The sequence below is a fragment of the Luteimonas sp. A501 genome (assembly GCF_054052085.1).
In genome coordinates this window covers 1-54749 of record NZ_JBSVRI010000002.1, presented here as the reverse complement: position 1 = coordinate 54749, position 54749 = coordinate 1, and the positions used below count along the sequence as shown (strand labels likewise).

General features: G+C 67.9%; 58 protein-coding genes and 1 pseudogene (1 of these 59 running past the window's edge). 9 read left to right on the top strand and 50 right to left on the bottom strand.

Going from position 1 to position 54749, the window contains the following annotated elements; genetic code table 11:
* Positions 1-381, bottom strand: partial view of a MerC domain-containing protein gene (locus ACW7G5_RS06695; RefSeq protein ID WP_457002999.1) — the 5' portion only. Its footprint begins 24 nt before the window's first position; the window shows 381 of its 405 coding nt (coding positions 1-381); it begins with the start codon at positions 379-381; its stop codon lies beyond the left edge, outside the window.
* A 70-nt stretch (positions 382-451) separates the two neighbouring features.
* Between ACW7G5_RS06695 and ACW7G5_RS06690 the strand changes: the two genes are divergently transcribed.
* Positions 452-2662, top strand: a complete 2211-nt coding sequence (locus tag ACW7G5_RS06690) for a TonB-dependent receptor (RefSeq protein WP_457002997.1) — start codon at positions 452-454, stop codon at positions 2660-2662.
* A 54-nt stretch (positions 2663-2716) separates the two neighbouring features.
* Here ACW7G5_RS06690 and ACW7G5_RS06685 read toward each other — a convergent pair whose 3' ends face one another.
* Positions 2717-3205, bottom strand: coding sequence for a transcriptional repressor (locus ACW7G5_RS06685; protein ID WP_457002995.1), 489 nt, complete (start codon positions 3203-3205; stop codon positions 2717-2719).
* Positions 3206-3278: 73 nt separating this feature from the next.
* A complete protein-coding gene (gene gltX / locus ACW7G5_RS06680) occupies positions 3279-4676 on the bottom strand; it encodes a glutamate--tRNA ligase (protein ID WP_457002993.1) in 1398 nt (465 codons plus the stop codon).
* 262 nt (positions 4677-4938) lie between these two features.
* Between gltX and lpxH the strand changes: the two genes are divergently transcribed.
* Positions 4939-5670: a UDP-2,3-diacylglucosamine diphosphatase gene (gene lpxH / locus ACW7G5_RS06675; protein WP_457002991.1), complete on the top strand. Its 732-nt coding sequence runs from the start codon at positions 4939-4941 to the stop codon at positions 5668-5670.
* Between the two features lie 22 nt (positions 5671-5692).
* On the opposite strand, the gene ACW7G5_RS06670 is transcribed toward lpxH, so the two are convergent.
* From ACW7G5_RS06670 to ACW7G5_RS06625, 10 genes are all read right to left on the bottom strand, one after another.
* On the bottom strand, positions 5693-7939 hold the full coding sequence (locus ACW7G5_RS06670) for a TonB-dependent receptor plug domain-containing protein (protein ID WP_457002989.1): 2247 nt from the start codon (positions 7937-7939) through the stop codon (positions 5693-5695).
* A 124-nt stretch (positions 7940-8063) separates the two neighbouring features.
* Positions 8064-9614, bottom strand: coding sequence for a peptidoglycan DD-metalloendopeptidase family protein (locus tag ACW7G5_RS06665; protein WP_457002987.1), 1551 nt, complete (start codon positions 9612-9614; stop codon positions 8064-8066).
* Complete coding sequence (locus tag ACW7G5_RS06660; protein ID WP_457002985.1) at positions 9611-9988, bottom strand: BlaI/MecI/CopY family transcriptional regulator; 378 nt, start codon at positions 9986-9988, stop codon at positions 9611-9613. Before ACW7G5_RS06660 ends, ACW7G5_RS06665 begins: the two co-directional genes overlap by 4 nt.
* A 213-nt stretch (positions 9989-10201) precedes the next feature.
* Positions 10202-11008: a ferritin-like domain-containing protein gene (locus ACW7G5_RS06655; protein WP_457002983.1), complete on the bottom strand. Its 807-nt coding sequence runs from the start codon at positions 11006-11008 to the stop codon at positions 10202-10204.
* A gap of 3 nt (positions 11009-11011) precedes the next feature.
* Entirely contained in the window at positions 11012-12484 is a 1473-nt protein-coding gene (gene purF / locus ACW7G5_RS06650; RefSeq protein WP_457002982.1) for an amidophosphoribosyltransferase, read from the bottom strand.
* Between the two features lie 78 nt (positions 12485-12562).
* Positions 12563-13669, bottom strand: a complete 1107-nt coding sequence (locus ACW7G5_RS06645) for an SPOR domain-containing protein (protein WP_457002980.1) — start codon at positions 13667-13669, stop codon at positions 12563-12565.
* Positions 13670-13698: 29 nt separating this feature from the next.
* A complete protein-coding gene (folC, locus tag ACW7G5_RS06640) occupies positions 13699-15000 on the bottom strand; it encodes a bifunctional tetrahydrofolate synthase/dihydrofolate synthase (RefSeq protein ID WP_457002978.1) in 1302 nt (433 codons plus the stop codon).
* A gap of 3 nt (positions 15001-15003) precedes the next feature.
* The gene (locus ACW7G5_RS06635) at positions 15004-15648 is read right to left on the bottom strand and encodes a histidine phosphatase family protein (RefSeq protein ID WP_457002976.1); all 645 of its coding nucleotides are present in this window, start codon (positions 15646-15648) and stop codon (positions 15004-15006) included.
* Positions 15645-17816 (bottom strand): S46 family peptidase, encoded by a 2172-nt coding sequence (locus ACW7G5_RS06630; RefSeq protein ID WP_457002974.1) that lies wholly within the window; start codon positions 17814-17816, stop codon positions 15645-15647. The genes ACW7G5_RS06635 and ACW7G5_RS06630 overlap by 4 nt, the downstream gene beginning before the upstream one ends.
* A 36-nt stretch (positions 17817-17852) precedes the next feature.
* Positions 17853-20054, bottom strand: a complete 2202-nt coding sequence (locus ACW7G5_RS06625; RefSeq protein WP_457002972.1) for a S46 family peptidase — start codon at positions 20052-20054, stop codon at positions 17853-17855.
* 160 nt (positions 20055-20214) lie between these two features.
* Here ACW7G5_RS06625 and tdh point away from each other — a divergent pair, with 160 nt between their 5' ends.
* Both tdh and kbl read left to right on the top strand, forming a co-directional pair.
* Positions 20215-21246 carry an L-threonine 3-dehydrogenase gene (tdh, locus tag ACW7G5_RS06620; RefSeq protein WP_457003952.1) on the top strand — a complete coding sequence of 344 codons (1032 nt, stop codon included), beginning with the start codon at positions 20215-20217 and terminating at the stop codon, positions 21244-21246.
* A gap of 79 nt (positions 21247-21325) precedes the next feature.
* Positions 21326-22579: a glycine C-acetyltransferase gene (kbl, locus tag ACW7G5_RS06615; protein ID WP_457002970.1), complete on the top strand. Its 1254-nt coding sequence runs from the start codon at positions 21326-21328 to the stop codon at positions 22577-22579.
* Between the two features lie 43 nt (positions 22580-22622).
* Here kbl and ACW7G5_RS06610 read toward each other — a convergent pair whose 3' ends face one another.
* Together ACW7G5_RS06610 and ACW7G5_RS06605 are read right to left on the bottom strand one after the other, a co-directional pair.
* Positions 22623-23201 carry a hypothetical protein gene (locus tag ACW7G5_RS06610; protein ID WP_457003950.1) on the bottom strand — a complete coding sequence of 193 codons (579 nt, stop codon included), beginning with the start codon at positions 23199-23201 and terminating at the stop codon, positions 22623-22625.
* 120 nt (positions 23202-23321) lie between these two features.
* A pseudogene (locus tag ACW7G5_RS06605) lies at positions 23322-24232 on the bottom strand (outer membrane beta-barrel protein).
* Positions 24233-24469: 237 nt separating this feature from the next.
* Between ACW7G5_RS06605 and ACW7G5_RS06600 the strand changes: the two are divergent.
* From ACW7G5_RS06600 to ACW7G5_RS06590, 3 genes are all read left to right on the top strand, one after another.
* Complete coding sequence (locus ACW7G5_RS06600) at positions 24470-26494, top strand: oxidoreductase (RefSeq protein ID WP_457002968.1); 2025 nt, start codon at positions 24470-24472, stop codon at positions 26492-26494.
* A 273-nt stretch (positions 26495-26767) separates the two neighbouring features.
* Positions 26768-27223, top strand: a complete 456-nt coding sequence (locus tag ACW7G5_RS06595) for a cell wall hydrolase (RefSeq protein WP_457002966.1) — start codon at positions 26768-26770, stop codon at positions 27221-27223.
* 108 nt (positions 27224-27331) lie between these two features.
* Positions 27332-27943 (top strand): glutathione S-transferase family protein, encoded by a 612-nt coding sequence (locus ACW7G5_RS06590; RefSeq protein WP_457002964.1) that lies wholly within the window; start codon positions 27332-27334, stop codon positions 27941-27943.
* Positions 27944-28048: 105 nt separating this feature from the next.
* On the opposite strand, the gene prpC is transcribed toward ACW7G5_RS06590, so the two are convergent.
* The 6 genes from prpC to ACW7G5_RS06560 all read right to left on the bottom strand — a co-directional run bounded on the left by prpC (position 28049) and on the right by ACW7G5_RS06560 (position 35650).
* On the bottom strand, positions 28049-29203 hold the full coding sequence (gene prpC, locus ACW7G5_RS06585; RefSeq protein ID WP_457002962.1) for a bifunctional 2-methylcitrate synthase/citrate synthase: 1155 nt from the start codon (positions 29201-29203) through the stop codon (positions 28049-28051).
* A 52-nt stretch (positions 29204-29255) separates the two neighbouring features.
* On the bottom strand, positions 29256-30137 hold the full coding sequence (prpB, locus tag ACW7G5_RS06580) for a methylisocitrate lyase (protein WP_457002960.1): 882 nt from the start codon (positions 30135-30137) through the stop codon (positions 29256-29258).
* A 164-nt stretch (positions 30138-30301) separates the two neighbouring features.
* The gene (prpE, locus tag ACW7G5_RS06575; RefSeq protein WP_457002958.1) at positions 30302-32188 is read right to left on the bottom strand and encodes a propionate--CoA ligase; all 1887 of its coding nucleotides are present in this window, start codon (positions 32186-32188) and stop codon (positions 30302-30304) included.
* A gap of 543 nt (positions 32189-32731) precedes the next feature.
* Positions 32732-33718, bottom strand: coding sequence for a malate dehydrogenase (locus ACW7G5_RS06570; protein WP_457002957.1), 987 nt, complete (start codon positions 33716-33718; stop codon positions 32732-32734).
* A 104-nt stretch (positions 33719-33822) separates the two neighbouring features.
* Positions 33823-35022 carry an aminotransferase class I/II-fold pyridoxal phosphate-dependent enzyme gene (locus ACW7G5_RS06565; RefSeq protein WP_457002955.1) on the bottom strand — a complete coding sequence of 400 codons (1200 nt, stop codon included), beginning with the start codon at positions 35020-35022 and terminating at the stop codon, positions 33823-33825.
* A 133-nt stretch (positions 35023-35155) separates the two neighbouring features.
* A complete protein-coding gene (locus ACW7G5_RS06560; protein ID WP_457002953.1) occupies positions 35156-35650 on the bottom strand; it encodes a peptidylprolyl isomerase in 495 nt (164 codons plus the stop codon).
* Positions 35651-35840: 190 nt separating this feature from the next.
* Here ACW7G5_RS06560 and typA point away from each other — a divergent pair, with 190 nt between their 5' ends.
* Together typA and ACW7G5_RS06550 are read left to right on the top strand one after the other, a co-directional pair.
* Positions 35841-37670 (top strand): translational GTPase TypA, encoded by a 1830-nt coding sequence (typA, locus tag ACW7G5_RS06555; protein ID WP_457002952.1) that lies wholly within the window; start codon positions 35841-35843, stop codon positions 37668-37670.
* Entirely contained in the window at positions 37667-38251 is a 585-nt protein-coding gene (locus ACW7G5_RS06550; protein WP_457002950.1) for a 2'-5' RNA ligase family protein, read from the top strand. The genes typA and ACW7G5_RS06550 overlap by 4 nt, the downstream gene beginning before the upstream one ends.
* A 51-nt stretch (positions 38252-38302) precedes the next feature.
* On the opposite strand, the gene ACW7G5_RS06545 is transcribed toward ACW7G5_RS06550, so the two are convergent.
* From ACW7G5_RS06545 to rpsJ, 29 genes are all read right to left on the bottom strand, one after another.
* Positions 38303-39697, bottom strand: coding sequence for a class II 3-deoxy-7-phosphoheptulonate synthase (locus ACW7G5_RS06545; protein ID WP_457002949.1), 1395 nt, complete (start codon positions 39695-39697; stop codon positions 38303-38305).
* 69 nt (positions 39698-39766) lie between these two features.
* A complete protein-coding gene (locus ACW7G5_RS06540) occupies positions 39767-40273 on the bottom strand; it encodes a disulfide bond formation protein B (RefSeq protein WP_457003948.1) in 507 nt (168 codons plus the stop codon).
* 91 nt (positions 40274-40364) lie between these two features.
* Positions 40365-40739: a 50S ribosomal protein L17 gene (gene rplQ / locus ACW7G5_RS06535; RefSeq protein ID WP_343277310.1), complete on the bottom strand. Its 375-nt coding sequence runs from the start codon at positions 40737-40739 to the stop codon at positions 40365-40367.
* Between the two features lie 25 nt (positions 40740-40764).
* Positions 40765-41763 carry a DNA-directed RNA polymerase subunit alpha gene (locus tag ACW7G5_RS06530; RefSeq protein ID WP_457002947.1) on the bottom strand — a complete coding sequence of 333 codons (999 nt, stop codon included), beginning with the start codon at positions 41761-41763 and terminating at the stop codon, positions 40765-40767.
* 49 nt (positions 41764-41812) lie between these two features.
* On the bottom strand, positions 41813-42448 hold the full coding sequence (gene rpsD / locus ACW7G5_RS06525; protein ID WP_457002945.1) for a 30S ribosomal protein S4: 636 nt from the start codon (positions 42446-42448) through the stop codon (positions 41813-41815).
* A gap of 14 nt (positions 42449-42462) precedes the next feature.
* Positions 42463-42852, bottom strand: coding sequence for a 30S ribosomal protein S11 (gene rpsK, locus ACW7G5_RS06520; RefSeq protein WP_343255862.1), 390 nt, complete (start codon positions 42850-42852; stop codon positions 42463-42465).
* A gap of 12 nt (positions 42853-42864) precedes the next feature.
* The gene (gene rpsM / locus ACW7G5_RS06515; protein ID WP_343255863.1) at positions 42865-43221 is read right to left on the bottom strand and encodes a 30S ribosomal protein S13; all 357 of its coding nucleotides are present in this window, start codon (positions 43219-43221) and stop codon (positions 42865-42867) included.
* Between the two features lie 345 nt (positions 43222-43566).
* The gene (gene secY / locus ACW7G5_RS06510; RefSeq protein ID WP_343255864.1) at positions 43567-44922 is read right to left on the bottom strand and encodes a preprotein translocase subunit SecY; all 1356 of its coding nucleotides are present in this window, start codon (positions 44920-44922) and stop codon (positions 43567-43569) included.
* A 7-nt stretch (positions 44923-44929) separates the two neighbouring features.
* Positions 44930-45364, bottom strand: coding sequence for a 50S ribosomal protein L15 (gene rplO, locus ACW7G5_RS06505; protein ID WP_457002942.1), 435 nt, complete (start codon positions 45362-45364; stop codon positions 44930-44932).
* 4 nt (positions 45365-45368) lie between these two features.
* Positions 45369-45566: a 50S ribosomal protein L30 gene (rpmD, locus tag ACW7G5_RS06500; protein ID WP_144892887.1), complete on the bottom strand. Its 198-nt coding sequence runs from the start codon at positions 45564-45566 to the stop codon at positions 45369-45371.
* Positions 45559-46092 carry a 30S ribosomal protein S5 gene (gene rpsE / locus ACW7G5_RS06495; RefSeq protein ID WP_457002940.1) on the bottom strand — a complete coding sequence of 178 codons (534 nt, stop codon included), beginning with the start codon at positions 46090-46092 and terminating at the stop codon, positions 45559-45561. Before rpsE ends, rpmD begins: the two co-directional genes overlap by 8 nt.
* A 172-nt stretch (positions 46093-46264) precedes the next feature.
* Positions 46265-46618: a 50S ribosomal protein L18 gene (rplR, locus tag ACW7G5_RS06490; protein WP_343255867.1), complete on the bottom strand. Its 354-nt coding sequence runs from the start codon at positions 46616-46618 to the stop codon at positions 46265-46267.
* Positions 46619-46648: 30 nt separating this feature from the next.
* Complete coding sequence (gene rplF, locus ACW7G5_RS06485; RefSeq protein ID WP_457002938.1) at positions 46649-47176, bottom strand: 50S ribosomal protein L6; 528 nt, start codon at positions 47174-47176, stop codon at positions 46649-46651.
* A gap of 13 nt (positions 47177-47189) precedes the next feature.
* Entirely contained in the window at positions 47190-47585 is a 396-nt protein-coding gene (rpsH, locus tag ACW7G5_RS06480) for a 30S ribosomal protein S8 (protein WP_343255869.1), read from the bottom strand.
* An 81-nt stretch (positions 47586-47666) separates the two neighbouring features.
* The gene (gene rpsN, locus ACW7G5_RS06475; protein WP_457002936.1) at positions 47667-47972 is read right to left on the bottom strand and encodes a 30S ribosomal protein S14; all 306 of its coding nucleotides are present in this window, start codon (positions 47970-47972) and stop codon (positions 47667-47669) included.
* A gap of 15 nt (positions 47973-47987) precedes the next feature.
* Entirely contained in the window at positions 47988-48530 is a 543-nt protein-coding gene (rplE, locus tag ACW7G5_RS06470; RefSeq protein ID WP_343255871.1) for a 50S ribosomal protein L5, read from the bottom strand.
* Between the two features lie 11 nt (positions 48531-48541).
* Complete coding sequence (gene rplX / locus ACW7G5_RS06465) at positions 48542-48856, bottom strand: 50S ribosomal protein L24 (protein ID WP_457002934.1); 315 nt, start codon at positions 48854-48856, stop codon at positions 48542-48544.
* Between the two features lie 22 nt (positions 48857-48878).
* A complete protein-coding gene (gene rplN / locus ACW7G5_RS06460; RefSeq protein WP_343255873.1) occupies positions 48879-49247 on the bottom strand; it encodes a 50S ribosomal protein L14 in 369 nt (122 codons plus the stop codon).
* A 12-nt stretch (positions 49248-49259) separates the two neighbouring features.
* The gene (rpsQ, locus tag ACW7G5_RS06455) at positions 49260-49526 is read right to left on the bottom strand and encodes a 30S ribosomal protein S17 (RefSeq protein WP_457002932.1); all 267 of its coding nucleotides are present in this window, start codon (positions 49524-49526) and stop codon (positions 49260-49262) included.
* A gap of 13 nt (positions 49527-49539) precedes the next feature.
* Entirely contained in the window at positions 49540-49725 is a 186-nt protein-coding gene (rpmC, locus tag ACW7G5_RS06450; protein WP_343255875.1) for a 50S ribosomal protein L29, read from the bottom strand.
* Positions 49725-50138 carry a 50S ribosomal protein L16 gene (rplP, locus tag ACW7G5_RS06445; protein ID WP_343255876.1) on the bottom strand — a complete coding sequence of 138 codons (414 nt, stop codon included), beginning with the start codon at positions 50136-50138 and terminating at the stop codon, positions 49725-49727. Before rplP ends, rpmC begins: the two co-directional genes overlap by 1 nt.
* A gap of 3 nt (positions 50139-50141) precedes the next feature.
* Positions 50142-50882 (bottom strand): 30S ribosomal protein S3, encoded by a 741-nt coding sequence (rpsC, locus tag ACW7G5_RS06440; RefSeq protein ID WP_457002929.1) that lies wholly within the window; start codon positions 50880-50882, stop codon positions 50142-50144.
* 4 nt (positions 50883-50886) lie between these two features.
* Positions 50887-51222: a 50S ribosomal protein L22 gene (gene rplV / locus ACW7G5_RS06435; protein WP_343255878.1), complete on the bottom strand. Its 336-nt coding sequence runs from the start codon at positions 51220-51222 to the stop codon at positions 50887-50889.
* A 10-nt stretch (positions 51223-51232) separates the two neighbouring features.
* Complete coding sequence (rpsS, locus tag ACW7G5_RS06430; RefSeq protein ID WP_343255879.1) at positions 51233-51499, bottom strand: 30S ribosomal protein S19; 267 nt, start codon at positions 51497-51499, stop codon at positions 51233-51235.
* A gap of 6 nt (positions 51500-51505) precedes the next feature.
* Positions 51506-52333, bottom strand: a complete 828-nt coding sequence (rplB, locus tag ACW7G5_RS06425) for a 50S ribosomal protein L2 (RefSeq protein WP_457002927.1) — start codon at positions 52331-52333, stop codon at positions 51506-51508.
* 10 nt (positions 52334-52343) lie between these two features.
* A complete protein-coding gene (rplW, locus tag ACW7G5_RS06420) occupies positions 52344-52643 on the bottom strand; it encodes a 50S ribosomal protein L23 (protein ID WP_457002925.1) in 300 nt (99 codons plus the stop codon).
* On the bottom strand, positions 52640-53245 hold the full coding sequence (rplD, locus tag ACW7G5_RS06415) for a 50S ribosomal protein L4 (RefSeq protein ID WP_457002923.1): 606 nt from the start codon (positions 53243-53245) through the stop codon (positions 52640-52642). Before rplD ends, rplW begins: the two co-directional genes overlap by 4 nt.
* Positions 53246-53257: 12 nt before the next feature.
* A complete protein-coding gene (gene rplC / locus ACW7G5_RS06410) occupies positions 53258-53911 on the bottom strand; it encodes a 50S ribosomal protein L3 (protein WP_457002921.1) in 654 nt (217 codons plus the stop codon).
* 10 nt (positions 53912-53921) lie between these two features.
* On the bottom strand, positions 53922-54233 hold the full coding sequence (rpsJ, locus tag ACW7G5_RS06405; protein WP_024891232.1) for a 30S ribosomal protein S10: 312 nt from the start codon (positions 54231-54233) through the stop codon (positions 53922-53924).
* Positions 54234-54749 lie beyond the last annotated feature (516 nt).

Below are 54749 nucleotides of genomic sequence, written 5' to 3'. Positions count from 1 at the left end.
GGCAGCGTGGGTCAGGCGCAGGTTCAACAGGTGCGCGCCGGCGATCATCAGGCCGCCCAGGGTCATCACCGCAGCGTGGACCATACCGTGGTCATGCAGCGGGCTGAACGCCCCCAGCCAGACCAGCGCCAGGCCCGGCACCAGCAGCGCCCACGCCCGGAACGCGCGGTGGCGGCGGAAGCCGATCGCCAGCGTGGTGGCGCCCAGCAGCGTGGCGAACACCGTGACCGCCTGGTCGATGTCCACCCAGCCGCCCACCGACAGCCCGAACGTGGGCAGCACGGCCAGCGCCAGCGGCAGCAGTGCGCAGTGCAGCGCACAGAGGAACGACGCCGCGAAACCAACCCGGTCCGCTCGATTGAGGTTGCATGAAGTGGTCATGACTTTCGTTGGGGTGGCGTCGGGATTGAAACAGTATAACATTTCAATCGACTTCACCACACTTGCCCCCATGACCACCAGACCACGCGATTCACGCACCACCCCGCGCGCCGCCGCCTTCGCCACGCTCGCCGGCGCGATCCTTTTGGCCCTGGCCCTGCCTGCGTCGGCCGAGGACGCGCCCGGCCACGAGCACGGCGTGACCGACCTCGATACGCTCAGGGTCCGCGCCAACCCCATCGCCCGCACCGCCGAGGACCTTGCGCGGCCCGTAGCGGTGCTTGCCGGCGAGCGCCTTGACGATGCAAAGGCCAACTCCATCGGCGAAACGGTCGCGCGCCTGCCCGGCGTCCAGTCCTCCTTCTTCGGCGCCGGCGTCGGCCGCCCGATCATCCGCGGCATGGAGGGCGCGCGCGTCCAGGTGCTAAGCGACGGCCTTTCCGCCGGCGACGTGTCGACGGTCAGCGTCGATCATGCGGTGAGCATCGAGCCCTTCCTCGCCAACCAGATCGAAGTGCTGAAGGGTCCGGCCAGCCTGCTGTACGGCAACGGCGCCATCGGCGGCGCGGTCAACGTGGTCGATGGGCGCATTCCGGAAGCCGCCACGTCGCGGCCGCTGGAGGGCCGCGCGGAACTGCGCGCCGGCAGCGTCAACGACGAGCGCACCGGCATGCTCCGCCTGGACGGCACCGCGGCCTCGGGGCGGCTGGTGTTCCATGTCGACGCGCTGCACCGCGAAACGGGTGACGTCGAGATTCCCGGCCATGCGGAAAGCGCCGCCCTGCGCGCGGAACATGACCACGACGACGACAACCACGACGACGCCCGCGGCACGCTGTCCAACAGCTTCGTGCGCACCGACAGCGGCGCCCTGGGCCTGTCCTGGGTCGGCGACCGCGGCTTCATCGGCGTCGGCCAGAGCCTGTTCAACACGCGCTACGGCGTACCCGGCCATGTCCACGCCGGGGAAGACCATGGCCACGGGCACGGCGGGGAGGAAGACCACGACCACGACCACGATGCCGACGACCATGGCGGCGTCCACATCGTGATGGACCAGCGCCGCACCGAGCTCCGCGGCGGGCTTGACGACATCGGCCCCTTCCAGAGCCTGCGCGCGCGGATCGCGCACACCGATTACACCCACACCGAATACGAGGGCGACGAGGTCGGCACCGTGTTCGACAACGAAACCATCGAGGCCCGGCTGGAGCTCGCACACCGGCCGCTCGGCGGCTGGGAAGGCGCCTTCGGCCTGCAGTGGTCGCAGCGCGACTTCGCCGCGGCCGGCGCCGAGGCCTTCGTGCCCGATTCCGAATCGCGCGACGCCGGCCTGTTCTGGATCGGCGAACGGGACTTCGGCCCGGCCAGCCTGGAACTCGGCCTGCGCCACGACCGCAACGCCATCGACATCGCGGCCGACGCCGGGCCTTCGCGTGACTTCAGCACCACCAGCCTGTCGCTGGCGTCGCGCTGGGACCTGACGCCTGACGTGCACGTGTCCTTCGGCCTCGACCGTGCGCAGCGCTCCCCCACCGCCGAGGAGCTGCATTCCAGCGGCATGCACGTGGCGACGCAGAGCCACGAATTCGGCGATCCGGCCCTGGACGTCGAGACCGCCAACCGCGCCGAGGCCGGACTGCACTGGCACCGCGGCCCGCTGCGCGTGGGCGCGGCGATCTACCACGTGCGCTACGACGACTTCATCTACCTGGCCGATACCGGGATCGTCGACGGCGGCCTGCCGGTGCGGGCCTGGACCCAGGCGGACGCGCGCTTCAGCGGCGGTGAACTGGACGCGGAATGGACCTTCATCGACAACGACAGCGGCGCGTGGACCCTGAGCGCCTTCGCCGACGTGGTGCGCGGGCGGCTTGCCGGGCAAGGGACGCGCGCGATCGAGGTGTCCGTGCCCCACGGAGACCACGCGCACGACTACGCGGCCGAGCTGGCGCTCGACGGCAACCTGCCCCGGATCGCGCCCGCGCGCATCGGCACCGACCTGCGCTGGGCCGGCAACCATTGGCGCGCGGGCATTGGCGCAGTGCGCTACGCGCGGCAGGACGACGTGGCCGGATTCGAGGACGCCACGCCCGGCCACACGCTGGTGCACGCGAACCTGGCCTGGCACATGGACACCGCCAGCGGCAACGCAGTCGAGCTGTTCATCAACGGCAACAACCTGCTCGACAGGGAGGCCCGGGTGCACACCTCGTTCCTCAAGGACCTCGCGCCGATGGCCGGCCGTGGCGCGAGCGCCGGCGTGCGCGTGCTGTTCTAGCAGCCGGGCCGGCCTGCGGCGTCGCGTGCGATCGAGCGGCGCCGCCCGGGCGACCTAGTCCTGCGCGGCGCAGTCGGCGCAGGTGCCGTGCACCTCGAGCGTCTGCGCGCGCGGGCGGAAGCCGAGCCCGCGCGCGCGTTCGTCCAGCGCGGCCACGATCTTGCTGTCCTCGAGCTCGACCGCCGAATGGCAGCTGTCGCAGATCAGGAACGGCACCGAGTGCTGCGCGGTGCTCGGATGGTGGCAGGCGACGAACGCGTTGACCGATTGCAGCTTGTGGATGAAGCCGTTGGCGAGCAGGAAGTCCAGCGCGCGATACACCGTGGGCGGTCCCGCGGCCCCGGGTCCGTTGCCCTCGCGCACGCGGTCAAGCAGGTCGTAGGCCTTGATCGGCTGCCCGGTCTCCGCGATCAGGCCGAGCACATGGGCGCGGATCGGCGTCAGCCGCAGGCCGCGCTCGCGGCAGGCGCGCTCGACCGCGGCCACGAAGGCCGAGGCGTCGTGGACGTGGTGCTTGGGATCGGTGCAGGCATGCGCTGGCATGCCTTGATGATGGTGGCGAACGGCCGGGGACTCAAGCCGGGCGCCACCCGCCGGAACGCAAGGATCTGCGTCGTCAGGCGGCCATGGCGATCGCGGCGTCGATCCGCTTCAGCGCTTCGTCGCGGCCGGCGAGGTACACGGTGTGCGCGATGTCCGGGCTGACCTGGGTGCCGGTGATCGCCACGCGCAGCGGCTGCGCCACCTTGCCCATGCCCAGGCCGAGTGTTTCCGCGGTGGCCTGCAGGGCGCCGGCGATCGCTTCGACGTTCCATTCCGCAAGCGCGGCCATGCGGTGGCGCGCCTCGGCCAGCGGCGCCTTCGCCTCGGGCTTCAGGTGCTTGGCAACGGCCTTGTCGTCGTACTCCGCGAGCGGCTGAAACCAGACCGCGGCGCGCTCGGCCATGTCCTTCAGCGTCTGCACGCGGTCGCGCAGGGCGAGGACAACGTCGGCCGGCGCCGGGCCGGCGGCAAGGTCGTACCCGGCCTTGCGCAGGTGCCACTCGAGATGCGTCGCCACATCCGCCGGTGCGTCCTCCTTCAGGTACTGCTGGTTCAACCAGCCCAGCTTCGCCATGTCCAGGCGCGCGGCCTTGGCATTGACGTCCTTCAGGTCGAACAGCTGCTGCATCTCGGTGATCGAGAAGATCTCCTGGTCGCCGTGCGACCAGCCCAGCCGCACCAGGTAGTTCAGCAGCGCGTGCGGCAGGTAGCCGGCGTCGCGGTACTGCATGACGTCGGCGGCGCCGGTGCGCTTGGAAAGCTTGGCGCCCTGCTCGTCGAGGATCATCGGCAGGTGCGAGAACGCCGGCACGTCGGCGCCCAGCGCGCGGTAGATGTTGATCTGGCGCGGGGTGTTGTTGACGTGGTCGTCACCGCGGACGACGTCGGTGATGCCCATGTCGAGGTCGTCGACGACTACGGCGAAGTTGTAGGTCGGGTAGCCGTCCGGGCGGAAGATGACCAGGTCGTCGAGCTCGGTATTGCTGATCTCGATGCGACCCTTGACCTTGTCGTCCCAGGCCACGACGCCATCGAGCGGGTTCTTCAGGCGGATGACGCGATTGGGGTCGTCGCGGTACGCGGCGCCCTGTTCGCGGTAGGCGCCGTTGTAGCGGGGCTTGTCGCCCTTGGCCATCGCCGCTTCGCGCATAGCGTCGAGCTCTTCCTTCGACTCGTAGGCGTAGTAGGCGTTGCCGGAGGCGACAAGCTGCTCGGCGACCTCGCGATAACGCTCGGTGCGGGCGGTCTGGTAGACCGGGCCTTCGTCGTAGTCGAGGCCAAGCCACTCCATGGCCTCGAGGATGGCGTCGATGGCGGCCTGGGTGCTGCGCTCGCGGTCGGTGTCCTCGATGCGCAGGATGAAGCTGCCGCCGCGGCGGCGCGCCTCCAGCCAGCAGTACAGGGCGGTGCGGGCGCCGCCGATGTGCAGGTAGCCGGTGGGGCTGGGGGCGAAGCGGGTGCGGCAGGTCATGGCATCGAGGGGCTTGCTGGGATGACCGGCGATTTTAGCCCACCCGGGCACAGCCTCACGGCTGCCTGGGCGATCGCTGCTTGTGAGGCCGGGGCCTTGAGAGGCCTCGCGAAGCGACGCCACAACCCGCCACGACGATGGGAGCGTCGGGCGCGTGGGGTACGCAGCCGGCATAAAGACCACCACCGTGGTCAGCCGGCGGAGTACCCCACGCGCCCGGCGCCACCGCGACCCCACCAGCGCACCCAATTACAATCCCCCGATGACCACCCTTCTCATCTCGGACCTGCATCTCGACCCGGCGCGCCCGGAGATCACCCGCCTCTTCGGAGAGTTCGTGGACGGCGAAGCGCGCGGCGCCGATGCGCTGTACATCCTCGGCGACCTGTTCGAGGCCTGGGTGGGCGACGACGACCCCTCGGAAACCGGCGCGTTCGTGGCGAAGCGGCTGGCGGCATTGGCGGGGAGCGGCGTGCCGGTGTACTTCATGCATGGCAACCGCGATTTCCTGCTCGGTACCGATTACGCACAGCGGGCGGGAATGACGCTGCTGGAGGATCCGACCATGATCGACCTGCACGGGCGGCGCGCACTCCTGATGCACGGCGACACGCTGTGCACCGACGACGTGGCCTACCAGCAGTTCAGGGTGCAGACGCGTGATCCGGCCTGGCAGCGGCAGTTCCTGGCGCAGCCACTGGCGGCACGGCAGGCGTTCGCGCAGCAGGCCCGGGCGGCCAGCCAGGCTCGGCAGGGCGAACTGCGCGACGCCGGCAAGATGGAAACGATCACCGACGTGGCGCCCGCTGCGGTCGACGCAGCGCTCCGTGCGCATGGCGTGGACCTGCTGATCCACGGACATACCCATCGACCGGCGGTGCATGCGCTTGATGTCGATGGGCATGCATGCACGCGGGTGGTGCTGGGCGACTGGTACGAGCAGGGATCGGTGTTGCGCGTGGACGCGACAGGAGTCCAGTTGGCGAGCCTGTAAAGCCGCGCGTCCTCGACTCGCCTCAGAACGCAACTTCAAGATTGGCGCGAATGCTGAGGTGCGTCGGCCGCAGGCGTTCGATCCGCTGCCTGCCGCTGGCATCGAAGTATTCCGTATTGCTGGCGATGTCCTGCTGCAGCACGTTGGCCACGCCCAGCCGCAGCCGGGCCTTTCCCCACAGGCTGACCAGCATGTAGGCATCGAGTTCGCGCCGCGCGGACTCGCCTGCGATCTGATGGATGCCGGTTCGCGTCGAACCACCGCTGCGATAGCTGTAGCTGGCACCAACCGACCAGGCGGGGCTGAAGCGGTAATCCGCGGCCAGGGTGGAGCTCAGGCTCGGCTGCTTGTCGATGCGGTTGTCCGGTCCCGGCAGATCGTCAATCCGCGACCAGTTGCGGGTCAGGTTGAAGCGAAGCTCCAGCCCTGACGCATCCTGAGTCTGCAGGAGCGAAAACCTGGTATCGAGTTCGATGCCCCAAGCGGTTGCGCTGCCGCCATTGGTCGGCATGGCGACCCAACGGTCACCGACCAGGCGTGTCTCCGTGCGGATGACGTCCTCGATGGTCCGGACATAGCCGCCGAGGCTGAACGTAGCACCGTCCTCCGGAAACGCCTCGTAGGCCAGGTCCACGCCGGTGGCCAGCTCGGGCTTCAGCAGCGGGTTGCCCATGGTGTCGGGATCGAGTTCACGGTTGTTGGTGGAGGTGTACGGCCTTGGTACCAGCAGGCGGAGTTCCGGGGAGCGATAGGTACGGCTCAGCCCCAGACGGACCTGGTTCTTCGAATCCGGCAGTCGCCACCGCGACTGCAGCACGGGTGAAAGTATGGCGGACCGGTTGCGGATCGGCTCGAAGCCGTTGCCGTCGCTGCGGGTTTCGATCTGCTCCCAGCGCGCCCCGAGGTACAGGGACCAGGCGGGCGTCACCGTCCATTCGTCCTGTGCATAGACCGCGGCTCGTCGGACCCGGGCATCGAATGAAAGATCGCTGAAGCCTTCCGGGATCCCGTCGAAAGCCAGCAGGCGCTGCACCCGCGCTTCGCGCCGGCGATCCAGGCTGCCCTCCCATCCCGCCTCGAACACATGCGCTCCGCTACCTGGCCAAGTGTACTTCCCGAAGGAGGCGAAGTTCCGCACGCGCAGCCATCCGTGGGTGGCTTCGTCCAGGTTCTGCATGCCGTCGGCGCCATATCCCTGTTCGCGGAAGCGGTAGTCCTCGCGGTTGCCGCCCAGCCCCAGCTTGCTGGTGAATGTTCCGCCGCTGTCGAACTCACGCGCCCAGCTGAGATCGGTGCGGAGCTGGACCACGTCGATGCCGGTGGACTGGCGGTAACGCACGTGCCGCAGCTCCGGTCCGGACTGCGTCTGCCAGCCGATGTCGCCATGCTTGTTGTAGTTGCTGGCCTCCAGGAACGTCTGCCAGCCGAGGGTGTCGCCGTTCTCCAGGACGGCGTTGAAGTAAGGAGACAGCGAAAGCACGTCGCGGAACCCTTCGACGCGCAGGTTCGTGCTGCGATGCAGGTCCTGCACACCTTCAGGGCTGAAGCCCCCTTCGATACCGGCTTCCTCCACCAGGAACGCGCGCCGTGACAAGGCGGCGTTCACCGTGTAGCCACGGTGTTCACCGCGACGGGACCGGCTCCAGTTGATGCCGGGCGTGGACCGGCCATTGGATTCCGCCAGGCTGATCTTGAGCTCGCTTGAATCCTGGCGTGCAGCCTTGGCCAGCACGATGTTGATCGTCCCGGCGATGGCCTCGGCGCGCATGTCGGCGGTGGCCGTGCGCAGGATTTCGATCCGCTCGACCATGTCCGGGGACAGCGAGCCCGGATCGAATCCCGCCGGGGCAGCCTGCCCGTCGACCAGGACCTGCGTGTATCCCTTGCCCATCCCGCGCAGGGTGATGCTGCCCGTGCTTCCGGGCGCAGCGGTGGTCACGGTCACCCCCGGCAGGCGCTTGATCGCGTCCACGAGGGTGGCATCACCATGCCGGACCAGTTCGTCCTTGCCGACGACCAGGCGGGAAGCCGTGTCGTCCCGACGCGGATCGTGGCGTTCGCCCTGGACCTGCACCTGCTGCAGGTCGGTCACGCCTTCGGGCGCAGGTGCCTGCAATGCTGCGACGGTCGAGGGCCGGGGCGCGGAATCAGTGGCAGCGGCCGCCTGGAAGCAGGCCAGCAACAGCGAAGCAGCAAGTCCCAGGCGCAGACAGCTGCAAGGGGAAGGCGATGCGGAGCGGACGTTCATCTGCGGGAGCGGATTTTTCATGGTTCGCCAGGCAAGCACCGTCCCTCCCGTGAGCCGGGAAGCGCGGCAAGTGATGGTTGTGGGGGAGCCAGCCGGGGATACGTCGACCGGGACTCCGGTGCAGCCGTGCTGCGTGCCTATCCGCTCATCGCAGCAAGGGCTCCGGATCGACGCGCTGTCCGTCCAGCAGCAGCTCCATGTGCAGGTGCGGCCCTGTCACCTTGCCGGTGGTACCGGCGCGGCCGATCTGCGTACCGGCCGCGACCCGTTGCCCGACCTGGACGTCGAAGCCGTCGAGATGCGCATGCAGTGACTGCCAGCCACCGCCGTGGTCGAGCACGACCACCGTCCCGTAGTTGGGGCCATCCGGATAATTCGTGGTTGCCGCCGCCACGGTTGCAGCCGCAGGTGCGTAGACGGGGGTGCCACGCGCTGCGGCGAAATCGATGCCCCTGTGCGGGCGCGTGTAGGGCCCGCCTTCGGCCCCGTAGCGGCTGCTGACCCTGGGCGCCGTCACCGGAAAACGAAAGCCGATGGCGGGCCTGGCAGTCACGTCGGCGGTGGCTTCCGGAGCCGCCGCTTCACGGCGCACAGGTGCCACGATCGACACGACGGCTGCCCGTGGGCCACCAGCAGCTTCTTCAATGCCGGCACGGTCGCGGCCAGGCGTGACCGTGCCGATTTGCACTGCAGCCACCGCGCCGCCGGCCACCAGCGCCAACGCAAGCAGCGCGATGCGCCATGGCAGGGCCAGGCGTCGCCGCGCATCCCCCTGCACCATGTGGCGGATCCTCAGCCTGTGGCTGCCGGGGTCATGGCGCGAGAATGCCGCGACCGGGGATGGCATCTGCGATCGTGCCGACAGGCGCAAGGCTTCCAGGTAGGCCCTCGCATAGACATGGCGGGCTTCCGGCTCCACTCCCGCTGCCGCGGCGTCGCAGCACAGTTCCGCGGCGACCTGGACACGACGCTCGATCAGTCCCAGGAAGGGATTGAACCAGAGCACCACGCCCACCAGGCGCATCAGCGCCGCGCGCTGCGGGTCATGCCGGGCCAGGTGGCTCGCTTCATGGCGCAGGACCATCTGCAACTGGCGATCCTCCAGGCGAGCGGCCAGGGCAGCCGGGATGATGATCGCCCGCCGCGGCCAGCACACCGCGAAGGGACTGACCTGCCGCGTGGTCGACCGCAGTTCGATGCCAAGACGATGGAGGCGTTGCTGCTCCATTGCGGACAGGGGCCCCGGCAAGGCAGCCGGAACGACCAGGGACGACGCCCGGACGATGCGGCGAACGGCGAGCATGCCCCTGCCCCAGCGCAGGGCCGCCAGCCCGGCACCGGCCAGATACAGCATCGGCAGCAGTGGTTCCTGCCAGGCCCTGGCGCCAAGCGGCTGCACTGCGTCCTGCCACGGCGCTTCAAGGCCGCTCGACCACCCACCCAGCCCGGCTACCGATGGCAGCGGCAGCGGCGTCGGCAGCGACCAGTTGGCACCTACCGAGGCGAAGCCGTGGAAGGCGATCGCCAGCAAGGTCGGCAGGATCGCCAGGGCCCAGACGACAAGCCAGTAGCTGCGCGCCGCGTGAGAGATGCGCAGGCCGTGATGCAGGACAAGCCCCAGCGACCAGGCCAGCGCGCCGGCGAACAGGCAGGCGCCGGCGTGAAACCACCAGATATCCAGCGCGGAGAGGCTCATGCCTGCCCATCCTGGTCGGGATCACGCAGCAGCGCCTCCAACTCGTCGACCTCGTCCTCGCTGAGCAGGCGACTGTCGGCAAATGCCTGTGCCGGAAGCGGCCCCTCGATCTCCAGCACTCTCCGCGCGAAGTCCATGCTCAACGCCGCCAGCGTCGAAACCTTGCCGACGGCCGCGCGGTAGACGTTCAAACCGTGCGAATCGAACTCTTCGACCAGACCCTTTTCCACCATCCGCTCCAGCGTCTTGCGGGTGGAAGAGTAGGACCAGCCGAGAATGGGCGTCACATGGTTGTGCACTTCGCGGGCGCTGCAGACAGCGTGTCGCCACAGGCACTTGAGCAGCTCAAGTTCGGTATTGGAGGGATGGATCATCGAAACTGTGCCCGCGACATGTCGTGAGTCGCAAACATACGACACTTGTCACACGCATGACAAGCCTCGTCCCATGAGCGTCACGGGCACTCCCGCCCCAACCCGCCACAGCGATGGCAGCACCGGGTGCGTGGGGTACGCAGCCGACATAAAGAGCGGCTTGCTGCTCAGTCGGCGGAGTACCCCACGCACCCGGTGCCCGCCGCCAAACCTTCAGCCCGAAAGCTGCTGCAACGCCGCCAACTCGTCCTCGCTGAACCCCGCCGCGCTGCGCGCATCGATGTTGAACGGGCCATGCAGCACCGCGCGCGCATATTCGGCAAGCAGCTCGCGGAACCTCGGCTCCGGATCGACGCCCGCACGCTCGCAGCACCAGCGGAACCAGTGGCTGCCGGCGGCAACGTGGGCTACTTCCTCGCGCAGGATCACCTCGAGGATTTCGACGGTGGCCTCGTCGCCCAGCGCGCGCAGCTTCACGATCATGCCTGGGGTCACGTCCAGCCCGCGCGCCTCGAGCACGCGCGGCACAAGCGCCATGCGCGACAGCACGTCGTGCGCGGTCTTCTCCGCCATCTCCCACAGGCCGTTGTGGGCGTCGAAATCGCCGTAGTCGAAGCCCATCGCCTGCAGCCGCGTGCGCAGCATCGTGAAGTGCCGTGCTTCGTCGTCGGCCACCATCACCCAGTCGGCGTAGTACTGCGCCGGCATGCCGCGGAAGCGGTAGACCGCGTCCCAGCCGAGGTCGATGGCGTTGAACTCGATGTGGGCGATGGCGTGGATGAAGGCGGCGCGGCCTTCGTCGCTGCCGAAGCCGCGGCGCGGGAGCTCGCGTGGATGCACCAGGCACGGTCGTGGCGGCCGGCCGGGCATGCGGATGGGCTCCGGCCCCGAGCCGGCGGCGTCGATGGCGAGCTCGCCGCGCCTGAACGCCCCGGCAGCCGCATGCGTGGCCGCGACCTTGTCCTCCGGCGACGCCGCGGCAAGGCAGTCGCGCGCGGCGTCGAACAGCGAAACGCGCACGCCTCAGGCGCCCACGCGGCGCTTCTTCTTCGCCTCGTCCGAGCGCAGCTGGCGCAGGCGTTCGAAGTAGCCCGGCTCGATGCCGGTCACGTATTCGCCACTGAAGCAGGAGCTGTCGAACTTCTTGCCCGGGAACTTGTGCCCCGCCACCGCGGCCTCGAGGTCCGGCAGGTCCTGGTAGACCAGCCAGTCGCAGCCCAGGAAGGCCTCGATGTCCTTCTCGCTGCGGCCGTTGGCCACAAGCTCCTCGACCGAGGGCATGTCGATGCCGTAAACGTTGGGATACCGCACCGGCGGCGCGGCCGACGCCAGATAGACCTTGCGCGCGCCGGCGTCGCGCGCCATCTGCACGATCTGCTTGGACGTGGTGCCGCGCACGATCGAGTCATCGACGAGCAACACCACGCGGTTGCGGAACTCGAGCGGGATCGCATTGAGCTTGCGCCTCACCGACTTCGCCCGCTCGCCCTGCCCCGGCATGATGAAGGTGCGGCCGACATAGCGGTTCTTGACGAAGCCCTCGCGGTACTTCACACCGAGCACGTTGGCGAGCTCCATCGCCGAGTCGCGCGAGGTGTCGGGGATCGGGATCACCACGTCGATGTCGTGGTCGGGCCGCTCGCGCAGGATCTTCTCGCCCAGGGTCACGCCCATGCGCATCCGCGCCTTGTGCACCGAGATGTTCTCGATCATCGAGTCCGGGCGCGCGAAGTAGACGTATTCGAAGATGCACGGCGCGTGCTCGCCCGCCTCCACGCACTGCCGCGCGTGCAGCTCGCCGTTCGCGGTGATGACGATGCCTTCGCCCGGCTCGACGTCGCGCACACGCTCGAAGCCGAGGATGTCCAGGGCCACCGATTCCGAGGCGACCGCGTATTCGGTACCACCCTCGGCCTCGCGCTTTCCGAGCACCAGCGGGCGGATGCCGTTGGGATCGCGGAACGCGACCAGCCCCAGGCCCAGCACCAGGGCAATGCCGGCATAGCCGCCGCGCGCGCGCCGGTGCAGGCCCTCGACCGCCTTCAGCGCGGCTTCGGGGGTGAGTGCGCGCTCGCGGTCGAGCTCGTGCGCAAACACGTTGAGCAGCACTTCGGAGTCCGATTCGGTGTTGACGTTGCGGCGGTCGGTCTCGAAGACCTCGCGGCGCAGGGCATCGGTGTTGATCAGGTTGCCGTTGTGGGCGAGCGCGATGCCATAGGGCGAGTTGACGTAGAACGGCTGCGCTTCGTCATGACCCTCGCTGCCGGCGGTGGGATAGCGGCAGTGGCCGATGCCCACGCGACCCTGCAGCAGCGCCATCGCCGCGTCGTCGAAGACGTCGCGCACCAGGCCATTGGCCTTGTGCACGCGCAGGCGCGTGCCGTATCCGGTCGCGATGCCGGCGGCATCCTGTCCGCGGTGCTGCAGCACCGTCAGGCCGTCGTACAGCGCGGCCGCGACTTCAGTGGTTCCGACGATGCCGACGATGCCGCACATGGGGTGGACCTGCGAGTGTCTGGAGTGGAAAGGCGATTTCGGCAAGACGGCGCCGGGCGCGCGACTTCGAGCGAGCGGCTACGGATGCGAACGCACGAGACCGTCGATGTTGAAGTTCGACTTGACCCGCGCCTTGAGCTGGTCGGCTTCGCCGCGCGTGACCACCGGACCGGCCTTGACGCGGGTCAGCGTGCCCTTGTCGGTCTGCACGGTCTCGGTGAAAGCACCGATGCCCGCGGCGCGCAGCCGGTCGCGCAGTGCATTGGCTTCGCTGGCGTTGCCATAGGCGCCAAGCTGCACGGAGAAACCGGTGCCGGCCGCGGTCGTTGGAGCCGGAGCCGGAGCCGGAGCGGATGGTGCGGCAGTCGGCGCCGGCGGCCGCGACGCCGCGCTGCCACCGGACGATGCCGGCGCTGCCGCGTCCAGCGCTACCACCGCGGCCGTGGCGCGCGAGCCGATGCTGCCGGCGCGCACGCGCGCGGACTCCGCATCGGCACGCGAAGCATAGGGACCGATGCGGACCCGCCAGGCATCACGATCGCCAACGCGGGTTTCTTCCACATAGGCAGGAAGGTTGGACTGGCGGAGGCGGTTGACGACGGTGCCGGCGTCGGCGCGCGAACCGTACGCGCCGAAGTTCACCGCGTAGTCGCCGCCGGCGGTGGCCGCGGGCAGGCGCGCCGGGGGCGTTGCGGGCTCGGGCTTTGAAGGTTCCGGCTTGGGAGGCTCGGGCCTTGCCGGCAGCGGAGCTTCGGGCGCCGGTCCGGCCGCCGCGACGGGGCGCTGCGGCGCGAGAGGCTCGGGCTGCGTGGCCGGTCGTTCCTGCACCGGCAGGGGCGCCACGTCGGCCGCATCACCCTCGGCCAATGGAGCCACGTCCACGTCGGATGCGAGATCGGCCGCATCTTCGGCGCGCGCATCGCCTTGCGGCGCTGCGGTGGCTGTGTCCACGGTTGCCAGGCTGCCGTCGTCGGCGAGCAGGCCGGCGCTGCTCGTGGCGCTGGGCGCCACCAGCGGCAGGTCGCGGGTGACGTACTCGCCAGAGGGCGCGTCCGGGACGTGCAGCGAAAGATCCGACACGCCGCTGTCGGGGGCGGGACCCTGCACCAACATCGGCAGGAAGATCACGGCCAGCGCAATCAGTACCGCGGCGCCGATCAGGCGCTGTTTCAGTCCGGAGTCCATGGAGGCTCGAGGCAACGGGGGCCGCTGAATTATACGGCCCCGCCGGGCTCCGCTTCTGAATCCCCGGCAGCGAGCCACGCGAGCGCCGCGCCGGCGACGTGGAAGGAGCCGAAGGCGATCACCCGTTCGCCCGGATGGGCCTGTGCCAGTGCCGCCGACAGCGCCCCGGCAGCGTCGGCGTGGCGCTGCGCGGTTCCGGCCGCGGTGCCGGCCAGGGCGTCGGCCAATGCATGGGCATCACGGCCACGAGCGCCGACCCCGGCAATGCCGGCGAGATGCCAGGCATCCACGCAGGGCGCGATCGCGGCGACCACGCCAACGGCGTCCTTGTCGGCCAGCGCGCCGTACACGGCCATGGTGCGCATCGCCGGCGCCTCATGCAGCCACTCAGCCAGCGCGCGCGCCGCCTGCGGGTTGTGGCCGACATCCACCAGCACCTCCACGCCCCCGCGTTCGAAACGCTGCAGGCGCCCCGGCACTTGCGCGGCCGCCACGCCGCACGCCCAGGCGCCGTCGTCGATCTCCACGTCCAGCGCGCGCAGCGCGGCGATCGCGGCCGCGGCGTTGCGCAGCTGTGCCGGCGCGGTCATGCGCGGCCGCGGCAGCGCCAGCTCGAACCCGGGCTCGCGCCACCACCAGCCATCGCCGGCATCATCGCGGCCGAATCGGTAGTCGCTGCCGGCCCGGATCGCGGAGGCGCCGATGGCATAGGCGTGGCCGAGAACGCTCGACGGCGGATCATCCTCGCCCAGCACCAGCGGCGTCCACGGCCGCGCGATGCCGACCTTCTCGGTGCCGATGGCCTCGCGGTCGGCACCAAGCCAGTCCTGGTGGTCGAGGTCGACGGTGGTGATCACCGCGACGTCGGGATCGACCAGGTTCACGGCGTCCAGGCGCCCGCCCAGCCCGACCTCGAGCACGGCGAGATCGAGCCCGGCGCGTTCGAACAGCCACAGCGCGGCGAGCGTGCCGTATTCGAAATACGTCAGCGTGGTCCCGCCACGCGCGGCCTCGACCGCTTCGAACGCCGCCACCAGGCCGGCATCGTCCACGTCTTCGCCATCGATGCGCACGCGCTCGTTGTAGGCCAGCAGGTGCGGCGATGTGTACGCGCCCACCCGCAACCCGGAGGCAGCGGCGATCGCCTCGATGAAGGCCACGGTCGAACCCTTGCCGTTGCTGCCGGCGACGGTCGCCACCAGGCGCGCCGGCCGGCCGAGGCCCATGCGCTCGGCCACGGCGCGCACGCGATCGAGGCCGAGGTCGACCTCGCGCGGATGCCGGCCCTCGATGTCATGGAGCCAGTCCTGAAGGCTGCGCGCTGCGGCCATGGTTCAGAGCGCCCGGTGCACCGCTTCGCCGAACAGCAGGGTGTGGTGCGCGCAGTCGTTCATGCGCACCACGTCCAGGTGCCCGGCATCGGGCCCTTCAAGCAGGTTGAGCGTGGCCGGCGCCTGGCGGAAGGTCCACAGCCGAAACAGCGGCAGGCCCAGCACCCGGCACAGCAGCACGCGGTTGACCGCGTCGTGGGACACCACCAGCAGGGTGTCCTCCGGACCCAGGCCTTCACAGGCCTTGGCGAACGCCGGCCAGGCGCGCTCGAGCACCTGCTTCAACGACTCGCCACCGGGCATCTGCACCTTGTCCGGCGTATCGCGCCACGCCGCCAGGCGCTCCGGGTCCACTTCACGGATCTCGCTGGCAAGCTTGCCTTCCCAGCTTCCGTGGGCGATTTCCATCAGCCCCTCGTCGACCTCGAGCATGTCCGCGCGCGCCTCGCCCAGCGCCAGCCGCGCCGTGTCGTACGCGCGCGACAGCGGCGACGCCACGGCGCGGTCGATGCGCACGTCGTGCAGGCGCTCGCCCAGGCGCAGCGCCTGCCTGGCACCGGTATCGGAGAGCGGGATGTCCTCCTGCCCCTGGTAGCGGCCGGCGCGGTTCCACTCGGTCTCGCCGTGGCGAGCGAGGAGGACCCTCAACGCTTCGGCTCCAGCCCCAGCTCGGCCAGCACGCGCGGCGCCGGGTAGACCTCCTGCATGATCCAGCGCATGTAGCGCTGGTCGACCGAGATCATGCGCGTCATCACCGGGTCGAACACCCAGTTCGACGCCACCGACTCCCAGTTGCCGTCGAAGGCGAGGCCGACCAGCTTGCCCTGTGCATCGAGCACCGGCGAACCGGAGTTGCCACCGGTGATGTCGAGGTCGGCGAGGAAGTTGACCGGCACCGACTTCAGGCGGCGGTCCTGCAGGCCGCCGTACCGCTTCCCGGCCACGGCGTCGAGCAGCGCCTTCGGGGCGTCGAACGGATCTTCGCCGGTGTCCTTGGCCGGGATCTCCTCGAGCACGGTGAACGGCTTCTGCGGCGTGCCGTCGAGCTTGGTGTAGGGCTTGACGTTGCCGAAGGTGATGCGCAGCGAGGAGTTGGCGTCCGGATAGACGAACTCGCCCTTGCTGGCCTTGTAGTCGGCCACCGCCTGCAGGTAGACCGGGCGCGCCAGCAGCGCGTCGCCGGCGCGGGCCTTGCGCTCGGCTTCCTGCGCCAGCAGCGTGGGCATGATCGCCACCGCGTAGCGGATCGCGGGATCCTTGCTTTTCTCGAAGGCCTTGCGGTCGGCCTTCAGCCATTTCAGGCGGGTCTCGGTGCTGTCGGCCAACTCGCTGCGCCCGAGGCGGTCGAGCACGCCGTTGATCGCCTTGTCATCGCTGCCGCCCAGCCAGGCGTCCACGGCTTCAAGGCGCTGGGCCTGCGGCAACTTGACGTACTCGGCCAGCCAGTACCGCTGCAGGCCGCGGTCCATTTCCGGCACGTAGCGGCGCTCCATCTGACGCACCGCGCCCTCGATCGTGGGCAGGTCGCGCTCCTGGTAGCCCTGCTCGCGCTCGGCGTCGGGCTTCTCGCGCTCGATCGCCAGGCGGTAGCCGCGGATCGCGGTCGACAGCACGCCGGTGCCGTTGAACTGGCCGAACACCAGGTCGCGCTCGCGGGTGGCGCGGCTGGCTTCGTTGAGCTCGAGGATGCGCGCGTAGGCGTCGAGCACGGCCTGGCCGGCTTCGCCTTCGTCTCGTGCCCAGGCCAGCACCTCGGCTTCCTGGCGCTCCTTGGTGGCCATCGCCTTGGTGCGCTCGAAGCCGGCGAGCTGGCTGTCGTAGTTCTTGTAGACGTTTTCCCAGCCGCGCATGGTGCTGGCGTACTTAACCTCGATGTCGGGATTGGCCGCGCCCGCTTCGGCGACCATCTTCTGCAGCGCCTTGTAGTGGCGGACCACGGTCGGGTACTGCCAGTCCTGGGTGTCCTTGAACTCGCTGGCCAGCGCATAGCGCGCGGTCCGGCCGGGATAGCCGGCGACCATCACGAAGTCGCCCTCGCCCAGCGGCTTGTCGGCGAACTCGAGCCAGCGCTTCGGCTGGTAGGGCACGTTGTCCTCGGCGAAGGCCGCCGGCTTGCCGTCCTTGCCGACGTAGGCGCGGTAGAAAGAGAAGTCGCCCGTGTGCCGCGGCCACATCCAGTTGTCGGTTTCGCCGCCGTAGGCGCCGACGCTGCCCTGCGGCGCGTAGACCAGGCGCACGTCGCTGATCTCGAGGTTCTTGAACAAGCGGTAGGTATTGCCCCCGGCAAAGCTGTACAGGCGGCAGCGATAGCCCTCGTCGGCCTCGCAGCCGGCGACCAGGGACTTCTCGATCGCGTCCAGCGCGTTGGTGCGGCCGATCGCATCGGGCGCCGCGGCCACGGCGGCCTGCACCTTGGCGGTCACGTCCTCGATCGACTCCAGCGCGAAGATGCGCGAATTCGGTCCGGCGCTGATCTCGTCGCCGATCGCCGCGGCATAGAAGCCGTCGCGCATGAGGTTGTTCTCGGGCGTGGAATTGAGCTGGATCGCGCCATAGGCGCAGTGGTGGTTGGTCGCCACCAGGCCCTGCGGCGAGACGAAGCTCGCGGTGCAGCCGCCCAGCGAGACCACGGCGCCGAGCGGGTCACCGGTCAGGTCGGCAAGCTGTTCGGGCTTGAGCTTGAGGCCGGCCTTCTTCAGCGGCTTGGCGATCTCGGGGAGCTGCTGCGGGACCCACATGCCTTCGCCGGAGTGGGCGGGGCTGGCGGCAGCGGCCGCGAAGGCCGCGACGGCGGCGGCGAGAAGTGTCTTGCCCATAGGTTCGGTGTCCTGGACGGTTGGATGATTCGGAGTTTAACGGCCGAGGCCGGCGGCGGGAGCCTGCCTGTCGGCCTGGTCGAGCGGCAGCCCCATCTCGCGCAGCAGCTGCGGCGCGGGATAGACGCGGGCCATGATCCAGCGCATGTAGCGGGCGTCGACGTGGATCGCGCGCTTGTAGCGCGGATCGAACTTCCAGCTGGCGCTGACCGCCTCCCAGTTGCTGTCGAAGTTGAGGCCGATCAGGCGGCCGCGCGCGTCCATCACCGGCGAGCCGGAGTTGCCGCCGGTGGTGTCGAGGTTGGTAAGCAGGTTCACGGTCTGGGTGCCGAGGCCCGGATCGACCGTGGCGCCGAAGTCGCGGCGGGCGATGGCATCGAGCAGCGGCTGCGGCGCGTCGAAGGGAGCAACGCCGGTGTGCTTCTCGACGATGCCTTCGACGGTCGTCAGCGGCGACCAGCTGACCGCGTCGCGCGGCTGCAGGCCCTCGATGCGGCCGTGGCTCACGCGAAGGGTGGAGTTGGCATCCGGGTAGACCGCCCTGCCCTCGCTGCGGGCGTGGCCGATCATGCCGCGCATGTAGGCCGGGCGCAGGCGCAGCAGCTCGCCGGTGCGTGCCTTGGCCTCGTCCTCGAAGCGCAGGTCGGCCTGCTGCAGGGTCGCGGCCGCCTGCATCAGCGGATCGGTCGATGCCTGGACCTCGGCCGGCCCAGCCGCGAACAGGCGCATGCGCTCGGCTTCGTCGGCCAGGGCGGCGCCGGTGTACAGGCGCTCCAGGCGCGAGGCGATCGTCGCTTCGTCGGTACCGAAGACGGCGTCGATTTCGGGCACGCGCTGCTCCGCGGGCAGCGCGGCATGCCGGCCCAGCAGCTCGGCCAGGATCGCTCGCTCCACCGCCGGCGCGTAGCGGCGCTGGGCCTGGCGCAGGGCGGCCTCGATCCGGGCCTCGTCGCGCAGCTGGTAGCCGCTTTCGCGCTCGGCGTCGGGCTTGCCGCGCTCCAGGGCGAGGCGTTGCAGCCGCATCGCACCGCCCAGGAGTTGGGTCTGGGCCTGCATCAGGCTGAACAGCTGGTCGCGTTCGCGCGTGGCCCGGGCAGAGGCGATCACCTCGGCCGCGGCGTCGATGTCGGCACGCGTCGCGGCGGCGTCGGGCTGGCCGGACAGCCACGTCGCCATCGCCGCCTCTTCGGTGCGGCGGCCGGCGACGGCATCGCTGCGGCGCAGGCCGTCGAGCTCGCCCTGGGCGCGCTTGAGCGTGTTCTTGAGGCTGGCGACCTGGGCGGCATAGCGCACTTCGGCGTCGGCATCGCCGGCCGAGCCGCGCTCGACCGCCGCCAGCAGCGCGGTCATCAGCTCCACGCGCGAGGGCAGCTGCCACTCGACCTGGTCGGCGAACTCGGCCGCGGTGCGGTGGCGGAAGGTGCGGCCGGGATAGCCCGCCAGCATCGCGAAGTCGCCTTCGGCCAGCGGCTCGGTCGAGACCGTCAGCCAGGCCGCGGGCTTGAACGGCACGTTGTCCGGCGAATACGCCGCGGGTTTGCCGTCCGGCCCGACATAGGCGCGGTAGAAGGTGAAGTCGCCGCTGTGCCGCGGCCACATGAAGTTGTCGATCTCGTCGCCGTAGCTGCCGATCGCATCCGGCGGCGCGTAGGCCAGCCGCACATCGCGGATCTCGAGCTGGCGCACCAGGTCGAAATCGGTGCCGTAGTACATGTCGACCACGCTGCAGCGGTAGCCGGGCTCCTCGGCCTCGCACTCGGCCACGGCGGCCTTGGATGCGGTCTCGACCGCGTCGTGGTAGGCGCGGCCGGTCCTGCCGCGGGCATCGGCCAGGATGCGATCGGTGATGCGCTCGAAGCGGTCGGTGACCAGCACCCGCGCGCCCGGGCCCGCCGACAGCTCTTCGGCCATCGTCGGCGCGTTGAAGCCGTTGGCGATGAGGTTGTTTCCAGGCGTCGAATTCAGCTGGATCGCGCCGTGTGCGCAGTGGTGGTTCGTGACCACCAGGCCCTGCGGCGAAACGAAGCTCGCGGTGCAGCCTCCAAGCGAGACCACGGCGCTCATCGGCGGCTTCGACAGGTCGGACAGGTCCTTGGGGTCGCCCTGGAAGCCGGAAGCGCGCATGGCCGATTCGATCTCCGGCAGCTGGGAGGGCAGCCACATGCCTTCGTCGGCAAGGGCGGCGGCGGGCAGCAGCAGGGCGGCGGCGAGGGCCGTGGCGATGGGGCTCGGGCGCATGGGATTACCGGTGGTCTGGACAGCCCGCGACCATAGGCCGCGGCGGCGGCCGGGTGCAAATGTCGCCGGTCATGCCCCGGGCTGCACGCCGCGGCGGCGGTACAATGGGCGTTTCGACCATCCGACCGGCCCAACCATGTCGCAGCCCCAGCAGTCCACCATTCCCGCCACCATGAAGGCGCTGGTCAAGCGCGAGCTTGCCCGCGGCATCTGGATGGAGGAAGTCCCCGTCCCCGAGCCCGGCGCCAACGAGGTCCTGATCCGCCTCGAGAAGACCGCCATCTGCGGCACCGACCTGCACATCTACCTCTGGGACGAGTGGGCGCAGCGCACCATTCCGCAAGGCCTGACCATCGGCCACGAGTTCGTGGGCCGCGTGGTGAAGCTCGGCCCCGGCGCGGCCGGCTACGAGATCGGCCAGCGGGTCTCGGCCGAAGGCCACATCGTCTGCGGCCAGTGCCGCAACTGCCGTGCCGGCCGCCAGCACCTGTGCCCGAACACGGTCGGCATCGGCGTCAACCGCAACGGCGCCTTCGCCGAGTACATCGTGATGCCGGCCAGCAACCTGTGGCCGATCCCCGACCAGATCCCGTCGGAGCTGGCCGCGTTCTTCGATCCCTACGGCAACGCCGCGCACTGCGCGCTGGAGTTCGACGTGGTCGGCGAAGACGTGCTGATCACCGGCGCCGGCCCGATCGGCGTGATGGCCGCGGGCATCTGCAAGCACATCGGCGCGCGCAACGTGGTGGTCACCGACGTCAACGACTTCCGCCTGAAGCTGGCCGCCGACATGGGCGCCACGCGGGTGGTCAACGTCAGCAAGACCTCGGTGAAGGACGTGATGGCCGAGCTGCACATGGACGGCTTCGACGTCGGCCTGGAGATGAGCGGCAACCCGGCGGCGTTCAACGACATGCTCGACTGCATGTACCACGGCGGCAAGGTCGCACTCCTCGGCCTGCTGCCCAAGGGCGCGGGCATCGACTGGGACCGGGTGATCTTCAAGGGGCTCACGCTGCACGGCATCTACGGCCGCCGCATGTACGAGACCTGGTACAAGATGACGCAGCTGGTGCTGTCGGGCTTCCCGCTGCACAAGGTGCTGAGCCACCAGCTGCCGGCGGACGAGTTCCAGAAGGGCTTCGACCTGATGGAGTCGGGCAAGTCGGGCAAGGTGGTCCTGAGCTGGTAGCCCGGTCGCGCGAAGGCAGGTGGCGCCGCCGAGGCGCGACACGCCGTGAATACGTCCATGTAGGCTCTCGGCGGCATCCATGCCGCCGAAGGTCGCGCCTCGACGGCGCCACCTGCCTTCCCCATCGTTGAGGTGTCCTGTGTCCCTGACCGAACGCTACAGCCAGACCCTGACAGAGATCCGCGAGGCGGGCCTGTTCAAGGCCGAACGCATCATCACCAGCCCGCAGTCGGCCGAGATCGAACTCGCCGACGGCCGCAGGGTGCTGAATTTCTGCGCCAACAATTACCTCGGCCTTGCCGACCATCCGGACGTCATCGCCGCCGCGCGCGAGGCGCTGGACACGCACGGCTTCGGCATGGCCTCGGTGCGCTTCATCTGCGGCACCCAGGACCTGCACAAGGAGCTGGAGCGGACGATTTCCGGTTTCTTCGGCAAGGAGGACACGATCCTCTATGCCGCCTGCTTCGACGCCAACGGCGGGCTGTTCGAACCGCTGCTGGGCGACGGCGATGCGATCATCAGCGACGCGCTCAACCACGCCTCGATCATCGACGGCGTGCGCCTGTGCAAGGCGAAGCGCTACCGCTACGCCAACTGCGACATGGCCGACCTGGAAGCGCAGCTCAAGCAGGCGAAGGCCGACGGCGCGCGCACGATCATGATCACCACCGACGGCGTGTTCTCGATGGACGGCTTCATCGCGCCGCTCGACGAGATCACCGCGCTCGCCGGCAAGTACGGCGCACTGGTCCACATCGACGAGTGCCACGCGACGGGGTTCATCGGCGCAACCGGCCGCGGCTCTGCCGAGGTCAAGGGCGTGCTCGAGAAGATCGACATCATCACCGGCACCCTGGGCAAGGCCATGGGCGGCGCGCTGGGCGGCTTCACCACGGCCAAGGCCGAGGTGATCGAGCTGCTGCGCCAGCGCTCGCGGCCGTATCTCTTCTCGAACTCGCTGCCGCCGCACGTGGTGGCCGCGGGCACGAAGGCGTTCCAGATGCTCGACGCCGCCGGCGGGCTGCGCGAGCGGCTGGCGGAGAACACCGCGTACTTCCGCGAGCGCATGACCACGGCCGGCTTCGACATCAAGCCCGGCACGCATCCGATCAGCCCGGTGATGCTGTACGACGCGCCGCTGGCGCAGCGCTTCGCCGAGCGCCTGCTCGAGGAAGGCATCTACGCGATCGGGTTCTTCTTCCCGGTGGTGCCGCAGGGCCAGGCGCGGATCCGCACGCAGCTGTCGGCGGCGCACACGCGCGAGCACCTGGACCGGGCGATCGACGCCTTTACCCGCATCGGGCACGAACTGGGCGTCATCAAGGACTGAAACGCGACGCCGCGGCGCAGCTGCGCCGCGGGCCGCGAGGAGGTCAGCGCGGCTCGGAGCCGTCGTCCGCGGGGACCTGGGCAGGCTGTGTTCCAGCGGCCGCGGCTTCGGGCGCGGCTCCCACGGGCACGCCTTCGACGGCCGGCACCGCATCGCCGGCCGGTGCGGCCACGGCGCCAGCCGCCGGTGCGGGAGTCCTGCCACGAGCGATCCGGACGCCGCGCGTCTTCATCCAGGCATCGAACTCGTCGGCGGTCATCTGCCGGCCGTTCTGGTTCATATCGAAGCGCCAGGGCGTGTTGTCGAATTCGGTCTTGGGCTTGTAGGCACCGGGGTCATTCGGATCCGCCACGCTCGCGGGCGCTGCGATCGCCACGTTGCGGCAGCCTTCGATGCGCCGGCGCAGCAGCACTTCGTCGACCGTCTGCGACTCGTCGTACGCATGCCCAAGCACGCCGCTGTTGGCGCCGAGCATGTACGAGGGCGCGGCCAGTTCGGTCGCCAGCGGCGCAAGCACCGTGACCCGCTGCGCGGCGACGCCCGCGCTCGGCAGGCTGCCGCAGTCGATCGCCGCCAGGGCCATTCCCGGAACCAGGAGGCCCACTGCCGCCACACTCATCAACGCTGACCGCTTCATTGCTCTTGCCCCGCTTCGTCTGCACAGGGCGAGAGTCTAGCAGCCTCCAAATGCACGAAGCCCGGCACAAGGCCGGGCTCCGTGGTGTCACCTGTGCCGACGTCCTCAGTTCTGGACGTTCAGCTCCGTGCGGCGGTTGCGCGCGCGGCCGTCCGGGTTGTCCGAACCGTCGTCATTGGTNGGTAGCGCTTCAGGATCTCGATCGCCTCGTTGAGGATCGACACCGCGTCGGGACGCAGGGTCGACTTGTCGAAGTCGAAGTTCACGCCCTTCAGGTCGATCGACACCGGCACCGGGCAGCCGTCCGGACCGATCGTCTGGCCAGGCTGCGAATCCGGGCAGCGGTCGTCGCAATCGTTCACGCCGTCACCGTCGCTGTCCATGTCCGCGCAGCTCGGGGCCACCGGCGCCGGGGCCACCGGGGCAGTCGGCTCCGGACCCAGCGGGATCACGACGCCAACCGAAGCCAGCACGTCGCCGAACCAGTCTTCGCTCGGGGCGCTGACGCTGGTGTCGTCGAAGTCGGCACGGTAGGCCAGCTCGGTGCGGATCTTGACCCGACCCGTGCCGCCCTGCGCACCCACGCCAACCTTGGCGGCGAAGTTGCCGTCTTCGCGCTCACCCGGCGAAACCGGGCTCGGGAACGCGTCGTACTCTTCTTCCGAACGCTGGTAGCCCACGCCCATCAGCACGTAAGGCGCCCAGTTGCGGCCTTCGGCCAGGAAGTGGCGACGCAGGTCCAGCGAAATGCCGTACTGGCTCCAGTTCAGGTCCTGGTTCGCGTCATTGTTCGGGTTCTGGTAGTTCAGCTCCGCATCCAGCGACCACGCCGGGGAAATGAACTTGCCAACGCCAAGCGTTGCGAACGGCGCATCGCGCGTACCGCGGTCATTGTCCTGCAGGTTGAAACCAGCGCCACCGGTCAGGTACCAGCGGTCGTCGAAATCCTGGGCGAAGGCGGCGGGGGCGACGCCCAAGCCAGCCAGCAGGGCTGCGCACAGCAACTTCTTGTTCATCATGGTGTCGCTCCTTGGAAAAGGTGCACGAATCCGGCAGCGCCGGAACCGCATCACTCGAGTTGTGGGGCACGACGGCCGCCTCCCGGGCCGCCATCGGAGTGCAGGTTAGATTCGAAGATGTGAAGATGGCGTTAACGCTGGTCTAACAAATCGTCCGGAAGCGGCCGAGCCGGGCTCTTGCCGTGGATGTCACATGCCCGCATCGTGACCCATCCCGTACGCCGACGAATGTGAATGACCGCCGCATCTCCGTACCCGCACCTTCTTTCGCCCATCGACCTTGGATTCACCACCCTGCGCAACCGCGTGCTGATGGGTTCGATGCACACCGGGCTGGAAGACCAGCGGCGCGATTTCCCCAAGCTCGCCGCCTACTTCGCCGAGCGCGCCGCCGGAGGCGTCGGACTGATGGTCACCGGCGGCTTTGCTCCGAGCCTGACCGGCTGGCTGAAACCTTTCGCCGGCAAGCTCACGCGGCGCGCGGAAGTGGCCCGGCACCGGCAGGTCACCGATGCGGTCCATGCGCATGACTCGCGCATCTGCCTGCAACTGCTGCACGCCGGGCGCTACGCCTACCACCCGCTCTCGGTATCGGCGTCGGCGCTGAAGGCGCCCATCAATCCGTTCCGGCCCCGGGCGCTGTCCGCGCGCGGCGTGGAGCGCCAGATCGACGCCTTCGCGCACGCCGCGCGGCTTGGGCGCGAAGCCGGCTATGACGGCGTCGAGGTCATGGGCTCGGAGGGCTACCTGCTGAACCAGTTCACGGTCGCGCGTACCAACCGACGCCACGACCGCTGGGGCGGCAGCGTCGAGAACCGCATGCGCTTCGCGGTGGAAATCGTGCGCCGCGTGCGCGAGGCCTGCGGGCCGGACTTCATCATCATCTACCGTTTGTCGATGCTCGACCTGGTCGAGGACGGCAACGACTGGCCGGCCATCGTGGCCCAGGCACGCGCGGTCGAGGCAGCGGGCGCAACCATCATCAACACCGGCATCGGCTGGCACGAAGCCCGGGTACCGACCATCACCACCTCGGTGCCCCGGGCCGCCTTCGCCGGGGTCACCGCCCGCCTCATGCCCGAGGTCTCGGTGCCGCTGGTGGCGACCAACCGGATCAACATGCCCGATGTCGCCGAATCGATCCTCGCCACCGGCCAGGCGGACATGGTGTCGATGGCACGCCCGCTGCTGGCCGATCCGGACTGGGTGGCGAAAGCCGCCGCCGGGCGCGCGGATGCGATCAACACCTGCATCGCCTGCAACCAGGCCTGCCTGGACCACGTGTTCCAGAATCGCCGCGCGAGCTGCCTCGTGAACCCGCGCGCCTGCCATGAAACCGAGCTGGCCTATTCGCCAGCCACTGCGCCACGGCGGATCGCGGTGGTCGGCGCGGGGCCGGCGGGCCTGGCCTGCGCCACGGTGGCGGCCGGGCGAGGCCACGCCGTGACCCTGTTCGAGGCCGGAGACTCGATTGGCGGCCAGTTCAACCTGGCGCGGCGGATCCCGGGCAAGGAGGAATTCGAGGAGACCCTGCGCTACTACCGGCTGCAATTGCGCGAAACCGGCGTCGACCTGCGCTTGGGCACCCGTGCGACGCCGCGGCTGCTGGAAGGCTTCGATGCCGTGGTGCTGGCCACGGGCGTGGTTCCGCGCGTGGCGCACTTCGAAGGACACGACCATCCTCGCGTGGTGGGCTACACCGACGTGCTGCTCGGCAACGTCGTTCCCGGCGGCAAGGTGGCGATCATCGGCGCCGGTGGCATCGGCTTCGACGTCGCAGAGTTCCTGGTCCATGACGGACCTTCGCCCAGCCTGGATCCCGTCCGCTGGATGAAGGAATGGGGCGTCGATCCCGCTTCCGCTACGCCTGGCGGCCTGCAGCCGCCGCAACCGGAGTCGCCGGCGCGTGGGGTGTGGCTGCTGCAGCGCAGCGCAGGGCGTCCGGGCGCGAGACTGGGCAAGACCACCGGCTGGACCCACCGGGCGACACTCAAGGCCAAGGGCGTACGCATGGTGGGCGGGGTCGAGTACCACCGCGTGGATGATGCCGGCCTGCACGTGACCATCGACGGCGTCGAGCAGGTGCTCGATGTCGACCATGTCGTGGTCTGTGCCGGGCAGGAGCCGCAGCGCGCCCTGTTCGACGAACTGGACGGCCGCGGCCTGGAGCTGCACGTGATCGGCGGCGCGGACGTCGCCGTCGAGCTCGACGCCAAGCGCGCGATCGAACAGGGAAGCCGGCTCGCCGCTGCGCTTTGACGCGTTTTCTTGCCGCGCTCGCAACAGCCGCCGACCCCCTGTTCAGCTGGGATTGCGAAAACCGGCAGTACCTTGCGCGCACTTTCTCCGTCGCCACTTCGGCGGAACCGGCACGACCCGCACTCCCGCGGGCTTCGCGCCCGGGCAGCAAAGCGCCACAGAGTGCCGCCGCCCTCCCCAACACGCCAGGCCGATCCGCACTGCGGTGCCCGGACCCATGCAGGGATCCGGCGCCAAAGCCGTGCGGGCGGCGCAACGGAGCAAGGAGCCGCCATGAAACTCGCCTGGATCCTGTGGTTGGCATCGATCATGCCGCCACCGGCCGCAGATTCCCTCTGCCTCAGCACCACGCTGTACCTCGAAGCCCGCGACCAGTCCGTCCTCGGCCAGCATGCCGTGGCCGAAGTCGCCCTGCGGCGCGCCGACAGCGGCCTGTGGGGTGATTCGGTCTGCGACGTGGTCACCGCGCGCAAGCAGTTCGCGCCGACCATCGTCTCGCCGAACACGCGCCTGACCAACACCGAAGCCTGGTCGCAGGCCGTGACCATCGCGCTCGAGTCGCAGAGCAACTGGGCTCTGCCGGCCGGTGAGCGCAAGGAAGTCGTGCCCGGCGCCAGCCACTTCCTGGCACACGCCATCGCCAGCCCGAGCTGGCGCAACGCCTACCAGGTGGCGACCATCGGCGACCACACCTTCCTGCGCGTGCAGCGCCTGAAGCCCAGGTCGTGACCCAGGGTTCCGCAGGCCTGCACTGATCGCGCCTGCACCCACGGCCCAGCCTTGAGCGGGGCACCGGCTGCGCCGATGATGACGGCCTACCCCCGCGCGGAGCCGCACATGAAACTGTATTCAAAGCCGGGCGCCTGCTCGACCGCCGTCCACGTCGCACTGCAGTGGAGCGGTGGCCCATTCGAGGTGGAAATCCTTGACGGGTCCTCGATGAAGGCGCCGGCATTCCTGGCGATCAATCCCAGCGGAGCAGTGCCGGCGCTCGTCGACGGCGATTTCGTGCTCACCCAGAACGCCGCGATCATGGGTTACATCGCCGACCTGCGGCCGCAGGCGGGCCTGGCCGGCGACGGCTCGCCGCGCCAGCGCGCCGAGGCGGCACGCTGGCTCGCCTTCGTCAATTCCGACCTGCACCCGGCGTTCAAGCCGATCTTCGGACCATCGCGCTACATCGGTGACGAGTCGCAGCACGATGCGCTGAAGGCCGCGGCGCGCAAGCTGGTCCGGGGACTCATGGAAACCGCCGACAGACGCCTGGCGGACCATGAATGGCTGGCCGGCTTCCGCAGCTTCGCCGATCCCTACTTCTACATCACGGTGCGCTGGGCGCACGGCACCGGCGTGGACATGTCCGGGCTGGACAACATCGCGGCCTTCAAGGCACGGATGGAGGCCGACCCGGGCGTGCGCGCCGCGCTGGACGCCGAGGGACTGGAATAGACCAAAGCGGCGGGGCCGCAGCGCACTACCACCGCATCGCGGCTCCCACTCCGGAAAAAAACGGCGCCCATCGGGCGCCGTCTTCGCTTGCAGCCTGGCCCCGCCTCAGCCGCGATCGGCCATCGGCACCCAGTCGCGGTTCTCGGGACCGGTGTAGTTCGCGCTCGGGCGGATGATCTTGCCGTCGATGCGCTGCTCGATCACGTGCGCGCTCCAGCCGCTGGTGCGCGCGATCACGAACAGCGGCGTGAACATCGCCGTCGGCACGCCCATCATGTGGTAGCTCACCGCGCTGAACCAGTCGAGGTTGGGGAACATCTTCTTGGCGTCCCACATCACCGACTCCAGGCGCTCGGCGATGTCGTACATCGTGTTGTCGCCCTGCTCCGCCGACAGCTCCTTCGCGACCTCCTTGATGATGCCGTTGCGGGGATCGGAGACGGTATAGACCGGGTGGCCGAAGCCGATCACGACTTCCCTGCGGCCAACGCGCTCACGGATGTCGGCCTCGGCTTCGTCCGGCGAGTCGTAGCGCTGCTGGACTTCGAATGCGACCTCGTTGGCGCCGCCGTGCTTCGGCCCGCGCAGCGCGCCGATCGCGCCGGTGATGCAGGAATGCATGTCGCTGCCGGTACCGGCAATGACGCGCGAGGCGAACGTGGACGCGTTGAACTCGTGCTCCGCGTAAAGGATCAGCGAGGTGTGCATCGCGCGCACCCAGCTCTCGCGCGGCGGCTCGCCGTGCAGCAGGTGCAGGAAGTGCCCGCCGATGGAGTCGTCGTCGGTCTCGACATCGATGACCCGGCCGTTGTGGCTGTAGTGGTACCAGTACAACAGCATCGAACCCAGCGAGGCCATCAGCTTGTCGGCGATGTCGCGCGCTCCGGGATGGTTGTGGTCGTCCTTCTCCGGGGAAACGCAGCCCAGCACCGAAACGCCGGTACGCATCACGTCCATCGGGTGCGCCGAGGGCGGCAGCTCTTCGAGTGCCGCCTTGACCGCAGCCGGGATGCCGCGCAGCGACTTCAGCTTCGCCTTGTAGCCCGCGAGCTCGGCCTTCGACGGCAGTTTGCCGTGGACCAGCAGGTAGGCGACCTCTTCGAACTCGGCCGTAGTGGCGAACTGCGTGATGTCGTAGCCGCGGTAATGCAGGTCGTTGCCGCTGCGGCCGACGCTGCACAGCGCGGTGTTGCCGGCGGCGGTGCCGGACAGTGCCACCGACTTCTTCGGCTTGGGCAGGGTGCTGGGGGTCTCGCTCATCAGGTACTCCAGTGCAACGTGTGTGGTCGCGCAGCGCGCGTGCCGGCGTGGGTCAGTCCTTCGAGAACAGCGTGTCGAGCTTGTCCTCGTAGGCGTGGTAGCCGAGGAAGTCGTACAGCTCCGCTCGCGTCTGCAGGGTGTCGACGATGTTTTTCTGCGTGCCCTCGCGGCGCACGGTCTCGTAGAAGTTCAGCGCCGCCTTGTTCATGGCGCGATAGGCGCCGCAGCAGTAGAGCGCGATGTCGACGCCGGCCGAGCGCAGCTCGTCGGTGGTGAAGAACGGGGTGGAACCGAACTCGGTGAGGTTGGCCAGGATCGGCACCTTCACTGCGTCCTTGAACTTGCGGTAGTCCTCGAGCGAGGTCATCGCCTCGGGGAAGATCATGTCGGCGCCGGCCTCGACGTAGGCGATCGCGCGCTCGATCGCCGAGTCGATGCCCTCCACCGCCGCCGCGTCGGTGCGCGCCATGATCACGAAGCCGGCTTCGGTGCGGCCATCGACCGCGGATTTCACCCGGTCGACCATCTCGCCCTTCGACACCACCTCCTTGTTGGGACGGTGGCCGCAGCGCTTCTGGCCGACCTGGTCCTCCATGTGCACGGCGGCGACACCGGCGCGCTCGAAGCTGCGGACGGTGCGGGAGATGTTGAAGGCGCCGCCCCAGCCGGTGTCGATATCGACCAGCAGCGGCAGGCCGGTGGCCTCGACGATGCGGCGGGCGTCGATCAGCACGTCCTCCATGGTGCTGATGCCGAGGTCGGGCATACCCAGGGAGTTCGCGGCGACGCCGCCACCGGACAGGTACAGCGCTTTGTAACCGGTGCGCCTGGCCATCAGGCCGGCATAGGCGGTGATGGCGCCCATCACCTGCAGCGGGGATTCGTCGGCGACGGCGGCGCGGAAGCGCGCGCCTGCGGAAACATGCTCGGACATGGGGAAGTCTGCGTTGGGGAACACCGCCATTCTAGCGGAGCGCGCGGGTGCACGGCCCCGCGACCGCCCCGGGCGCAGGGCGCGCAGGCGCTGCCAAGGCCTGTTCGCGAGTCGGCAGCCGGAGGCATCCCGGGCCGCCCGTCGCGGCAATTTCCCGGAACAGCTCAGCTGCCGGCGTCGGCGCCGCGTTCGATCGCGTCACGGATGTCATCGAGCGCGCCCGGATCATCAAGCGTGGACAGGTCGCCGGGATCGCGCGACTCGGCAAGGGCCTGGATCGAGCGCCGCAGCAGCTTGCCCGAGCGCGTCTTGGGCAGCGACGCAACCACGTAGATCCGCGCCGGGCGCGCGATCGCGCCCAGCTGCTCCACCACCCTGCCCTGCATCTCGTGCGCGGCCAGGGACGCGTCCGCGGCCTGCTTCAGCGTGGCGAACACCACCGGCACCTGGCCCTTGATCGCGTCGTGCACGCCGATCACCGCGACCTCGGCCACGCCCGGATGGCCCGACACCGATTCTTCGATCTCGCGCGTGCCCAGGCGATGCCCGGCCACGTTGATCACGTCGTCGGTGCGCCCGAGGATGTACGCGTAGCCGTCCTCGTCGCGGATCGCCCAGTCCAGCGAGCTGTAGAGCGGCTCCCGGAAGTGGCTGAAGTAGCTGGCGATGAAGCGCTCGTCGTTGCGCCAGACCGTGCTCAGGCATCCCGGCGGCAGCGGCGGCTGGATCACCAGCACGCCCTTCTCGCCGGCCGGCGCGTCCTCGCCGGTGACCTCGTTGATCACCCGCAGCCTGTAGCCCAGGTTCGGCAGGCCCGGCGAGCCCAGCTTGACCGGCTTCATGTCCAGCCCCGGCATCAGGGTCAGCACTGGCCAGCCGGTCTCGGTCTGCCAGTAGTTGTCGATCACCGGCTTGCCGAGCACGCCGGAGATCCAGCTCGCGGTGGGCTCGTCCAGCGGCTCCCCGGCCAGGAAGAGGTGCTCGAGCTTCGACAGGTCGCGATCGGTGATGTACGTGGTGTCGAACTTCTTCAGCACCCGCAGCGCGGTGGGCGCGGAAAACAGCGTGCGCACGCCGTAGCGTTCGCAGAGCTCCCACCAGATGCCCGGATCCGGCCGGGTCGGCATTCCCTCGTAGATGATCGAGGTGGCGCCCGCGATCAGCGGCCCGTAGACGTTGTAGGAATGCCCCACCACCCAGCCGATGTCGGAGGTGGAGAACATCACCTGCCCGGCGCGGATGTCGTAGACCGCCCACATCGACAGCGCCAGCGCCACCGCGTAACCGCCGACGTCGCGCTGCACGCCTTTGGGGGTGCCGGTGGTCCCGGAGGTGTAAAGGATGTAGCTGGGTTCGTTGGACTCCAGCCACTGCACGGGCACCTGTGCGTCTTCGTGGCCGCGCCGCAGCGTCGCGTAGTCGAGGTCGCGGCCCTCCTGCATCGGCACCTCGGCCAGCCCGCGGCTGACCACCAGCACGCGCGCCGGCGGATGCGCGGCCTGGGCCAGCGCCTCGTCCACCAGCGGTTTGAAGGGGATGACCTTGCCGCCGCGGCTGCCGGCGTCGGCGCAGACCAGCACCTTCGGCTCGGCGTCGTCGATCCGCAGCGCCAGGTTCTTCGAGGCGAAGCCGCCGAACACCACCGAGTGGATCGCGCCGATGCGCGCGCAGGCCAGCATCGCCACCACCGCATCCACTGTGTGCGGCATGTAGATCACCACCCGGTCGCCCTTGCCCACGCCCAGCGAGCCGAGCACGGCGGCGAACACGTTCACTTCACGATGCAGTTCGCGGTAGCTCAGCTCGCGGACGCTGCCGGTCTCGGTGGAACAACCCACCAGCGCGAGCTGGTCGCCGCGCGCGTCGAGGTGCCGGTCGACCGCGTTGTGGCACAGGTTGGTCTCGCCGCCGACGAACCATTTTCGGAACGGCGGGTTGGAGTAGTCGAGGATCTTCTCCGGCGCCTTGTGCCAGTAAATGGCTTCGGCCTGCTCGGCCCAGAAGGCCTCCGGCTCCTCGACCGAACGCCGGTACACGTCTTCGTAGCGCATGGCGGCCTCCAATGGTTCGATCGAGGCTAGTCCGCCACGCCGCCACGCGCGCTACGACGTTGGTCGAATGCCTTCACCGCACCGTGGTGGTCAGCGCTGCCCGTCCGTACCCAGGGGGTGGGCTGTGGCGCTATTCGGCTTCGGACCGAAGATCAAAAGCGGGGCGCCCGCGTGGCCGGGCCGTGATCGTCAGGTCCGGTGAGGGCTCGATCGCTCCGGACGTAGGCGCGCTTGCTCCAGCCGACCGCCCAGAAGCTCCGGGTCCGCCGTGGATGCAGGGGGGATGTCCAGAGCCGGCCATGGATGGCCGGCGGCCGGATGATGGGAGCAGGACGCGAAGACATCCGGCTGGGCATCCCCCCTGCGTCCACGGCGGGCAGCGTGCACCCTCACGGAGAGCAGCGCGCGCGCCCACGGAAATCAGTGTGCCCCCAACGAAGCCACCACCTGGAAGCCCCTCAACCGGGAGAAGAGCCAAACGAAAACGACCGGGCCAGGCCCGGTCGCTTCGATGCGGCATGCGGGACGGGTCCCGCATCGATGTCAGCCCAGCAGGTGGGCGACGCCCGCGCGCTCTTCCTCGAGCTCGGCCAGCGTCCTGTCCATCGCCGCGCGGCTGAATTCGTCGACTTCCAGCCCCTCGACGCGGGTGTACTCGCCGTTCTCCGTGGTCACCGCCACGCCGTAAATCACGCCTTCGGGGATGCCATAGCTGCCGTCCGACGGCACGCCCATGGTCACCCACTTGCCGTTCGAACCCAGCACCCAGTCGCGGATGTGGTCGATGGCGGCGTTGGCGGCGGAGGCGGCCGAGGACAGACCGCGGGCCTCGATGATCGCCGCACCGCGCTTGCCGACCTGCGGGATGAACGCATTCGCGTTCCAGTCGGCATCATTGATGCGGTCCTTCAGCGACTCGCCCTTGACGGTGGCGAAGCGGTAGTCGGGATACATGGTCGGGCTGTGGTTGCCCCAGACCACCAGCTTCTCGATGTCACCCACGGCCACGCCGGCCTTGTTGGCGAGCTGGCTCAGCGCGCGGTTGTGGTCCAGGCGCAGCATGGCGGTGAAGTTCGCAGCCTTCAGGTCCGGCGCCGACTTCATCGCGATCCAGGCATTGGTGTTGGCCGGGTTTCCGACCACCAGCACCTTGACGTCGCGGCTGGCGACCTTGTTCAGGGCCGCGCCCTGGGCGGTGAAGATCTTCGCGTTCTCCAGCAGCAGATCCTTGCGCTCCATGCCCGGGCCGCGCGGACGCGCGCCGACCAGCAGGGCGATGTCGGCGTCCTTGAACGCCACGTCCGGATCATCGGTGCCGACCATGCCGGCCAGCAGCGGGAACGCGCAGTCCTCGAGCTCCATCATCACGCCCTTGAGCGCGGCCTGGGCCTTTTCCATCGGCAGCTCGAGCATCTGCAGGATGACGGGCTGGTCACGGCCCAGCATGTCGCCGGAGGCGATGCGGAACAGGAGGGCATAGCCGATCTGGCCGGCGGCGCCGGTGACGGCAACTCGGACGGGGGTCTTCATGTGGGTGGCTCCGGATGCGTGGGACTGGAGGAAAACGGGATGCGCAATGGCGCTGTCGGCTGGCGGCCGGGACCGTGATCGGGACCCGGCCGCCGTGGGCGGACTCAGGACAGTTCGGCGAAGAATTCCTGGATGCGCGCCAGGCCCGGCGCCAGCTGCGGCGTCGGGCAGGTGTAGCTGATGCGCAGGCCGCGCGGCTCGCCGAAGGCCGAACCCGGCACGCAGGCCACGCCCTTGGCTTCGAGCAGCGCGTTGCACAGGTCGACGTCGTTGGCGATGAGCTTGCCGTCGTGCGACTTGCCGAAGGCGCAGCTGATGTCGGGGAAGGCGTAGAACGCGCCCTGCGGCACCGGGCAGACCACGCCGGGGATGGCGTTGAGCGCGGCCACGACCTGGTCGCGCTTGGCCTGGAACTCGGCGCAGCGCTCGGCCGGCACGTCCTGCGGGCCGGACAGCGCAGCCGTGGCGGCGGCGGCCACGACTTCGGGCAGGCTGGTGATGTGGTTCGAGTTCATGACCGTCACCGCCTGGGCCACGACCTCGGGACCGGCCATCAGGCCGACGCGCCAGCCCGGCATGCCATAGGTCTTGGACAGCGAATCGACGAAGATCACGCGGTCGCGCAGCTCGGGGCGCGCCTGCACGAAGTTGTGGTAGCCGAGATCGTCGAACACCATCTTGTTGTAGATGTCGTCGGTGATGATCCAGGTGTCGGGATGGCGCGCGATGACGTCCGCCAGGGCGGCGATCTCGTCCTTCGTGTAGACCATGCCCGTCGGGTTGGACGGGTTGTTGAACAGGAACACCCTGGGCTTCTTCGCCAGCGCGGCGTCGAGCTGGGCCGGGGTGAGCTTGTAATCCTGCTCGGGCGGGCACGGCAGCAGCTGGATGTCGGCGCCGACGATCTCGGCGATGTCCATGTAGCTGGTCCAGTACGGCGTGGCGAAGGCGAAGCCGTCGCCCTCGTCCAGCAGCGCCTCGGCCAGGTTGTACAGGATGTGCTTGGCGCCGACGCCGGTCGCGCAGTTGGCGCGCGTGTAGCCGGTGAGTCCAAGGCCGTCCATGTGCGCGATGAACGCGTCAAGCAGCGCGTTGGCGCCGCGGTTGTTGCCGTACTGGCCGGAGTCGGACTCCAGCGACTTGCGCGCGGCGGCGTAGACATGCTCGCCGGGCAGGAAGTTGGGGACGCCGATCGAGAAGCTGATGATGTCGCGGCCTTCGGCCTTCAGGCGCTGGGCCGTCTCGGCCACGACCATGATCGCGCTGGGCTTGGCGCGACCCATGCGCTTGGCAAGCTTGGGCATTGCGGGAACCTCGGGATTCTGGGAGGGATTCTTGGGAGTCCGGGACGCGACGCGCGGCTGTCCGCTGCACGCGCGGCAGCCGCCTATTCTAGCATCGCGCCCCCGCCCGGCCCGGCTCTCGGGCCGGCATGGGTCAGGCCGACATCACCTTGTTCCACTCGGCCACGCGGTCGGCCTTCGCGGCCAGCACCGCGTCGACATCGCCCTCGATCTTCACCGACTTGATGGCGTCGCCCTGCTTGACGGCGTCGACCACGTCCAGGCCCTCGGTGACCTTGCCGAACACCGTGTGCTTGCCGTCCAGCCAGTCGGTCTTGATGTGCGTAATGAAGAACTGGCTGCCATTGGTGCCCGGGCCGGCATTGGCCATCGACAACACGCCGCGGTCATGCTTCACGCCATTGCTGGTCTCGTCCTCGAACTTGTAGCCGGGGCCGCCGGTGCCGGTGCCCTTGGGGCAGCCGCCCTGGATCATGAAGTCCGGGATCACGCGGTGGAAGCCCAGGCCGTCGTAGAAACCACGCTTGGCGAGGTTGACGAAGCTGGCAACGGTCAGCGGGGCCTTGTCGGGGTAGAGCTCGACCTTGATCTGGCCACGGTCGGTGTCGAAAACGGCGTTCAGGGACATTTCGGGATTCCTGCGTTGGGGTCGAAAACGTGGCCGGCGGGACATCACCGCCGGCCTCGGGGCTGAGATGGAGCCGCTCTGGTTATTTGCAATACTTTTGCGCGGGCCTTGAACGCAGTATAATGATCGGCTCACCCGAACCAGGTCCCGCGCGCCCTGCCCCAAGAAGGCACGAGGTGCGGTTTTCCCGATGTCCATCGAACGCCTCCGCAACATCGCCATCGTCGCCCACGTCGACCACGGCAAGACCACCCTCGTAGATTGCCTGCTCAAGCAGTCGGGCACGTTCAATGAACGCACGGTCATGACCGAGCGCGTGATGGACAGCAACGACCAGGAAAAGGAACGTGGCATCACGATCCTCTCCAAGAACACCGCCATCAACTGGAATGGCAACCGCATCAACATCGTCGACACCCCTGGACACGCCGACTTCGGTGGCGAGGTCGAACGGGTGCTGTCGATGGTCGACTCGGTGCTGATCCTGGTCGACGCGATGGACGGCCCGATGCCGCAGACGCGCTTCGTGACCCAGAAGGCGTTCGCGATGGGCTTCAACCCGATCGTGGTGGTCAACAAGATCGACCGCCCCGGCGCGCGCCCGGACTGGGTGATCGACCAGGTGTTCGACCTGTTCGACAAGCTCGGCGCCACCAACGAGCAGCTCGACTTCCCGATCGTCTACGCCTCGGCCCTGCATGGCTACGCCAGCCTGGATGACAGCGTCCGCGACGGCGACATGACCCCGCTGTACGAAGCGATCATGAAGCACGTACCGGCGCCGACGGTGGACCCGGACGGCCCGTTCCAGATGCGCATCAGCCAGCTGGACTACAACAACTTCGTCGGCCTGATCGGCATCGGCCGCATCCAGCGCGGCACGGTGCGGACCAACATGGCGGTGAGCGTGGTCGACCGCCACGGCAAGAAGCGCCAGGCCAAGGTGCTGCAGGTGCTGGGCTTCCTGGGCCTGGAGCGCGTCGAGGTCGAGAGCGGCAACGCCGGCGACATCCTTGCCCTCTCCGGCATCGCGGACCTGTCGATCTCCGACACCATCTGCGCGCTCGACACGCCCGAGGCGCTGCCCGCGCTGACCGTCGACGAGCCCACCATCAGCATGACCTTCCAGGTCAACAACTCGCCGTTCGCCGGCAACAAGGACCGCAGCGGCGGCAAGTTCATCACCAGCCGCCAGATCCGCGAGCGCCTTGAGCGCGAGACGCTGCACAACGTCGCGCTGAAGGTCGAGGAAGGTTCGGATCCGGACAAGTTCCTGGTCTCCGGCCGCGGCGAGCTGCATCTGTCGGTGCTGATCGAGACCATGCGCCGCGAGGGCTTCGAACTCGCCGTGTCGCGCCCGGAAGTCATCATCAAGGAGATCGACGGCCAGCAGATGGAGCCCGTCGAGCAGCTGGTGATCGACATCGAGGAAGTGCACCAGGGCGGCGTGATGGAGAAGCTCGGCATCCGCAAGGGCCAGCTGAAGAACATGGAGTCCGACGGCAAGGGGCGCGTGCGGCTGGACTACATGATCCCGGCGCGCGGCCTGATCGGCTTCCAGAACGAGTTCAAGACCCTGACCCAGGGCACCGGCCTGCTGTTCCACGTGTTCGACCATTACGGCCCGAAGGAACAGGGTGCGATCGCCAAGCGCAGCAACGGCGTGATGATCGCCAACGCGCCGGGTGCGACTCCCGCGTACTCGCTCGGGCCGCTCGAAGAGCGCGGCAAGCTGTTCGCGGCAGAGGGCGACAACGTCTACGAGGGACAGCTGATCGGCATCCACTCGAAGGACAACGACCTCACCGTCAATGCCATCAAGACCAAGCCGCTGACCAACATGCGCGCCTCCGGCAAGGACGACGCCATCAAGCTGACGCCGGCGATCAAGTACACGCTGGAGCAGGCCCTGGACTTCATCGAGGACGACGAGCTGGTCGAGGTCACCCCGAAGGAAATCCGCCTGCGCAAGAAGCACCTCAGCGAAACCGACCGCAAGCGGGCCAGCCGCTCGGCGTGAGCGGGGCGCTGTTCCCGGGGTGGAGGCCTGGCGCCGACGCCCGTGGGCAGCTGGCCACGCTCGTGGCCGGGATCGAGGCGGCGCGGCCTGCGGACGGACCGCGCCTGCAGCTCCGCCGCCCCGACCAGTGGCACGCCACCCTGTGCTTCATCGGCTACGACGCGATGGACATGTTCACGCCATCGCTGCGCGAGGGCCTGGCCGACGCCGCGCGGCGCATTCCGGCGCACGTGTTCCAGGTCGCGCGCGTCGCGTATTGGGCAGGCTCCGGCGCCGTGGTCGCGCTTCCACGTGATTGTCCCGAACTCCAGGCGCTGTGCGACGCCACGCGCGACGCCATTCGCCGCTGCGGCATCAAGCCGCTGCAGGCAACCACCCAGCCCCATGTGACCCTGGCCTACCTGGAACGCCAGCTGCCCGCGCAACCCTGGCTGGACGCCGTCCGTTGCCCGGACAAGGCATTGCGCGTCGACGGCTTCGAACTGCTGTTCAACCCGGGAGGGCGATACGAGGCGCTGGGCGAATGGCCGCTGACCGGCGCCGCGCTCCCCCAGGTGCCGCTGCAGGCGGGACTTTTCTAGCGCCCTTCCACCGCCGGTGGCGACCGCCGACCCGGCGGCCGCCCAGGCCGCTCAGGCCCTGGCCGGAACGTTCAACTGCTCGTGCTTGCGCACGATCAGCATCGCGATCTCGAGCGACTGCTCGTAGTTGAGGCGCGGATCCACCATCGTGCGGTATGCACGCTCGAGGTCGCACTCGGCAAGGTCGCGCGCGCCGCCGGTGCATTCGGTCACGTCCTCGCCGGTGAGCTCCAGGTGCACGCCGCCCAGCCTGGTCCCCGCGGCCGCGTGGAGGTCGAAGCTCTGCTCGATCTCGCTGCGGATGTTGTCGAAGCGCCGCGTCTTGTAGCCGTTGCTGGTCGACTCGGTGTTGCCGTGCATCGGGTCGCAGATCCACAGCACGCGACGCCCCTCCCGCTTGACGGCCTCCAGCAGCGGCGGAAGCCGCTCGGCGACCTTGCCGGCGCCCATGCGGCAGATCAGGCCAAGCCGCCCCGGCTCGTCCGCCGGGTTGAGCAGGTCGACCAGGCGAAGCAGTTCGTCGGGCGCCGTCGACGGGCCGATCTTCACCGCCACGGGATTGCGGATGCCGCGGAAATACTCGGCGTGGGCACCGCCGGCGGCCGCGGTGCGCATGCCGATCCACGGAAAATGGGTGCTGAGGTTGAACCAGCCCCACTGCCGCGGCACCTCGCGCGTCAGCGCCTCCTCGTAGGGCAGCAGCAGCGCTTCGTGCGACGTGAAGAAGTCGACGCGGTTGAGGTTGTGCACCTCGGTACCGGACAGCGTTTCCATGAAGCGCACGGCTTCGCCGATGTTGCCCACCATGCGTTGGTAATCCTCGGCCAGGGGCGAATGCGTCACCCAGCCAAGGTCCCAGTATTCGGGGTGGTGAAGGTCGGCAAAGCCGCCATCGATCAGCGAGCGCACGAAGTTCATGGTCATCGCCGAGCGCGCATGCGCCTTGACCATGCGCCGGGGATCGGGAATCCGGGAGGCGGGGCTGAACTCGGGGCCATTGACCATGTCGCCGCGATAGCTCGGCAAGGTGACGTCGCCGCGGGTTTCGGTATCAGCCGAGCGTGGCTTGGCGTACTGGCCGGCGAAGCGCCCCACCCGCACCACGGGCAGGCGCAGGCCGTGCACGAGCACCAGGCTCATCTGCAACAGCACCTTCAACCGGTTAGAGATCACTTCGGCACTGCAATCGCTGAAATTCTCGGCGCAGTCCCCGCCCTGCAGCAGGAACCGCCGACCCTCCTGGGCCTCCGCCAGCTGCTGCTTGAGCGCCATGATCTCCCATGACGTTACCAGCGGCGGAAGCGCCCGGACCTCGTCCTGGACGCGCGCAAGCTCGCCGGCGTCCGGGTAGGTGGGCAGCTGCAACGCGGCGCGGCCGCGCCAGGTTCCTGGCGCCCAGGCTTCGGGGATGTTCACGGCTTGGAGGTTTCGTTCTTTTACGGGCATTGGAGTTCGCGGTTGTTGCACTGCAGCGACAGCCATCATCCGCCGCCGCGCCGCGTATCGCAATGGTCGTCAGCGATGGCGTCGTGGACGGAAGGCCGCGACCACGAACAGGATCGCCAGCAGCACGAACCACACCAGGCTCCACGCCGGCATCGACAGGCCGAGGAAGGTCCAGTCGACGTTGCCGCAGTCACCGCTTCCCGTCAGCACCTTGCGGATCACGTTGCCGGTCGACATGGTTTCGCGCATGAACGACAGCGGCGGGCCGCAGCCGGGGATCTCCGGCGGGTTGTACTGCATCCAGACATGACGCCCGGCAATCGCCATGCCGACGGCGGCAGCGAGGAAGCCGAGGACCCCGTAGAACCCCCTGCCCCCTGCCCCGCGCGGCGAGTGCAGGGCAGCAAGCAGGAAGACCAGGCCCAGCGCGGCGAAGGCGATGCGCTGGAAAATGCACAACGGGCACGGCTCAAGGCCCCAGGCGAACTGGGAGTAGATCGCGAAGCCGATCAGCGCTGCGCAGATCGCAAAGCCGGCGAAGCATTGCTGGCGGAACGACCAGCGGAAGGGATTCAGGTTCATCGATGGGCTCGCGCGAAACGGACGCCAAGATAGCAAAAACCCCGGCGAATGGCCGGGGCTCGTGCATGGCGGACGACTGCGGGGATTACTCCGCCGCGGCCTCGGGCCGGTCGACGAGCTCGACGTAGGCCATCGGCGCGTTGTCGCCGTCGCGGAAACCGCACTTGATGATGCGGAGGTAGCCGCCCGGACGCTCGCGGTAACGCGGGCCCAGGTCGACGAACAGCTTGCCCACGGCTTCCTTGTCGCGCAGGCGCGAGAAGGCCAGGCGGCGGTTCGCGACGCCGTCGGTCTTGCCCATGGTGATCAGCGGCTCGGCGACGCGGCGGAGCTCCTTGGCCTTCGGGAGCGTGGTCTTGATCAGCTCGTGCTTGAGCAGCGACGCCGCCATGTTGGTGAACATGGCATCGCGGTGTGCGCTGGTGCGGCTGAACTTGCGGCCGGATTTCTGGTGGCGCATGGTCTTGGTTCCTGTCTGTCTGGTCTTAGCCGAGCATGCCGTGCGCCGAGACGCCGGCCGGCGGCCAGTTCTCGAGCTTCATGCCGAGCGAGAGGCCACGCTGGGCCAGCACTTCCTTGATCTCGGTGAGCGACTTCTTGCCGAGGTTGGGGGTCTTGAGCAGCTCGACTTCCGTCTTCTGGATCAGGTCGCCGATGTAATAGATGCTCTCGGCCTTGAGGCAGTTGGCCGAACGCACGGTCAGCTCCAGGTCGTCGATCGGGCGCAGCAGCACCGGATCAACGCCCGGGGTCTGGACCTTCTGGTCGTTGCCCTCGCGGCGGGTGAAATCGCCGAAGACGCTGAGCTGGTCGGTGAGGATGTCGGCGGCGGTGCGCACGGCTTCCTCGGCGTCGATCGTGCCGTTGGTCTCGATGTCGAGCACCAGCTTGTCGAGGTCGGTGCGCTGTTCGACGCGGGCCGCTTCGACCTCATAGGCGACGCGACGGACCGGCGAGAACGACGCGTCCAGCATCAGGCGACCGATGGAGCGGGTCTCTTCGTCCGGGCGGCGGCGGGCGGCAGCCGGCTGATAGCCGAAGCCGCGCTCGATCTTCAGGCGCATGTTGATCGACGCATCCTTGGTGAGATGGCAGATCACGTGCTCGCCGTTGAGGACTTCGACGTTGTGGTCGGTCTTGATGTCGGCGGCGGTCACGACGCCCGGGCCGGACTTGGCCAGGGTGAGCGTGGAGCTGTCGCCGGTGCCCATGCGGATGGCGACGTCCTTGAGGTTCAACAGCACCTCGAGCACGTCTTCCTGCAGGCCTTCGATGGTGCTGTACTCGTGCAGCACGCCGTCGATCTCGACCTCGGTAATGGCGAAACCGGGGATCGACGACAACAGCACGCGGCGCAGGGCGTTGCCGAGCGTATGGCCATAGCCGCGCTCGAGCGGCTCGATCACGACCTTCGCGCGGTTTCCGGCGAGTCGTTCGATCTGGGGGCCACGCGGGCGCAGGACCTGGTTGGCGGTAACCGTCATGTTTGGTGTCTCCTGTGGCCTGCCGGGATGAACCGGCGGGCCGGGTGAATTACTTCGAGTACAGCTCGACGATCAGCGCTTCGTTGATGTCCGCGGGCAGGTCGCCGCGGTCCGGGACCGCCTTGAACACGCCGCTGAACTTCTTCGAGTCGACCTCGACCCAGGACGGCGAAAGGTCCATGGTCGCAAACACCGTCAATGCTTCCTGGACGCGCATCTGCTTCTGGGCCTTCTCGGACAGCGCGATCGCGTCGCCTGCCTTGACCTGGTAGGACGGCAGGTTCACGGACTTGCCGTTGACCGTGACGCCACGATGCGAAACCAGCTGGCGCGCGGCCGGGCGGGTGATCGCGAAGCCCATGCGGTAGACGACGTTGTCCAGGCGGGTTTCCAGCAGTTGCAGGAGGTTCTCGCCGGTGTTGCCCTTCGTGGTCGAAGCCTTCTTGTAGTAGTTGCGGAACTGGCGCTCCAGCAGGCCGTAGATGCGCTTGACCTTCTGCTTCTCGCGAAGCTGCAGGGCATAGTCGGAAAGCTTGCTGCGACGTGCACCGGTACCGGCGCCGTGCTGGCCGGGCTTCTGCTCCAGCTTGCACTTGGAATCCAGCGCGCGGGCGGGCGACTTCAGCGAGAGGTCGGCGCCTTCGCGGCGGGCGAGCTTACAGGTGGGTCCGATATAACGAGCCATTTCTTATCGCCCCCTTAGACGCGACGCTTCTTCGGCGGACGGCACCCGTTATGCGGGATTGGCGTCACGTCGATGATGTTGGTGATCTTGTAGCCCACGTTGTTCAGCGAGCGGACGGCGGACTCACGGCCCGGGCCCGGTCCCTTGATGCGGACTTCAAGCGACTTCACGCCGTAGTCGAGCGCAACCTTGCCGGCCTTTTCGGCGGCGACCTGGGCTGCGAACGGGGTGGACTTGCGCGAGCCGCGGAAACCCGCGCCGCCCGAAGTCGCCCACGACAGGGCGTTGCCCTGGCGGTCGGTGATCGTGATGATGGTGTTGTTGAACGAAGCGTGGACGTGGGCGATGCCGTCGGTGACGACGCGCTTGATCTTCTTCTTCGGTTTGGCTGCCGGCTTGGCCATGGTGGTGGTTCCTTATTTCCTGATGGCCCTGCGCGGACCCTTGCGGGTACGGGCATTGGTCCGGGTGCGCTGGCCGCGAAGCGGAAGGCCGCGACGGTGACGAAGGCCGCGGTAGCAGGCCAGGTCCATCAGACGCTTGATGGCCATGCCGATTTCGCGGCGGAGGTCGCCCTCGACCGCGAACTTGCCGATTTCGGCGCGCAAGCGCTCGACGTCCGGCTCCGAAAGGTCGCGGATCTTCGTGGACGAATCCACGCCTGCGGCATCGCAGACCTGCTTCGAACGGGTACGGCCAATGCCGTAGATGCTTTGCAGCCCAACCCAGACGTGTTTCTGGGCAGGCAGGTTGACACCTGCAATACGCGCCATGCGCGGATCTCCAACTGTTTGGGGCAGCCGAATGGGTATCCGGCGCAGTGAACAAGAAATTGTATCAGAATCCCGGCAGTCAATAAAGCCCGCGGCCGCTAAAAAAGCGTCCGACCGGCCCGGCATGGGGAGTGTGCCCATGCTCCGGCGACGGCTCCCTGGCTGGGCCGGCCCTTTGGGGGACCTGCCCGCCCGGCGCTACTCTGGCGCCGGGACGGCCCTGGAACCACCTGCGCGCGGGATCGCCGCGCAGGTCGCCCATCAAGGCCCAGCCGTGAAACGGCCGGGCCTGGATCCTTCGGCGCTGCCGGCAATGCCGGCGGCCCTCGGGATCCGTTCGAATCTTCAGCCGCGCGGCAAGCTGCGCGCGCCACCCTTGAGGTTGGACTTCTTCAGCAGGCTCTCGTACTGGTGCGACATCAGGTGCGCCTGGATCTGGGAGATGAAATCCATCACCACCACCACCACGATCAGCAGCGACGTACCGCCGAAATAGAACGACGCGTTGAGCTCGGTACGCATGAACTCCGGGAGCAGGCAGACCAGCACCAGGTAGGTGGCGCCGGCAGCCGTCAAACGGGTCAGCACACCGTCGATGTAGTCGGCCGTGGCCTTGCCCGGCCGGATGCCCGGGATCAGCGCGCCCGACTTCTTCAGGTTGTCCGCGGTTTCCTGGGAATTGAAGACAAGCGCGGTGTAGAAGAACGTGAAGCCCGCGATCAGACCCGCATACAGCAGGATGTACAGCGGCTCCCCGGGCGACAGCGCCTGGCTGACGCGCTGCAGCCAGGTGGCGGAGCCGGCCTGGCTGAACCAGGTCGAGGCCGTGGCCGGGAACATGATGATCGACGAGGCGAAGATCGCGGGGATCACGCCAGCCATGTTCAGCTTGAGCGGCAGGAACGAACTCTGGTTCATGTACGCGTTGCGACCACCCTGGCGGCGCGCGTAGTTGACCGTGATCCGGCGCTGGCCGCGCTCGACGAACACCACGAAGTAGGTGAACGCGACCACGATCAGCGCGATCATGATCACCGCGATCGGGCTCATGTCCCCGTTGCGGGCGGCCTCGAACGTAGTGATGACCGCGCTCGGAAGCCCGGCCACGATGCCGGCGAAGATGATCAGCGACACGCCGTTGCCAATGCCGCGTTCGGTCACCTGCTCACCCAGCCACACCAGGAACATGGTGCCCGCCGTGAGCGCGATGATTGCGGTCAGAACGAAGCCGATGCCCGGCGCGTAGACCACGGGGATGCCATTGCTGGCGCCCGAGCTCTGCAGGGCCACGGCGATGCCGGCCGACTGGAACACCGCCAGCGGGATCGAGCCGATGCGCGACCACTGGGTGATCCGGCGACGACCCGACTCGCCTTCCTTCTGGATCGCCTTCAGGCTCGGCACGATCTGCACCAGCATCTGGATGATGATCGATGCCGAGATGTAGGGGATCACGTTGAGCGCGAACAGGCTGAAGCGCGAAAGCGCACCACCGGAGAACATGTTGAACATGTCCACGATGGTGCCTTCCTGCTGCTCCATCAGGCGCAGCATGGCGTCGGGGTTCACGCCGGGCACCGGGATGTAGCAGCCGATGCGATAGACGATCAGCGCCCCGACGACGAACAGCAGGCGCTGGCGCAGCTCGGTGAATTTTCCGAGCCCGCCCATGCCACCCATTGCGCTGCCGCTGCGTGCCATGCGTCGCTTACTCCTCGACCTTGCCGCCGACGGCTTCGATCGCCGCACGGGCACCGGCCGTCGCAAGAATGCCCTTCAGCACCAGCGCCCGGGTCACGTCACCCTTGAGGACGATCTTCGCGCGCTTGGCCGTGGCCGGCACCAGCTTCGCGGCGCGCAGCGCCTTGAAGTCGATGTCGCCCTCGAGGCGGTCGAGGTGGTAAAGCATGACTTCGGCGGTATCGCCGGCGATGCGCGAGCGGAAACCGACCTTCGGCAGGCGCTTGCGAAGCGGCATCTGGCCGCCTTCGAAGCCGGCCTTGATCTTGCCCTTGCCCGAGCGGGCGAAGGAACCCTTGTGGCCACGGCCGGCGGTCTTGCCGAGGCCGGAGCCGATGCCGCGGCCGACGCGCTTGCGATCGGTGCGGGCGCCCTCTGCGGGCTGCATGGTGTTGAGCTTCATGTGCTTATTCCTCGACCCGGACCAGATAGTGGACCTTGTTGATCAGGCCACGGACCTGCGGGCTGTCCTTCAGTTCGCGGACGGAGTTGAGCTTGCCCAGGCCCAGGGCCTTGACGGACAGGCGGTGCTTGGCCTGCGAGCCGCGCAGGCCCTTGACCAGGCGCACCTTGACGGTGCCGGTGCCGGCTTCGTTCTTAGCCATTGAGGATGTCCTCCACCTTCTTGCCGCGCTTGGCCGCGATGGCGCCAGGCGAATGCATGCCGGCCAGGCCCTTGACCGTGGCTCGGACGAGGTTGATCGGGTTGCGCGAGCCGACGGCCTTGGCCAGCACGTCCTTCACGCCCACCGCCTCGAGCACGGCGCGCATGGCGCCACCGGCGATCACGCCGGTACCTTCGGACGCGGGCATCATGAACACGCGGGCGGCGCCATGGCCGGCCTTGACCGTGTGGTACAGCGTGCCGCCGTTGAGCTCGACGTTGGCCATGTTGCGGCGCGCCTGCTCCATCGACTTCTGGATGGCCATCGGGACCTCGCGGGCCTTGCCGTAGCCGAAGCCGACCTTGCCGGCGCCGTCACCGACCACGGTCAGCGCGGTGAAGGTGAACTGGCGACCACCCTTGACGGTCTTGCTGACGCGGTTGACCGTGATCAGCTTCTCGATCATCCCGTCGTCGATTTCCTCGCGGTTGCGGTCGCGACCGCGCGGGGAGCGTTCTTCTGCCATTTTGATGCTGCCTGTGTTGTTGAAGGATGTACGGCTTTCAGCCGCTTATGGTTGTGATATGGATCGGTGGACCGCGTTCCCGGGCAGAAGCCGGGAGGCGTCCGATGCAGCCCGCATCGGCAGATAGGCTTGGGTGGGGACGGTGCCCCACCCTTTCAACACGTCGTGACGCTTAGAACTGCAGGCCACCTTCGCGCGCGGCGTCGGCCAGGGCCTTGATCCGCCCATGATACCTGTAACCGGACCGGTCGAAGGCAACCGAATCGATCCCGGCGGCCTTGGCCTTCTCGGCGATCGCGCGGCCGACCTTGGCGGCGGCCTCGGTATTGCGACCGTTCTTCAGGCCGTCGCGGACGTCGGCCTGGGTGGTGCTGGCCGCAGCCAGGACCTTGGAGCCGTCGGCGGTGAACAGCTGGGCGTAGAGGTGCTGGCCGGTGCGCAGCACCGACAGGCGCGGCACGCCGAGGTTGCGGATATGCGCGCGCGTGGATTTGGCGCGGCGCAGGCGGGCAATTTTCTTCTGCATGGTCTCGTTCTCCGAAAGCTGAAGGCCGGCTTAGGCCTTCTTGGCTTCCTTGCGGATGATGTTCTCGCCGGCGTACTTGACGCCCTTGCCCTTGTACGGCTCCGGCGGGCGGTAGCCGCGGATCTTCGCTGCGACCTCACCAACCTGCTGCTTGTCGGCGCCGTTGACCACGATCTCGGTCTGCGTCGGGGTGCTGATGGTGATCCCCGCCGGCGGCTTGAACAGCACCGGATGGGAAAAGCCCAGCGACAGGTTCAGGTCCTGGCCCTGCATCGCGGCACGGTAGCCGACGCCGACCAGCTCGAGCTTGCGCTCGAAGCCCTCGGACACGCCCTGCACCATGTTGGCGATGACCGAACGCATGGTGCCGGTGATGGCCATCTGCTCCGGGGTTTCCGGCGAAAGCACGGCCTGGCCGTCTTCCATCCTGAGTTCGACGCCCAGCGGCATCGCCATCGACAGGGCACCCTTGGGGCCCTTCGCGGCAACGGTGCCGTCCTGGATCTTCAGCTCGACGCCCTTCGGAAGGGCAATCGGCTTCTTGGCAATTCGGGACATTGCGGTTACTCCCTTAGGCCACGAAGCACAGAACCTCACCGCCGACGCCCTGTTGGCGCGCCTGCGCATCGGTCATGATGCCCTTCGAGGTGGAGATGATTGCGATGCCGAGGCCGTTGAGGACCTTCGGCAGATCGGCCTTGCCACGATACTGGCGCAGGCCGGAGCGGGAAAAGCGCTGCATGCGCTCGATGACCGGACGGCCTTCGTAATACTTGAGCTCGATCTCGAGTTCGGCCTTGGCGCCATTCTCGATCACGCGCGCCTCGGCGATGTAGCCCTCGTCCTGCAGCACCTTGGCGATGGCCACCTTGGTCTTGGAGGACGGCATCTTCACCGTCGGCTTGCCGACAGCCGCCGCATTGCGCATGCGGGTCAGCATATCGGCGATGGGATCAGTCATGCTCATTTGAAATCACCTTATGAGTGCACCGATATCCGCAGGATTGCGAATTCGTTGTAACCGGCCTTGCGGCCGGCCTGGAACCTGTTACCAGCTGGCCTTGCGCAGGCCGGGGACGTCGCCGTTCATCGTCGCCTTGCGCAGCATGTTGCGGCCGAGGCCGAACTTCTTGTACACGGCGCGCGGACGGCCGGTCAGGGCGCAGCGCGTGGTCTGGCGCGAAGGCGAGGAGTCACGGGGCAGCTTCTGCAGCTTGACCGCGGCATCCATCTTCTCTTCGTAGCTCGCGGACTCGCTGCTGACGACTTTCTTCAGTTCGTCGCGCTTGGCGGCGAACTTCTTCGCCAGCTTCGCGCGCTTCACTTCGCGGTTGATCATTGAAGTCTTGGCCATTGTCTCTCTGTCCGGTCAGTTGCGGAACGGGAAGCGGAACGCCTCCAGCAGGGCGCGGGCTTCCTCGTTGGTCTTGGCGGTCGTGGTGATGGCGATATCCATTCCACGCAGCGCGTCAACCTGGTCGAAGTCGACCTCCGGGAAGATGATCTGCTCTTTCACGCCCATGTTGTAGTTGCCACGGCCGTCGAACGAACGACCCGACACGCCGCGGAAGTCGCGGACGCGCGGCAGGGCAACGTTCACCAGGCGATCGAAGAACTCGTACATCTTCGCGCGGCGCAGCGTGACCTTGCAGCCGATCGGCCAGCCGTCGCGGATCTTGAACGAAGCCACCGAAACGCGCGACTTGGTGACAAGCGCCTTCTGGCCGGTGATCTTGGCCATGTCGGCGGTTGCGTGCTCGAGCACCTTCTTGTTGGCCGCGGCCTCGCCCACGCCCATGTTGAGCGTGATCTTCGACAGGCGCGGGACCTGCATCGGATTGGTGTAGCCGAACTGCTCGGTGAGCTTCGGCACCACTTCTTCCTTGTAGAACTTTTCCAGACGGGTGGTCATTTCAGCATTCCTCAGGCGTCAATCGCCTCACCACTCGAGCGGAACACGCGTACGCGGCGTCCATCCTCGAGGACCTTGGTTCCGATGCGCTCGCCCTTGCCGGAGGCAGGGTTGAAGTGCATCACGTTCGAAGCGTCGATCGGAGCTTCACGCTCGATCACGCCGCCCGGCTGGTTGGCCTGGGGATTCGGCTTGGTGTGGCGTTTGATCATGTTGACGTTGGAGACAACGACCTTCTCGCCGAGCACGCGGACGACTTCGCCCTGCTTGCCCTTGTCCTTGCCGGCGGTGACGACGACGCGGTCACCCTTCTTGATGCGGTTCATGTCGGTTTCCTCTTCGTCCGGCTCAGAGCACTTCGGGTGCGAGCGAGACGATCTTCATGAACTTCTCGGAGCGCAGCTCGCGGGTAACGGGCCCGAAGATGCGGGTGCCGATCGGCTCCTGCTTGTTGTTGAGCAGCACGGCGGCGTTGCCGTCGAAGCGGATCAGCGAACCGTCGGGGCGACGAACGCCCTTGCGGGTGCGCACCACGACCGCGTCGTAGACCTCGCCCTTCTTGACCTTGCCGCGGGGGATGGCGGTCTTGACCGACACCTTGATGATGTCGCCAATGCCTGCGTAGCGGCGCTTCGAGCCGCCCAGCACCTTGATGCACATCACTTCCTTGGCACCGGAGTTGTCGGCCACGGCCAGGTGGCTCTGCATCTGGATCATTTCGGAGCCTCCTTATTCAGCCGAGCGCGCGACGATCTCGACGACGCGCCAGTTCTTGGTCTTGGACATCGGCGCAATTTCCACCACGCGGACGGTATCGCCCTCGTTGCAGGAATTCTCAGCGTCGTGGGCGTGCAGTTTGGTCGAGCGACGGATGTACTTGCCGTACAGCTCGTGCTTGACCTGGCGCTCGATGAGCACCGTCACGGTCTTGTCCATCTTGTTGCTGACAACGCGGCCTTCGACCGTGCGCAGCTTCTTTTCGGTATTTTCGGTCATGTCTGCCCGGTCCTTACTGCTTGGCGCCAAGGAGGGTGTTGACGCGAGCAATCTCGCGGCGCACCCGACGGGCGTCGTGGGTCTTGGAAAGCTGGCCGGTTGCCTTCTGCATGCGGAGCGAGAACGACTCCTTCTGCAGCTCGAGCAGATGGGCCTTCAGCTCGTCCGTCGACTTTTGGCGGAGTTCCTTGATTTCCATCAGCGCACCGTCCGGGTCACGAAAGTGGTGGTGACCGAGAGCTTGGCGGCCGCCAGGCGGAATGCCTCGCGTGCGGTCGCCTCGTCAACGCCCTCGATCTCGTAGATCATGCGGCCGGGCTGGATCTGGGCAACCCAGAACTCCACGCTGCCCTTGCCCGAGCCCATGCGCACTTCGATCGGCTTCTTGGAGATCGGCTTGTCCGGGAACACCCGGATCCACATCTTGCCGCCGCGTTTCACGTGGCGGCTGATGGCGCGACGCGCCGACTCGATCTGGCGTGCGGTCAACTGGCCGGTCTGAGTGGCCTTGAGGCCGAACTCGCCGAAGCTGACGGCATTGCCGCTCCAGGCAAGGCCGTCGTTGCGGCCCTTGTGCATCTTGCGGTATTTGGTTCGCTTGGGTTGCAGCATGACTTAGTCCCTCGCCTCGCGATCACGGCGCGGGCCACGCGGACGATCGCGGTCACCGCGGTCGCCACGCTCGCCACGCGGCGAATCGTCCTGCTTTTCCTGGCCGACCTGGGCGAAGTCGAAGATCTCGCCCTTGTAGATCCAGGTCTTGATTCCAATGATGCCGTAGGTGGTCTTCGCCTCGGCAAAGCCGTAGTCGATGTCGGCACGCAGCGTATGCAGCGGCACGCGACCCTCGCGGTACCACTCCGAACGCGCGATCTCGGCGCCGTTCAGGCGACCACCGACGTTGACCTTGATGCCCAGCGCGCCCAGGCGCATCGCGTTGCCGACGGCACGCTTCATCGCGCGGCGGAACATGATGCGGCGCTCGAGCTGCTGCGCGATCGATTCGGCGACCAGCTGCGCGTCGAGCTCCGGCTTGCGGACCTCGGTGACGTTGATGTGCGCCGGGACGCCCATCATCGCGCTGACTTCCTTGCGCAGCTTCTCGATGTCTTCGCCGCGCTTGCCGATCACCACGCCCGGACGGGCGGTGTGGATCGTCACGCGGGCCGACTTCGACGGCCGTTCGATCAGGATGCGGCTGATACCGGCGGCCGCCAGCTTCTTGCGAAGCATCTCACGGACCTTCAGGTCCGAGATCAGGTACTCGGCGTAATCCTTCTTGCCGGCATACCACTTGGAGTTCCAGTCCTTGGCGATGCCAAGGCGGAAGCCGGTCGGATGAACTTTGTGACCCATATGCTTACTTCCCCTCGCCGACAACGACGGTGATGTGGCTGGTGCGCTTGAGGATGCGCGTGCCGCGACCCTTGGCGCGCGCCATGAAGCGCTTCAGCGTCGGGCCTTCGTCGACCATGATCGTCTTGACCCTGAGCTCGTCGACGTCGGCACCGAGGTTGTTCTCGGCGTTCGACGTGGCCGAGTACACGACCTTGTAGATCAGGTGCGCGGCCTTCTTGTCGCTGAACTTCAGCAGGTCGAGGGCACGCGAGGCCGAGAGGCCGCGGACCTGGTCGGCGACCAGGCGAGCCTTCTGCGGGGAGATGCGCACGGTGCGCAGGATTGCCTTCGCTTCCATTGTCATCTCCTTAACGCGACTTCTTGTCGCCGCCATGACCCTTGAAGGTCCTGGTCAGGGCGAACTCGCCAAGCTTGTGGCCGACCATGTTCTCGTTGACGAGCACCGGGACGTGATTGCGGCCGTTGTGCACGGCGATGGTGTAACCAACCATCTCCGGCAGCACCATCGAACGGCGCGACCAGGTCTTGATCGGACGCTTGGTGTTACCCGCGGCTTCCACCTTCTTGACGAGGTGATGGTCGACGAACGGGCCCTTCTTGAGTGAACGTGCCATGGTCTATCAGCTCCTGCGGTCGCGCACGATGAACTGCTGCGTCCGCTTGTTATGGCGGGTCTTGTAGCCCTTCGTCGGGACGCCCCACGGGGTGACCGGATGCGGGTTGCCCTGGCCGGCCTTCGCCTCGCCACCGCCGTGCGGATGGTCGACCGGGTTCATGGCCGCACCGCGCACGGTCGGCTTGATGCCGAGCCAGCGCTTCGCACCGGCCTTGCCCAGCTTCTGCAGGTTGTGCTCGACGTTGCCGACTTCACCGATGGTGGCACGGCACTCGGCCGGCACGCGACGCATCTCGCCCGAACGCAGGCGAAGCGTGGCATACACGCCTTCGCGGGCGACCAGCTGCACGCCGGCGCCGGCTGCACGGGCGATCTGCGCGCCCTTGCCCGGCTTCATCTCGATGCAATGCACCGTGGAACCGACCGGGATGTTGCGCAGCGGCAGGGTGTTGCCGGCGCGGATCGGGGCGTCGTTGCCCGCGATCACCTGGTCGCCGGCCTTCAGGCCCTTGGGAGCGATGATGTAGCGGCGCTCGCCGTCGACGTAGCACAGCAGCGCGATGTGCGCGGTGCGGTTCGGGTCGTACTCGATCCGCTCGACGCGCGCCGGAATACCTTCCTTGTCGCGCTTGAAATCGATGATGCGGTAGTGCTGCTTGTGGCCACCACCGATGTGGCGCGTGGTGATGCGCCCATGGTGGTTGCGGCCACCCGAGCGGCTCTGCTTCTCGAGCAGCGGCGCATAGGGCTCACCCTTGTGCAGCTCCGGGGTGACCACGCGGACCGCCGAACGGCGACCGGCGGAAGTTGGCTTGAATTTCATCAATGGCATGGGGGCTTCCTCAGGCCTTGGCGTTCATGACGTCGATCGACTGACCGTCGGCGAGCTTCACGTAAGCCTTGCGCCAGTCGGCGCGACGGCCGTTGCGATTGCGGAAGGCTTTCTGCTTGCCTTTCACGTTCAGCACGTTGACCGATTCGACCTTGACGTCGAACAGCTTCTCGACCGCGATCTTGATGTCGGCCTTGGTGGCATCGGTGGCGACTTCGAACGCGTACTGGTTGGACGCTTCCTGCAGGCGCGCGGTCTTCTCGGACACGCGCGGCGCACGGATCAGCGCATAGAGCTTGGCGTCGTTCATGCCAGCCACTCCTCGATCTTCTTGATGGCGTCCGCGGTGACCAGCACGCTGTCGGCACCGACCAGCGAAACCGGATCCAGGCCCTGGACGTCGCGGATCTGCACGTACGGCAGATTGCGCGCCGACAGGTACAGGCTGTCCGAGGCCTCCTCGGTGACGATCAGCGGACGCTTGCCGAGGTCGAAGCCCTTGAGCATCTCGGCGAACGCGCTGGTCTTGGTCTCGGTGACGTCGAAGGACTCGACGACCTGCAGACGGCCCTGGCGGTTGAGCTCGGACAGGATCGCCGACATCGCCGCGCGGTACATCTTGCGGTTGACCTTCTGCTCGAAGCTGCGCGGCTTGGCCGCGAAGGTCACGCCACCGCCAACGAAGATCGGAGCCGTCAGTGCGCCGTGACGCGCGCCGCCGCCCTTCTGCTTCTTCGACTTCTTGGTGGTGCCGCGGACTTCCGAGCGCGTCTTCTGCGCCTTGGTGCCGGCACGGCCGGCGTTGCGGTACGCGACCACGACCTGGTGAACCAGGTCACGGTTGAATTCGCGGCCGAACACCACTTCGGAAACCGACACCTTGCTGCTGCTATCCCTGATAGAGAGTTCCATCGTCATCTCTCCTTAACCCTTGCTCGCGGGACGCACGATCACGTCTCCGCCCGGTGCGCCAGGAACCGCGCCCTTCACGGCAATCAGGCCGCGCTCGGCGTCGACCCGGACCACTTCGAGGTTCTGCGTGCTCTGCTGCACCGCGCCCATGTGGCCGGACATCTTCTTGCCCGGGAACACGCGGCCCGGCGTCTGGCGCTGGCCGATCGAGCCCGGCGAGCGGTGCGACAGCGAGTTGCCGTGCGTCGCGTCGCCCATGCTGAAGTTCCAGCGCTTGATCGTGCCCTGGAAGCCCTTGCCCTTGGTCACGCCCTGGACGTCGACCATCTGGCCGACCTCGAAGATGTCGGCCTTCACTTCGCCGCCAACCTCGAAGCCACCGACCTGGTCGTCGGCAACGCGGAATTCCCAGAGGCCACGACCCGCCTCGACCTTGGCCTTGGCCAGGTGACCGGCCTCGGGCTTGTTCACCAGCACGGCGCGCTTGCTGCCGACGGCGACCTGCACGGCGCTGTAGCCGTCGGTTGCGCTGGTCTTCACCTGCGTGATGCGGTTGGGGGTGGCTTCGATCAGGGTCACCGGCACGGACTGGCCGCCTTCGGTGAACACCCGGCTCATGCCGGCCTTGCGACCGACGATACCCAGCGAATATTTCTTCGCAGTCATGTCAGTGGCCTCAGGTCAGCTTGATCTGGACGTCGACGCCAGCCGCGAGCTCGAGCTTCATCAGCGCGTCCACGGTCTTGTCGTTGGGGTCGACGATGTCGAGCACGCGCTTGTGCGTGCGGGTTTCGTACTGGTCGCGCGCGTCCTTGTCGACGTGCGGCGACGTAAGGATGGTGTAGCGCTCGATCTTGGTCGGCAACGGGATCGGGCCGCGCACCTGGGCGCCGGTCCGCTTGGCCGTTTCGACGATCTCGCTGGCCGAACGGTCGATCAGTCGATGATCGAACGCCTTCAGCCGGATCCGGATCTTTTGGTCCGCCATGACGGAATTCCTTCGTTAAAAGAGCGACAGGCCCGCGGCTGGGTGCGCGGAACCCCAAATGGATTCATTGGCAACCAGGACTGACGACCCGCGCCCTGGCGACCTTCCCTGCAAAAAACAAGGCAGACCGGTGACCCGGTCCGCCCAGACGGAGAAGCGAACGTGACAACTCCCCTGGTCCGCTATGTCCCGAAGAACTTCGGGAGGGACCGGGGTACTGCCGCGCGACGTGTTCCCTGTCTGGCGAAAACGAGGTGCGTCCTGCTCCTCATTTCGCGGTTCCGGCGCGCCCCCGAAGAGACTTGCCGAAGTAGTCGGACATTATAGACACCTATCCGCCAGCCGCGCAACACCTTCGGCCAACAAATTGCGAGGAGCGCCGGCATCGTCAAGGCCGTCGGCGTGAGCCGATGGCCGCTGGCGTTATCCGGCCTGCTGGCAGGCCGGATCAACGTCAGCACATATCGCGGCGGCCAACGGCCGCCGGGATATGACTCTTTACTTGATGATCTTGGC

Excerpts from the sequence above, each read along its gene's own strand:
- ACW7G5_RS06625 (WP_457002972.1), bottom strand. The coding sequence starts at position 20,054 with ATGCGCCCGAGCCCCATCGCCACGGCCCTCGCCGCCGCCCTGCTGCTG.
- ACW7G5_RS06560 (WP_457002953.1), bottom strand. The coding sequence starts at position 35,650 with ATGTCCCTGAACGCCGTTTTCGACACCGACCGTGGCCAGATCAAGGTC.
- rplE (WP_343255871.1), bottom strand. The coding sequence starts at position 48,530 with ATGACCACCCGTCTGGAAAAGTTCTACAAGGAAGAAGTGGTGCCGAAG.
- rpsD (WP_457002945.1), bottom strand. The coding sequence starts at position 42,448 with ATGGCTCGTTATATCGGACCCACCTGTAAGCTCGCCCGCCGCGAAGGC.
- ACW7G5_RS06545 (WP_457002949.1), bottom strand. The coding sequence starts at position 39,697 with ATGCCCGTAAAAGAACGAAACCTCCAAGCCGTGAACATCCCCGAAGCC.
- folC (WP_457002978.1), bottom strand. The coding sequence starts at position 15,000 with ATGGCCGCAGCGCGCAGCCTTCAGGACTGGCTCCATGACATCGAGGGC.
- rpsC (WP_457002929.1), bottom strand. The coding sequence starts at position 50,882 with ATGGGTCACAAAGTTCATCCGACCGGCTTCCGCCTTGGCATCGCCAAG.
- kbl (WP_457002970.1), top strand. The coding sequence starts at position 21,326 with ATGCCGCCGAAGGTCGCGCCTCGACGGCGCCACCTGCCTTCCCCATCG.
- rplQ (WP_343277310.1), bottom strand. The coding sequence starts at position 40,739 with ATGCGCCACCAGAAATCCGGCCGCAAGTTCAGCCGCACCAGCGCACAC.
- typA (WP_457002952.1), top strand. The coding sequence starts at position 35,841 with ATGTCCATCGAACGCCTCCGCAACATCGCCATCGTCGCCCACGTCGAC.
- ACW7G5_RS06565 (WP_457002955.1), bottom strand. The coding sequence starts at position 35,022 with ATGCCCAAGCTTGCCAAGCGCATGGGTCGCGCCAAGCCCAGCGCGATC.
- rplN (WP_343255873.1), bottom strand. The coding sequence starts at position 49,247 with ATGATCCAGATGCAGAGCCACCTGGCCGTGGCCGACAACTCCGGTGCC.
- ACW7G5_RS06645 (WP_457002980.1), bottom strand. The coding sequence starts at position 13,669 with ATGGACTCCGGACTGAAACAGCGCCTGATCGGCGCCGCGGTACTGATT.
- rplC (WP_457002921.1), bottom strand. The coding sequence starts at position 53,911 with ATGACTGCGAAGAAATATTCGCTGGGTATCGTCGGTCGCAAGGCCGGC.
- ACW7G5_RS06665 (WP_457002987.1), bottom strand. The coding sequence starts at position 9,614 with ATGAGCCTCTCCGCGCTGGATATCTGGTGGTTTCACGCCGGCGCCTGC.
- rpsQ (WP_457002932.1), bottom strand. The coding sequence starts at position 49,526 with ATGACCGAAAATACCGAAAAGAAGCTGCGCACGGTCGAAGGCCGCGTT.
- ACW7G5_RS06590 (WP_457002964.1), top strand. The coding sequence starts at position 27,332 with ATGAAACTGTATTCAAAGCCGGGCGCCTGCTCGACCGCCGTCCACGTC.
- prpC (WP_457002962.1), bottom strand. The coding sequence starts at position 29,203 with ATGAGCGAGACCCCCAGCACCCTGCCCAAGCCGAAGAAGTCGGTGGCA.
- ACW7G5_RS06595 (WP_457002966.1), top strand. The coding sequence starts at position 26,768 with ATGAAACTCGCCTGGATCCTGTGGTTGGCATCGATCATGCCGCCACCG.
- rplP (WP_343255876.1), bottom strand. The coding sequence starts at position 50,138 with ATGCTGCAACCCAAGCGAACCAAATACCGCAAGATGCACAAGGGCCGC.
- rplB (WP_457002927.1), bottom strand. The coding sequence starts at position 52,333 with ATGCCATTGATGAAATTCAAGCCAACTTCCGCCGGTCGCCGTTCGGCG.
- rpsE (WP_457002940.1), bottom strand. The coding sequence starts at position 46,092 with ATGGCAGAAGAACGCTCCCCGCGCGGTCGCGACCGCAACCGCGAGGAA.
- secY (WP_343255864.1), bottom strand. The coding sequence starts at position 44,922 with ATGGCACGCAGCGGCAGCGCAATGGGTGGCATGGGCGGGCTCGGAAAA.
- rplX (WP_457002934.1), bottom strand. The coding sequence starts at position 48,856 with ATGAACCGCATCAAGAAGGGTGACCGCGTCGTCGTCACCGCCGGCAAG.
- rplD (WP_457002923.1), bottom strand. The coding sequence starts at position 53,245 with ATGGAACTCTCTATCAGGGATAGCAGCAGCAAGGTGTCGGTTTCCGAA.
- rpsM (WP_343255863.1), bottom strand. The coding sequence starts at position 43,221 with ATGGCGCGTATTGCAGGTGTCAACCTGCCTGCCCAGAAACACGTCTGG.
- prpE (WP_457002958.1), bottom strand. The coding sequence starts at position 32,188 with ATGCGCTACGAAGACGTGTACCGGCGTTCGGTCGAGGAGCCGGAGGCC.
- rpmD (WP_144892887.1), bottom strand. The coding sequence starts at position 45,566 with ATGGCTAAGAACGAAGCCGGCACCGGCACCGTCAAGGTGCGCCTGGTC.
- rplV (WP_343255878.1), bottom strand. The coding sequence starts at position 51,222 with ATGGAAGCGAAGGCAATCCTGCGCACCGTGCGCATCTCCCCGCAGAAG.
- gltX (WP_457002993.1), bottom strand. The coding sequence starts at position 4,676 with ATGACCTGCCGCACCCGCTTCGCCCCCAGCCCCACCGGCTACCTGCAC.
- rpsS (WP_343255879.1), bottom strand. The coding sequence starts at position 51,499 with ATGGCACGTTCACTCAAGAAGGGCCCGTTCGTCGACCATCACCTCGTC.
- ACW7G5_RS06685 (WP_457002995.1), bottom strand. The coding sequence starts at position 3,205 with ATGCCAGCGCATGCCTGCACCGATCCCAAGCACCACGTCCACGACGCC.
- rpsK (WP_343255862.1), bottom strand. The coding sequence starts at position 42,852 with ATGGCCAAGCCGGCAGCCAAACCGAAGAAGAAGATCAAGCGCGTCGTC.
- rpmC (WP_343255875.1), bottom strand. The coding sequence starts at position 49,725 with ATGGAAATCAAGGAACTCCGCCAAAAGTCGACGGACGAGCTGAAGGCC.
- ACW7G5_RS06570 (WP_457002957.1), bottom strand. The coding sequence starts at position 33,718 with ATGAAGACCCCCGTCCGAGTTGCCGTCACCGGCGCCGCCGGCCAGATC.
- ACW7G5_RS06600 (WP_457002968.1), top strand. The coding sequence starts at position 24,470 with ATGACCGCCGCATCTCCGTACCCGCACCTTCTTTCGCCCATCGACCTT.
- rplF (WP_457002938.1), bottom strand. The coding sequence starts at position 47,176 with ATGTCCCGAATTGCCAAGAAGCCGATTGCCCTTCCGAAGGGCGTCGAG.
- rpsJ (WP_024891232.1), bottom strand. The coding sequence starts at position 54,233 with ATGGCGGACCAAAAGATCCGGATCCGGCTGAAGGCGTTCGATCATCGA.
- rplR (WP_343255867.1), bottom strand. The coding sequence starts at position 46,618 with ATGCAGAAGAAAATTGCCCGCCTGCGCCGCGCCAAATCCACGCGCGCG.
- rpsH (WP_343255869.1), bottom strand. The coding sequence starts at position 47,585 with ATGAGCATGACTGATCCCATCGCCGATATGCTGACCCGCATGCGCAAT.
- ACW7G5_RS06670 (WP_457002989.1), bottom strand. The coding sequence starts at position 7,939 with ATGAAAAATCCGCTCCCGCAGATGAACGTCCGCTCCGCATCGCCTTCC.
- purF (WP_457002982.1), bottom strand. The coding sequence starts at position 12,484 with ATGTGCGGCATCGTCGGCATCGTCGGAACCACTGAAGTCGCGGCCGCG.
- ACW7G5_RS06690 (WP_457002997.1), top strand. The coding sequence starts at position 452 with ATGACCACCAGACCACGCGATTCACGCACCACCCCGCGCGCCGCCGCC.
- prpB (WP_457002960.1), bottom strand. The coding sequence starts at position 30,137 with ATGTCCGAGCATGTTTCCGCAGGCGCGCGCTTCCGCGCCGCCGTCGCC.
- rpsN (WP_457002936.1), bottom strand. The coding sequence starts at position 47,972 with ATGGCCAAGACTTCAATGATCAACCGCGAAGTGAAGCGCGCGAAGCTG.
- ACW7G5_RS06630 (WP_457002974.1), bottom strand. The coding sequence starts at position 17,816 with ATGGGCAAGACACTTCTCGCCGCCGCCGTCGCGGCCTTCGCGGCCGCT.
- ACW7G5_RS06660 (WP_457002985.1), bottom strand. The coding sequence starts at position 9,988 with ATGATCCATCCCTCCAATACCGAACTTGAGCTGCTCAAGTGCCTGTGG.
- rplO (WP_457002942.1), bottom strand. The coding sequence starts at position 45,364 with ATGAAGCTCAACACCATGCAGCCCGCAGAGGGCGCCCGCACCGATCGC.
- lpxH (WP_457002991.1), top strand. The coding sequence starts at position 4,939 with ATGACCACCCTTCTCATCTCGGACCTGCATCTCGACCCGGCGCGCCCG.
- rplW (WP_457002925.1), bottom strand. The coding sequence starts at position 52,643 with ATGAACGACGCCAAGCTCTATGCGCTGATCCGTGCGCCGCGCGTGTCC.
- ACW7G5_RS06530 (WP_457002947.1), bottom strand. The coding sequence starts at position 41,763 with ATGACGGTTACCGCCAACCAGGTCCTGCGCCCGCGTGGCCCCCAGATC.